The organism is Peteryoungia rhizophila, from assembly GCF_004912145.1.
GTDB lineage: Bacteria > Pseudomonadota > Alphaproteobacteria > Rhizobiales > Rhizobiaceae > Allorhizobium > Allorhizobium rhizophilum.
This window is the reverse complement of sequence record NZ_STGT01000002.1, coordinates 114,265-171,935: the sequence shown is the minus strand read 5'-3', so window position 1 is coordinate 171,935 and position 57,671 is coordinate 114,265. Positions and strand designations below refer to the sequence as shown.

The following is a 57,671-nucleotide window of genomic DNA, read 5'->3' as shown; positions in this document are numbered from 1 at the left end:
CCATGTAGCGGTCTTCGTCCATGACCGAGTTCCAGCAAGCGACCTTGCCCATACGCTCTTCGAACGAGCCGCCGTCGCGAACTGCACCAGCCTTTTCCATGACCGCACCTTCCGGAGACATGATGTCACCGGTCGCAGCCTTGCCTTCAATCCAGTAGCCCCACTCGTCGGCGGACATGAATTCCTTCGCGGTTTCCATGCAGGCCGAGTAGTAGCCCTGGCGGTTGAGATAGCCGCCGACCCAGCCGGACGTGTACCAGTTGATGTATTCATAGGCGGCATCGAGCTGCGCGCCTTCGAGATGTGCGGCAAGACCCAGGCCGCCGCCCCACGAGCGATAGCCTTCCTTGAGCGGCTGATACTTGCAGGCGATGCCCTTGGAGCGGACGGCGGCAACGGCCGGCGACCACATCGACTGGATGACGACTTCGCCCGATGCCATCAGGTTGACGCTCTCGTCGAAAGACTTCCAGAACGCGCGGAACTGGCCGTCCTGCTTGGCCTTGATCAGGAATTCGATCGTCGTGTCGATCTCGGCCTGCGTCATGTTGCCCTTGTCGGCATATTTGATGATGCCCATGGCTTCGCAAATCATCGCGGCATCCATGATGCCGATCGAGGGTATGTTGAGGATCGAGGTCTTGCCTTTGAAGGCCGGGTCCATGATGTCGGCCCAGGAAGTGATCTCGCGGCCTACGAGGTCGGGACGGATGCCTAGCGTATCGGCATTGTAGATCGTCGGCATCATCGTGAAGAGCTCGGTTTCGCCGGATGCAAATGTCTTCGCATCCTTGCTCTCGACATAGCCGACAGTATGCGGCGCAGTGCCCTGGGCAATCACGCTGTCAGGCAGAAGCTTGCCGTTCTTGAACAGCGGAACGACCTTGTCGTAGAATTTGAGCTTCGACGTTTCCATCGGCTGGATGACGCCGGTCGGATAGACCTTCTTCAGGATCCAGTATTCGATGTCGGCGATGTCGTAGGAATTCGGCTGGGTGACGGCGCGCTGGGCTGCAGCGTCAGAGTCGGTCGCCGTCATCTCAAGCGTAATGCCGAGGTCTTCCTTGCACTTCTGGGCAATCGCATTGATGTTCGATACGCCGGTGCCGAACTGGCGCAGCGTGATCGGATTCTGTGCCCAGATCGTCGGGAAGCCGGTAATAGCGCCGGAACCGGCGGCAAGGCCGGCGGCGGCCGATGCGGTCTTCAGGAATGTGCGGCGGGATACGCCCTTCTTCGTTTTGCTGCTGTCTGACATTGCGCTGTTCTCCTGGTTTTATTGGTTTGGTTTCATTGCACGATGCGTCCGAGGACGATCGAATCCGGCTGATCCCATGACAGGGTGACGCCTTCCCCGACGCGAACCGGAGAGGCAAAGAAAGCCGCGTCCGAGAGGACGGCGGTGAATTCGTCGGTGAAGGCGGTGGTCACGGTCAGCTTCACCTTCGCGCCGAGATATTCGACATTCGAAACGATGCCGTCGAAGCCGAGACCATCTTCTCGTACCGCGCCGATGCGCACATGGTCGGTCCGAATGGCGATATCGGCCGTCTCGTGTTCGACCGGCGCTGAACCGAGCGCGAAGAAGCGCCCACCGCCGACCACCTCGATGAACAAGCCGTCGGTTGTCCGCTCAACAATCCGCCCCGACAGGACATTGTGGTCTCCCATGAAGCGGGCGACGAAACCGGTCGCCGGCCGCTCGAAGACGGCGCGCGGCGTGGCGGCCTGCTCGATGCGACCCTCGTTCATGACGACGATCAGGTCGGCAAGTGCCATGGCCTCTTCCTGGCTGTGGGTCACATGCACGAAAGTGATGCCGAGCGTGGTCTGCAGCTTCTTCAGTTCGGCCCGCATGCGGATCTTCAGAAACGGGTCGAGCGCGGAGAGCGGCTCGTCGAGCAACAGCGCCTCCGGCTTGGTGATCAGGGCTCGGGCAAGCGCCACACGCTGCTGCTGGCCGCCCGAGAGCTGGGCGGGGCGACGGCTGGCATAGCCCTCGAGCTGCATGAGCTGCAGCATTTCCATCGCCTGCCGACGGCGGGTCTCCTTGTCGATACCTTTCATCTTCAAACTGAAGGCGACATTGTCGACAAGGTCGAGATGCGGAAACAGCGCATAGGACTGGAACATCATCGCCGTACCCCTTTGGGCCGGCGGCAGCGTGGTCACATTGCTGTTTCCGAAGATCACGTCTCCCGAGGAGACACTTTCATGCCCGGCCACCATTCGAAGCGTGGACGTCTTGCCGCAACCGGAAGGCCCGAGCAGGCAACAATAGGTACCGGCCGGGATCTTCAGGCTGATGGCATGAACCGCGGTCGACGTCCCGTAGGTCTTGGTCACGGCGGCAAGTTCGATGTCGGCGGCTTTCGTCATGACGGCTCCTTCGTCTCGCCATTGACGATGCATTTGCCGTGCCAGTTCCATGGCGCCACGCTAAGTGCTTGAATCCCCTAAGCGCGATTGCTGCGGCGCAAAAGGAATAAGCAATCGGGTTGACTGCATGCACACGAATTAATCGATTGGCTTCAATTCATCAGCACAATTGTATGCAATATGTAACGCGTTTGGTGCGCTTGGGACCTTTCGCGAATGTCGGCGTCAAGTTAAAAGGATGAGCAGACACCGGATGGATCTATGAACGCCAAGAGCTCGCTCCGCAGGCAACTCGACCCAAACCTCGAAGACCGCGCCCGCGCGATCCGAGACGCCTTGCGCGATGCAATCGTTGACCGACGACTTGCCCCAGGAACGAAGCTTTCCGAAGCGGAGGTCGGCACGCTCTTCGATGTGAGCCGTACGGTCGTGCGCGACGCATTGCAGATGCTGGCTTTCGAGGGACTGGTAAAAACGGAACGCAATCGCGGCGCCTTTGTCTCGAACCCGAGTACGGAAGAGGCCCGCCAGGTCTTCGCCTCGCGCCGACTGATCGAAGCAGGCATCATCGCCGCAGCCGCCGGGCGCATCACGCCTGATGATCTAACAGCGTTCCGGGAACACCTGAAGGAAGAAGCCCGCTACCGCGCCGAGCGCGGCGCTTCGGCTCGCCGCGCCGAAATCAAGGCGTCCGGCGACTTCCACCTGATGCTGGCCAAGGTCGCAGGCAATCAGGTCCTGGAAAAGTTCATGGACGAGCTCGTCGCCCGCTCATCCCTCGTCATCGCGCTTTATGGGCGGACCGGCATTTCCAGCTGCGGCCACGACGAGCACGACGAGATCCTGAACGCGCTGGAAAAGGGCGACGTGAAAAAGGCGACGCATCTCATGATGCATCACATCGACCACATTGAAGCAGATCTCGATCTGTCCATGGCCGAAGCCCGGACACTGAAGGACGCCCTCGCCCTCTGAACTCTGCAGAAAGACTGGATCTCGAGCGTACCTCAGGCCGACCGCTGCGCCACCTTGCGGTCGTGCTCGATGGTCTCGAGCATGGCATTGCGCGCTCCAGCTTCGTCGCCATACTCGATCCGGTTGACCAGCAGCCGGTGCTTGTCGAGCAGCGTATCCAGAACGCAAGGATCCGGTGCAGTCATCAGCGCCTTGTAAGCGAATGCGTGCGCGAGTTCGATGACCCCGTACAGTGCCCTCACGAAGGGGTTGTGGGCGGCGTCTGCGATGATCCGGTGCAGTTCGAAATCGGCGAGTGCGAAGTTCTGCAGCGAACCCAGCGAGGTCTCCATCTGGTGGATCCAGTAGAGCATCAGGCGGATCTGGTCTGCGGTACGCCGTCTGGCAACTTCGGCAGCAGCCTGCGGCTCGAGCGAGCGGCGCACCTCATGCAGCCCGGCAAGGAACTCCGGATCGAGCGGCGCTTCGAGGTGCCAGGCCAGCACCTGTGGATCATAAAGGTTCCAGCGGCTCTTCTTGGAGACCTTGGTGCCGACCTTCGGCCGGGCCTCGAGCAACCCCTTGGCTTCGAGCGTCTTCAACGCCTCACGCAGGACAGTACGGGACACCTCGAACTCTTCCATGAATTCGGCGTCGTTCGGCAGGGTCGTCCCAACGGGATAGCGGCCGGAAATGACCCCGGCCCCGATCTCGTTGATCACATGCGAATGGTAGTTACGCGCCGTCGACCGCCCAGACAGGGAGCGAAGAAGGCTCCCCGGCTCACTCATGCAGGGGCCTTCTTCAGACGTGTCCGCCCGGTCTGCGCGGTAAACACCAGCTTCTGGAGCAAGATGAACATGAACAGCAGGAACCCGATGGCGATTTTAGTCCACCAGCTGGAGAGCGTCCCATCGAAGACGATATAGGTCTGGACGAGGCCCTGCAGCATGACCCCGATCAGGGTTCCGAAGATGAAACCATAACCGCCCGTCAACAGGGTTCCGCCTATCACCACGGCTGCAATCGAGTCAAGTTCGATGCCGACCGCAGCGAGCGGGTAGCCCGCCGAAGTGTAGAGCGAATAGACGATGCCCGCGAGCCCGCCAAGGAAGGACGACAGGGCATAGATACCGATGGTCACTTGCCCGGTCGGAACCCCCATCAGCGACGCCGAATTGGCGTTGCCGCCAATGGCGTAGACATAGGAGCCGAAGCGCGTCTTGTGGGCGATGAAACCGAAGACGAGGAATGTGCCGAGCATCAAAAGACCGATGAAGCTCAGACGCCCGCCACCGGGCAGCCGGTAGTAGAGACTGGAGATCGTGCGGTAGAATTCATGATCGATCGGGATCGAATCCTGGCTGAGCACAGAGGCCAGGCCGCGCGCGAGAAACATGCCGGCAAGCGTCACGATGAAGGGTGGCACCTGCAGGAAGTGGATGACCGCGCCCATCGAGGCCCCGAAAGCGGCAGCAAGCGCCAGCACGATCGCAAACACGGCCAGCGGATGGATCCCCATCCAGGAGATGAGAATGGCGGTGATCACACCCGTCAGGCCGATCACGGCCCCGACGGAGAGATCGATGCCCCCGGAAATGATGACGAAGGTCGCGCCGACGGCGGCAATGCCGAGAAAGGCATTATCCGTCAGGAAATTACCGAACACCCGCGTCGACCACATCGCCGGAAACTGGAAGATGCAGATGGCATAGGCGATCACGAAAATGAGGGTGGTCGCGGCGAGAGGGCGATAACGCGGATTCATCGTGCCTGTCCCGAAGTTTGGCCTGAGGTCTTGGTGGGTGTCGTCGGGACCGCCTGGCGCGGGCCGAACCTGCGGCCGAGCACCTGGGCGATCCGGGCTGACTGCAGCACCAGAATGATGATAATCATGCCGGCCTTGACGATCAGGTTGAATTCCGGCGGGAAGCCCGAGACGAGCACGCCGGTGTTCATTGCCTGGATGATGATGGCGCCGAGGACAGACATTGGGATCGAGAACCGTCCGCCGAGCAGCGAGGTCCCACCGATGACGACCGCCAGGATCGCATCGAGTTCGAGCCAGAGACCGGCATTGTTGGCGTCCGCCCCGCGAATGTCGGCAGCAGCAATGATGCCGGCCATCCCGGCACAGAAGCCACCGAAGGCATAAATGCAGAGAATGAGGACCTTGCTGCGTAGCCCGGTGTAATTGGCCGCAGAAAGATTGATACCGATCGCCTCGATAAACAGGCCGATCGCCGTTCGACGCATGAAGAGATGCGCCACAAGCATCAGGGCGATCGCGATCACGGCCGGCATCGGCAGACCGAAGAGATTGCCTGTGCCGACGAAGATCAGCGCCGGATCGGAGAAGGTGACGATCGAGCCTTCGGTGATCAACTGTGCCACACCTCGCCCCGCCACCATCAGCACCAGGGTGGCGACGAAGGGCTGTATGCCGAGATAGGCGACCAGAATACCGTTCCAGAGACCGCAGAGAACCCCGACCGCCAGGGCGGCGGCAAGCGTCACGATCAGCGGCTGACCGGCAACCGCACTGGTCGCGGCAACCGCACCGGCGACCGCCATCACGGCACCGACCGAGAGATCAACGCCCTTGGTCGCGATGATCGCCGTCATGCCGATCGCCAGGATCGCGACAGGCGCGCCGCGATTGATGACGTCGATCAGGCTGCCGAACAGCCGACCGTCCTGCCAGGTCACGTTGAAGAAGCCGGGAAAGACCAGCCAGTTGAAAAACAGCACGCCGGCCAGCGCCAGAAGCTGTGGAGATATGATGCGCGACATGGAAAGCCTTTTCATGCCTCGACCTCCGCCGGCAGCGCGGCGATGGTCTGGACGATGACACCGGGAGTGATATCGGCGCCATGCAACTCGGCGACCATCTTGCGATCGCGCATGACGACGACACGCGAGGAGTAACTGACGATTTCGTCGAGCTCGGAAGAGATGACGACCAGCGCCAAGCCATCTTCACGCAGACGGCTGATCATCCGCACGATCTCGGCATGCGCGCCAACATCGATGCCGCGTGTCGGCTCGTCGAGAATGAGGAAACGCGGATCGGTCGCAAGCCAGCGGGCGAGAATGACCTTCTGCTGGTTGCCACCCGAGAGAAGCTTGACCGGCAGCTCGGCCGACGCGGTGCGGATATCGAGCGCTTCGATGAAATTGCCGGCGATCTCCAGCTGCTCGTCGCGGTTCAAGGCCTTGAACCAGCCAAGCCGCGCCTGCATGGCGATGACGATGTTCTCGCGAACCGACAGATCACCGAAGATGCCGTCGATCTTGCGGTCTTCCGGGCAGAAGCCGAAGCCGAGTTCGACGGCTTCGCGCGGGTTTCGCACCTGCCGTGTCGAGCCGTCGATCTTGATCGCGCCGCTATCGGCATGGTCGATGCCGAACATCAGCCGCGCCATTTCTGTACGGCCGGAACCGAGGAGACCGGCGACACCTACGACTTCGCCGCGATGGATCTTGAGATCGAAGGGCTGGACGCTGTTTGTAAGGCCAAAGCCCTCGAACTCCATCAGCGTTTCGCCGACTTCGCCCTCTTCTCCCAGGACGTCGGGATGGTGAAAAGCCAGGTCCTTGCCGAGCATCATGCGTACCAGGCTGGTGCGGTCGAGCGAAGTGATCGCCTGGGTGCCGACGAGACGGCCGTTGCGCAGAACCGTCACGCGGTCCGACAGTTCGAAGACCTGATCGAGAAAATGGGTGATGAAAACGATGGCCAGACCGCGGTCGCGCAACTGCCGCACAATGCTGAACAGCTTCTCGACTTCGGACCGGTCGAGACTGGCGGTCGGCTCGTCGAGGATCAGCACCTTGCCGGAAAGCTCGACCGCGCGGGCGATGGCAATGATCTGCTGAACGGCGACGGAAAAGGTCGAAAGCTCCGCTTTCACATCGATATCGAGACCATAGGTCGTCAGGATTTCGCGCGATTCCCGCTCCATCCGGCGCTTGTCGACCAGACCGAAACGGTTTGTCGGCTGTCGGCCGATGAAGAGATTGTCGATGACGGTCATGTTCGGCAGGAGGTTAACCTCCTGATAGACCGTGCCGATGCCGAGTGCCTGGGCCTGCTGCGGCGTGGTGAAATTGACGTTTTCGCGATCGACGGAGATCATGCCGCCATCTGGAATATAGGCGCCTGTCAGGATTTTAATCAGCGTCGATTTGCCGGCGCCGTTTTCGCCGAGCAACGCATGCACCTCGCCGCGATGAAAGGCGATATCGACGCCGTCGAGCGCCGTATGATTGCCGAATGTCTTGGTGATGCCCGCCGCCGCAAGCACGATCGATGGATGCTCGGTCATATGCCTCTTCCCCTACTCCCACGAAGCTATCCCCGATCAAACCCGGGAGAAAGCGACAGAGACCCCGCCACCAGGGAGGGCAGGGTCCTGCCGGGAGGGTTACCTTAGTAACCGAGGCCCTTGCGGTTGTCATACTCGCCCTGCGGGTTGTCCGCAGGTGTGTAGAGCTTGGATTCCGTGATGATGAACTTTTCCGGCTCCTTGCCGTCCTTCAGGAAGGCGTCGAGCGCATCGAAGGCAGGCCCTGCCATGTTCGGGGTCAGTTCCACGGTGGCATTGGCTTCGCCGGCAACCATGGCCGCGAAGATATCCGGAACGGCGTCGATCGAAACGACGAGAATGTCGGTGCCCGGCTTCAGGCCGGCATCCTTGATCGCCTGGATGGCGCCGACGGCCATATCGTCGTTATGGGCGTACATCGCGCAGATATCCTTGCCGCCGTTTTCAGCCTTCAGGAAGCCTTCCATGACTTCCTTGCCCTTGGCGCGGGTGAAGTCACCAGTCTGGCTGCGGGCAATCGAGATGTTCGACTTGCCGGCGATGGCTTCTTCAAAGCCCTTCTTGCGGTTGATCGCAGGCGTCGAACCGACGGTGCCCTGCAGTTCAACGACCTTGCACGGCTTGTCGCCGACAGTGGTGGCCAGCCATTCGCCGGCAACGCGGCCTTCCTTCACCTGATCGGAAGCGACCGAGGTCAGGTAGAGATCCTGCGGAGCGTCAACGCCGCGGTCGAGCAGGATGACCGGAATTTCGGCTTCCTTGGCTTCCGTCAGAACGTCTTCCCAGCCAGTTGCGACGACGGGAGCAACGAGGATGGCGTCAACGCCCTGGGCGATGAAGCCGCGGATGGCCTTGATCTGGTTTTCCTGCTTCTGCTGTGCATCGGCGAACTTCAGTTCGATGCCGCGCTTTTCAGCTTCGAGCTTGGTGACGGATGTTTCGGCAGCGCGCCAGCCTGATTCGGAACCGATCTGCGAGAAGCCGACGGTCAGGTCTGCCGCCATGGCAGACGAGCAGCCGAGTGCAATCACGCTTGCGCTGAGCGCAAGCTTGCGAAGAAATGTCATGATGTCCTCCCTTGAAAAGACACCGCCTCCACGGTGCCTGCGATTATGCATAGGCAACGTCTGAGCGGCTGTAAAGAGCAAAAGTACTATTATATGTTGTGCACTGCAGCATAGACTTGCCGCGCGCCTCTCGCGCCCATCACTCTACTTCAGGATGCCAAAGATTAACAGCCACCCACTACAGCCCCACCCTGGAGAGCGCAGATGGCCCAAGAAAGCCCTAAGTTTAGCCAAAGCGCATAACCTCCCTAAAAGTCGCAATATCTTGTTAACCACGTTTCTTTATAATTTTGACTGCACGATGCCTGTGCCTTTTGCATGAGCGATTCCGGCTCCCGAGACCCGAACCAGGAATACCCCATGGCAGTGATCACTTTCGCAAACACGAAAGGCGGCGCAGGCAAGACGACCGCAGCCCTTCTGCTCGCCACCGAACTCCTCCATCGCAATCATCGTGTCTGCGTTTTGGATGCCGATCCGCAGCGGTGGTTCTCACGCTGGCAGGAAGGTGCACCGCTCATCCCCAGGCTTTCGGTTGAAACCTATGTCTCTGCTTCAACGATCCAGAAGATCGTGCATGAACGTCGGCAGGAATGGGATTTCGTCATCATCGACCTCCCCGGCATCCAGTCGCCTCTGCTGGCATCTGCCGTCGGCCTTTCCGACCATGTCATCGTTCCGATCCAGGGAAGCAGCATGGACGCGCAGGGCGGCGCACAGGTTCTCGATCTGCTACGTTACCTGGACCGTAAGGCCGGCATCCGCATCCCCCATTCTGTCGTGCTGTCCAGGGTCAATCCCGCCATCACCACCCGTTCGATGTCGGCCGTAAAAAGGCTGCTGGCCGAGCAGCAGATCAATGTGCTCGACACGCCGATCTCCGAAAGGGCAGCCTACCGCGAGATGTTCGATCTCAATCGCCCCTTGCGCAAGCTCGAAGGCACGGCAACCGGCAGCGGCGAAAAGGCGATCCGCAATGCCGAAGCTTTCGCTTCTGAAATTCTCGCCATGGTCGCGCCCGGCAAGACGCTGGACAGATCTTTGATGAGCAGACGGAACATGGCCTGCTACGAAACCGCGGCCTGAACTCCCTCGGCACAACCGATAGACGAAGAGAGCTTGCGTCAGCATCCCCATGGATGGCTGGCGCAGTTGCGCTTAATAGCCAAAAAACGACAGAAATGTCGCCGCTGCAATTTCGCCCCATAGAACTTCTAGCGTCAAGCAAATCACGGAGCCGTGAAGTCTCCGGGGTAACGATTTCGTGCCACGTTTCGTCCGGGGATGACGAAAGATCGCAGGCGAGCGCAACAACCGGCCACATTCCGGCCAAATTTGAACAAGGTTTCAGGGCCTATGAAGATGAAAATCTCATCGGTCATTCCTTATAAGAACCCTTGTGGAGTGACTGGATTTGATCGAAAACAAAACAGTTTTTCGCACTGCGAAATTGCATCAGTATCAAATGCAACCATGAAATCCACTTCGAAATCACACACAAGCAATTGAAATATATTGTTTATATAGAAATCAGAAAAAACCAATACGCTCATCAAGATGTTGCACAACAACAATTTGCCTAGAATTTTCGCGGCACTGCAACATCTTGACACCCCCGGCGTTCTCTTCGAACATCGAGCCTCAAGCTAGTTAAGTGCAGGCATGTTCACCGGGATGTGACCGGTCAGGAGATCTGTAGCGTTGTCGAGAGATTGGAGCTGCAATGGATCACACTAGCAAGATCAGGGTCGTCGTCCTGGATGAAAATCCGGTGCTCGTGGACGGACTGAACTTCCTTATCAATTCCGCCCGCCCTCTGGCGGCACTCGTTATTCCTCAGCGCGACCTGAAGTTGTGCGACCATATCAAGCGGCAGCACCCGGATGTCATCGTCGCGGACCCCGCCTATCTCGAACGGGCGCTGACAGTGGAGAATTTGGACTTCCAGTCTTTTCGAGGGGAAAGCCGGCTGATCGCCTATTGCGACGTCCGGGAAACCCAGCCGGCCGAAACCTACATCAACCGCGGATACAACGGTGTTGTCACCAAGACCGTTGCCAGTCCCCGCCTCCTGCGTGCCATCAAGGCTGTGTATGCAGGCGATGTGGTGATCGACCAGGCAGCACTCGCCGTGGCGGAACGGATAGCACCCGAAATCGAAATCACTCGGGGTAAGCTCTCCGGAAAAGAAGCCTTCGTCCTGCGCCATGTCGCCCTTGGAAAGGCGATGAAGGAAATTGCAGCCGACATTCAGTTGAGCGCCAAGACGGTCGAGACGTACAAGTATAGAGCGATAAAAAAGCTCGACCTCAGAACTCGATCTGACATCGTGAACTATGCGATAAGTGTAGGCTGGCTTCAGCACTAATCAAGATATAATCAATCGAAATAGTGACCGCGATAACACGATCGCGGATTTCGTCGATTCATTTGAAATAAACGAAATTATATTAGGTATATATTGAAGATAACAGGGATTTTCCTGACAAATCTCCATTTTTCCTGACTTTGATGCACTGCAAACAACTGCCACTCCTAAGTCCGACATTAACGGACGTTAACAATCGGCAGGCTCCGCAAAGGGGATCTGCCGACAGGATAGAGGGCAGCAAATGGCTAGGATCAGCGTATTTGGTATCGGTTATGTAGGCGTGGTCGCCGCGGCATGCCTGGCGAAGGACGGCCATGAAGTCGTGGCCGTGGATATTGATCCGGCCAAGGTCGACACGATCAATCGGGGCAAAACCCCTATCGTCGAGAAGGGCCTGGAACCACTCATCGAGATGACAGTGGCGAATGGCAGCCTGCGTGCCACGCTCGACATCGACGAGGCGATAGCCGCCACCGATCTCTCCTTCGTCTGCGTCGGCACGCCGAGTGCCCCGGATGGATCCGTTGGCCTCACCTATGTCGTGAAGGCTTGCGAGGCGATCGCTGCAGCCATTGCCCGCAAGAAAGCCTTCCACTCGGTCGTCGTTCGCTCGACCATCGTGCCAGGCACCATGGACAAGGTCTGCATTCCGGCATTGGAAGCAGCCTCCGGCCTGATCGCCGGCAAGGACTTCGGCGTCGGCTACTACCCGGAATTCCTGCGCGAAAGCACCGCTATCGAGGACTATTACGATCCGGGCCTGATCGTGTTCGGCGCGATCGACGAGACGACCGACAAAATCTTGCACGAAATCAATGCCGGTCTGCCCTGCGTCTGCCACTCGGTACCGCTCGCGACCGCCGAGATGATCAAATACACCAGCAATTCATGGCGCGCCGTGAAGGTGACCTTCGCCAACGAGATCGGCAACATCGCCAAGGCCTGCGGCGTCGATGGCCAGCAGGTGATGAAGATCCTGTGCTCGGATCTCAAGGTCAACATCTCGCCCTACTTCATGCGCCCCGGCTTTGCTTTCGGTGGCTCCTGCCTCCCCAAGGACGTCCGTGCGCTCCGCCATCTCGCGAAGGAGGCGCATGTCCAGAGCGCCTTGCTCGATGCCGTGCTCGAAGCGAACGAAGCCCAAATCGACCGCGCAGAGACCATGGTTTCTCAAATGGGCGGTCAGACTATCGGCATGGTCGGCATCAGCTTCAAGACCGGCACCGACGACCTGCGCGAAAGCCCACTCGCGAGCCTCGCCTCCCGCCTGATCGCCAAGGGTTATGATCTGAAAATCTACGACCCCTTCGTCCAGCAGGCCTATGCGGAAGGCATGAGCGGCGCCGGTCGCGGCAATGATACCGCAATAGACCTCAAGAACCGCCTCGTCGGCGAACTCGACGACCTGATCGACACCTCGGACGTCATTCTCGTCGGCAATCACTACGCCGAGGCCATGCAGGCACTCGACCAGTCGAGCGACAAGGTTCCGATGGTCGATCTCCTGCGCATCCGCCCGGACATCCGCTCGTCCGGCACCTACCAGGGCATTTGCTGGTAAGGAGCGCACCCATGCTGGCCCACGTCATCTACCTCCTCTCCATGACGATTCTGGCGCTCAGCGTGCCGCACCCGACCGTCTCTGCGGTCTCCGGCACCCTGATCACCGTCGGTCTCATCGGCGCATGGCGCTATGCCTGGGCTGGGGTCAACCTGGCGAGGGCCGCCTACTTCCTCAACTTCGCCTATCCTCGGCGGCGCCGTCAGGCCGCCGAGGCCTACACAGCCCGGGGTCTGAAGGACCACGCCTATTTCCTCGTCACGACCTACAAGATCGCCCCTGAAATCTCGACCCGCGTCTATCGCTCGATCTTCGAGGCCGCCTTCCGAGCGAAGGGTGGCGCCACGATCGTCGCCTCGATCGTCGACGAGGCCGATGCGCGCCTCATCCGCCGCGTCATGGCATCGGTCGCCCTCAATCATCCGGGTCGCGAAGCCGCCGTCGGCCTGAAGATCGACAAGATCGAGGGAACCGGAAAGCGCGACGCGCTCGCCACCTCGCTCCGCTCGATCGCCAGGCTCAACCCAGGCCGCAACGACATCGTGATCTTCGTCGACGGTGACAGTTGCGTGCCTCATGACGTGGTCGATCGCAGCATTCCCTTCTTCACCGACCCGACCATCGGCGCGGTGACGACCGACGAACTGAGCGACACCCAGGGTGGTCGCCTGTTCCGTGACTGGTTCGACCTACGCTTTTCGCAGCGCCACGTCATGATGTCGTCGATGTCGCTCGGCGGACGCGTGCTGACGCTGACCGGCCGCATGTCGATCTTCCGGGCAAGCCTCGCGACCGATCCCGGTTTCGTCGACCTCGTCCGCAACGACTTCATCGACCACTGGCGCCTCGGCCGCGTCCACTTCCTGACCGGCGACGACAAGTCCACATGGTTCTGGCTTTTGCAGCGCGGCTACAAGATGCTCTACCTGCCGGATCTCTGCACCCTGTCGATCGAGACCCAGCCCAAGGATGGTTTCTTCGAATCCGCCTCGACGCTGATGACCCGCTGGTTCGGCAACATGCTGCGCACCAATGCCCGCGCACTCGCCCTCCCCGCTTCCAGGATCGGCTACTTCACCTGGTGGTCGATCCTCGACCAGGCGCTCTCGATCTGGACCACATTGGCCGGTCCCGCGAGCATCCTGCTGGCCGCTTTCTTCGTCAGCCCCTGGATCCTGCCGATCTACGTCGCCTGGGTCATGTTCACCCGCTATCTGTTCTGCACCGTGATCATGGCCTTCCGCGGCAAGAGCTTCCCGATCACTTATCCCTTCCTTCTCTATTTCAGCCAGGTCGGCGGCGCGATCGTCAAAAGCTTCATTCTCTTCCGCCTCGACCGCCAGAGATGGACCCGTCAGTCGGGCTCCGGCTCGGCCCGGGCGATCCCGCTCGGCCAGCGCTGGCGCGCCATGAGCTCCACCTACATGCACTGCCTCGCACTCGGATGGCTCATCCTCGGCGTGGCCTATGTCGGCAACATCATCTAACCCCGAAGGACCGTAACCATGGATACCGAAACGAAGGCCGCACGCGACACCGCTTCCCAGGGCTACACCGGACAGGCCGAGAGCTTCCCGGTTCTGCTCGACACGGGGACGGAGCATCCGAAGACGAACATCCCCTTCGTGGCTGTCATCGACGGACGCCAGTTCACCGGCCGCAGCCTGTCCCTGGTCTCGGCAACGGTATCGGGCCTCGCGGGGCCAGAGCTCGAGGGCAAGGAACGCATCGCGGTCCTCCGCTTCGACTTCGACGGCTATACGATTTCGCTTCAGGTGGATGTCCGCATCAGCCGCACCCATGCCGAGACCGGCGAAGTCAGGCTCGACTTCCTGGAGCCGACGGGCGAGCACCTGCCGACGCTACGCTATCTCCTGAACAGCTACATCGCCGGCGATGTCACCTCGGTTGATGGCATCATCAGCCTGCGGGAACGGGCAGCCGTATCAGGCGGCAAGAAACAGGGCACCCAGACGAGCATCGGCGGCATGGTCGGAAGCGGTCTGAAGACAGTGGCAACCGTGGCGTTCAGCCTGGCGCTTGCCGGGATCGCCGCCAACCTCGTCTACGAACGCGTTTTCTCCAAGGAAGTGAAGCAACTCGCCGTTCTCTCTGCAGGCGGCCAGCCGCTGCGGGCGATCGCCAGCGGCCAGATCTCCTATCTCGACCTCGGCGCCACCCGGGGAGAGGTGCTTTACACGCTGCAATCGGTCTCCGGCACCACGCTGAGCGTCAACATGCCCTGTGATTGCCGCATCCTGCCGACCCGCTCCGGCGAAGGTTCCACCGTCATGGCGGGCGACCCGATCGTCGAAGTGGTTGATGAGAGCGCAACCCCGGTCGTCCAGGCCGTCGTGTCGGCCGACCAGGCCAAACAACTGGTCTCCGGTGACATTGCCGAGCTCCGATTCTCCGATGGCAAGGTCGTCTTCGGCAGCCTCGCGCAGAATGCCGAGGCCCTGACGGCCGTCGGCAATGAAGGCGAAGTGCGCGCCCTGATCGAGCCGAACGCCGAACTCGGCAGCGAAGCCGCCGGCTCACCTGTCTCCGTCCGCATCATCAGTCAACGTGTTTTCGCCCTGCGTCAGAAGCTCGGCGAGTGGTTCAGGGAGGGGGCCGCCACCTGAAGTCCTGGCAGTTTTTCCCGCGTAGTCACTCCAACGGATTCACAGGAGCAGTCATGCAAGACATTCACCCCCTTATCCTCTGCGGAGGCATCGGTACTCGCCTTTGGCCCCTCTCGCGCACGGAACATCCCAAGCAGTTCCAGCGCATCGACGGCAACTCGGAAACCACCTTCTTCCACGCCACAGTAGAGCGCCATCGCGCGCCTGGCTTCGCTGACCCGATCGTCGCCGTGAGCAGCGCCCATGTCGCGACAGTTCTGCGCCAGCTGAGCGACATCAAGTGCCCGGCGCGTGTGCTGGCGGAGCCCATCTCCCGCAATACCGGGCCGGCCGTGCTGGCCACCGCCCTGACGCTGGCCAAGACGGATCCGGCTTCCCTGATCTGCGTCATCCCCTCCGACCACATCGTCAAGGGTGACCTGCCGGCCAATGTTCTCGCCGCCCGAAAGGCCGCCGAACAGGGTCACATCGTGCTCTTCGGCGTTCCGCCCGAATATCCGGAAACGGGTTATGGCTACATCGTCGATGGCGGCGCCCTCGACGACCTCACCTGCGCCCGCAAGGTCGCGAGCTTCATCGAGAAGCCGCCGGTCGAGGTCGCCACGGCCCTGATCGATGCCGGCGGCGCCTATTGGGCGTCAGGCCTCAGCCTCTTCCGCGCCGATGTGTTGATTTCGGAATTCCAGCGTTTGGACCCGCAGACTTTCGAAGCCGTGAAAAACGCCCTCGACCACGGCTTCGAAACCGAGCATGCCTTCTACCTCAATGCTGAAGCGCTGCAGCCGGCGGCCAATCTGCCGACGGAATCCATCGTGTTCGAGCATTCCCCGCGCACGGTGATCGCTCCTCTCCTCGTCGCCTGGAGCGATGTCGGCGCCTGGAACGCCCTGCACCACATCGCTGAGAAGGACGCCGACGGCAATGTCCTGAGCGGCGACGTCATCAGCATCGACACGCGCAACTCCTATGTCCGCGCCTCTGGCAAGCTGATTGCCCTCGTCGGAATGGACGATGTCGTCGTTGTCGACACCGACGATGCGCTGCTGATCACGACGCGCGATCAGGCCCAGCAAGTCAAGCAGATCGTGAAGAAGCTGGAGAGCATCAAGCGTCGCGAACTCGCCCAGCACATGCGCAACCAGATGGCCTGGGGCGAAGTGCGCCGCGTACAGAGCGGCCCAGGCTACGAGCTGCGCATGATGACGCTCCGTCCCGGCACCATGCTGCCGATTGCCGAAGACGCCGCGTCGCACCGCATGGTGACGGTCACCTCTGGGGCTGGCCTCCTGAAGACCGGAGCTGTCACCCGCCCGCTTCGCATCGGTGACAATTTCGAGGTCCCCGCAGGCGAAGCGGCAGCCATCTATTGCGGCCCCGAACACGAAATGCAGCTGGTGGAGGTCGTCTGCGAAGTCGTTGTCGAAAAAGCCGAGGCCGTCGCCACCCTGCAACTCGTGCACAGCTGAGGGTATGGCGATGCGCAAGGGCCTCCCCCTTCTTCTGGCACTTCTGCTGACGTCGACGGCTCACGGCCTGCGCGCCGAGAGCCTCGGCAGGGCGGAGCTGGCCGGGCTGACCCGGACCGTCGCCGAGATCGGAGCACGGCTCCAATCCGTCGACACCCGCAAGGATGATGCCCGAGAACTCCTGACCGGCCGTTTGGCAATGATCGACCGGACAGAGGCCGCCCCCCGCCCTGCCCTGCACCGTCTGACGACTGTCGGCAAACTCCAGACTGTGCCGATCGACTTCATGCTGGCCCAACTGCGCCTGCAGACCGCGCGCCAGTTCGATACCGAGATCGAGAAGGCTCTCGTCAACCGAGCGGCACCGGCGCTCTTTATCCGCGGCGGCGCCATGACGCTCGACCAGTTGGCAGCCGAGGCGGAAAAGCTCTTTCCCGGCGCTGTGGAACGCAGGGGGGAGACTATCCTTTCCCGCTGGCCGATCGTCATCTGGTCGGATTCAGCGCTCGTCATCGAGCCGCAGCAGTCACTGGAACTCTCGACAGCAGATGGCGCATTCCTGCTCAACTCCGGTCTACTGACCGTGGATGGCGGCGAACTCAAAGCCTCCGCGGGTGAAAATTCCGGCCTGAATAGCTTTCGACCCTTCGTCGCAACCGCAATGACCGGCGCGTTGCAGGCCTCGGGCGCCCGCTTCAGCCGTCTCGGCTATGCAGGCGCCGGCTCCACCAGCGGGCTGTCGATCCTCGGTGCGGCACTGTTCCCGTCGAAAATCACGTCCCATGTCGTCGACAGCAGCTTTCAGAACGTGTCCGGCCTCAGCCTGGAAAACACCCATCGCATGCTTGTTGCGGGCAACCGCTTCTCGGGTGGCACGGGCCCGGCGATCGCCATGAAGGGCGTCACCGGCGCCGATATCAGCGACAACATCATCACCGGCACAACCGAAACACAGGCAATCGATATCCAGAACACGAGTTCGTCGATCCGGGTCACCGGAAACATCCTGCTCGGCAATCGCGGCAGCGGCGTCTTCGTTGCGAACGACGCTCGCGATGTCTCCATCACTGGCAATCTGATGTCGCGCAACGGCCGAGGCGGCGTCTCGGTCGTACGCAGCGCCTGCGTCACCATTTCCGACAATATCATGCTGTCGAACAGCCAGGTCGGCATCAAGGTGCGGGCGAGCCATGCGCTCACCCTGTCGCACAACGATCTCATCGCCAATGCCGGCGCCGGTATCTCGATCATCGACCAGGATGACAATGCCCGTGTCGCCATCGACGGCAACGCCTTCTCTGCCAACAAATCAGGCATCCACGGCGGCGCTGCGAGTGAAGTGGCCCTCAAGGCCAATGACTTCGCCGGCCAGTCGCCGATCCTGCTCGACGGCGAGTTCGCCCCATACGTACCCGAACTTCTCGAGACTGCCGCCTCCGCCGATGCGAAGCCTAAGGCACTCACCATTCACGCCAACACCTCATCCACCGCTCCGGTGGATTGTAAAACCGGGAGCTGACAATGGTCTTTTCGTCAGAGACGTTCCTGTTTCTTTTTCTGCCGCTGTTCCTGGCCGCCTACTACCTCACGCCTGACAGGCTGAAGTCGTGGACCATCCTCATTGGCTCCTACATTTTCTATTGCTGGTGGCGACCGGACTTTCTGGTCTTGTTCGTCGGCGTCACCGCCTGGGCTTATGGCTGCGGCCTGATGATCGAACGCTGGGAGGGCCAGGCCCGCGCCAAGATCCCGCTTGTGCTCGGCGTCGTCGGCTGCCTGTCCGTGCTTGGCGTATTCAAGTATCTGAACTTCTTCGTCGACAGTTTCGCGGCTTTGCTCGGCACGACGCCCGATGAACTCGGCGTCCACTGGCGCCTGATCCTGCCGATCGGCATTTCCTTCTACATCTTCCAGGCTGTCGGCTACGTCATCGACGTTTACCGCAAGGATACACCGGCGACCCGCAACTTCGTCGACTTCGCCGCCTTCATCGCGCTGTTTCCGCAGCTGATCGCCGGTCCCATCCTGCGTTTCAAGGATCTGGCCGACCAGTTCCACTCCCGCACCCACAGCCTCGCCCTGTTCTCAACCGGTCTCGGCATCTTCACCATCGGCCTCGCCAAGAAGGTTCTGCTGGCCGACTCCATCGCTCCGGTCGCGGATGCCGCCTTCGCCTCTGGCAATGTCACCTTCGTCGAAGGCTGGCTCGGGGCCGCCGCCTACACCCTGCAGCTCTATTTCGACTTCTCCGGCTATTCCGACATGGCCATCGGCCTAGGCCTGATGATGGGCTTCAAGTTCATTCGCAACTTCGACACACCCTATTTCAGCGCCTCGATCACCGAATTCTGGCAGCGTTGGCACATCAGCCTGTCGACCTGGCTGCGCGACTACCTCTACATCCCGCTCGGCGGCAATCGTTTGGGACCGTTGCGCACCTACCTCAACCTCTTCCTGGTCATGTTGCTCGGCGGCCTTTGGCACGGCGCGGCCTGGACCTTCGTGCTCTGGGGTGCCTGGCACGGCAGCTGGCTGGCAATTGAGCGCTACACCGGCTATGCCCGCGCCAGCCTGAGTAAGGTCGTGACGGTACCCGCCACACTGCTACTTGTCGTCATCGGCTGGGTCATGTTCCGCGCCACTAGCGTCGGCGAAGCCTTCTCGGTCTATGCCGGCATGCTCGGCCTGAACGGCATGGCGCCGAGCCTGGAATTCCTGGCGAGCGTCAACCAGGAACACCTCGTCTTCATCCTGCTCGCCGTGGTCGCCGTCATCCTCGAGCCGCGCTTCAAGCACATGACCGATCCGGACCGTGTGCCGCTCGCCGGCGCGCCGCGAGTGGCTTCCGACGGCTCGATCATTGCAGCCCCGTCCATCGCCTATCCGCTCGCAATGACGGCCCTTCTGGCAGTCACCATCGCGCGCCTCGCCGAGCAGTCCGCCTCCCCCTTCCTCTACTTCCAGTTCTGACAGGAGCAACACCATGCCCAGTCTGCGCCAACACACAGCCACATTGGTTCTGCCGGCCGCCTTCTTCGGCTACGCGCTCTATGCCAACTCGGCCCTGCTTCTGAATGCAGCGTCACCGACGGCTCAAGCATCGGAGCAAAAGGAATTGTCGCTCGGCTACGTGATCGATGGCGAGGCGACACGCGACCTCGACGCACTCTACAAGAACGAACTGCCGCACCGGGCAGCCTCCGTCGGTCTGTTCGGCAATGCGCGCTACGCCCTTCTGGGCGCCGGTCGCAAGGGTGTCATCGTCGGAGATGACGGTTGGTTTTTCACAGCCGAGGAGTTCAAGACCGTCCCCGCGGCCGAAATCGAAGATGCAGTCGGTCGGATTGCCGAGGTCAAGCGTGAGCTGGAGGCTCGTGGCATCCAGTTGATCGTCGCGCCACTTCCGGCGAAATCGGACGTCTATTCCGAAGAGGTCCCCTCAGTCGTTCGCGGAACGGCCATGGCTGAGACCTATGGCAGCTTCATCGCGGCCCTGAAGCGACAAGCGATCGTCATCGCCGACACCCGCCCTGCCCTTCTGGCAGCAAAACCCTTCGGCGAAGTATTCCTCAAGTCGGACACGCACTGGTCACCCGCCGGGGCAAAAGCGACCGCGGAAGCCGTCCAGACCGGTCTGCAGATGGCCGGCATCACGCTTCCCTCCGAGGAGGTGACCGCACAGTGGCAGACCCCCGTCTCGCTTTGGGGAGACCTGACCAAGTTCGTCACGTCACCCGATTACGCACCGGGAGTGGGATTGAAAGAGGAAAACATCCCGATCTACCGCACGACAGTGAATGCAGCCGCCGCCGGCGCCGACATCTTCGGCGACGACACGGCTGTCCCGATCATGCTGGTGGGAACCAGCTACAGTGCGAACGAGAACTGGTCCTTCGCCGACTTCCTCCGCCAATCGCTGCGATCAGATGTCGTGAACGTCGCCAAGGAGGGCCTTGGACCAGGTGTCCCGATGATGGACCTGCTGGCCGGTTCCGCGCTCGACGAGACGACGCCCACCGTCGTCGTCTGGGAATTCCCGATCCGTTACCTCGGCACCAAGACGCTGTGGGAGCGCGACAGTGACAAGAAGCCCGGAGGTGGCAATGTCTGATTGTATCGTCCGCCTTCTCTGCGCCACCATGATCGGATTGCCTCTGATGGGGTTGTCACCCGCCCATGCGGTAAAACCCTTCTTCCCGCGCAATCCGCCGGAAACCGTCGAACCGACCAAGCCCGCCAAGCGCAAGACCATGGGCCCTGCCTCGCATCTGCCGCTCCCGTTGCAGGAAGCGCGCAAGCGTCTGCTCGCCGGCAAGAAGGTCTCATACGGTGAACTTCAGGCGCTGGCCGATGCCAAGGACGGGATCGGCGCCTTCAAGCTCGCCGAACGTATCCAGAAGCAGGGCGATCCGAAGCTCGCAACCGATGCTCTGCACTATTTCTCGATCGCGGCCTATCAGGATCGCGGTTACGCGGTGCGCCACATGATGGACATCCTCGGCAATGACAGCCTCGAATTGTCTCCATCGCATCTCACGAGTGCGGAAACCGCCCTCCGGCTGCAAGCCCGCAAGGGGAACGACAAGGCAGTCGAGGGCCTGATCCGGCTCTACAGCGAAGGCCGAGTGTTCGGTGACAAGCGTCACGAGCTGGAAGCGCTTCTCACCTCCGGTGTTGGCAGGAAGAACGGCGACACCGCCTTCAAGCTGGCCGTGCTTCTCCTGTCCGACCGAAACCGCACCCCGGAGCAGACCGAACAGGCAACCCGTTTTCTCGCGATTGCCGAGGAGAACGGCAGCCTCGGAATGAAGGCGGCAGCGAGCAATCTCCTGGCGCAGCTCCAAACAAAGTCCAGTGAAACAACCGCGGAGGTTCAGCAATGACCCGAGTTCGCCAGACACGCATACTCGCCGGCACAGCCCTTGCCGCCATCATAGTGGCGGTCGGCAACCAGGCCCAGGCCGAAACAGGCGGAGGCGATACGCCCTCTTCATACGGCTGCAACAGCCTGGAAGAGATCGCCGAGCTCCAGATGATCGAGGGCAAGGACGGAATGTTTTTCCGTATCCTCGCCGACATGCGCCTGCAGCACGCCTTCACCGATCAGACGGTCGACAATCTGGCGGCCATGGCAAAGGCGCTGGAGAAAAACGGAACGAAGCTGATCTACGTGCCCCTGCCGACGAAATCGCAAGTCCTTCCCGAACTCGTGCCCGCTCGCGCATCCCTCTATGGCTTCGATGCCGGCATCGCGACCGAGATCTATGACGACGTGGTTCGCCGTCTGAACGACAAGGGCGTGGCCGCCGTCGATATCGCGACACCGATGCGACAGAACAATCGAAACAGCTTCGGCGAACACTCCTTTTTCCAGGCCGACTTCCACTGGACGGCACACGGAGCGGATATCGCAGCGAAGGCGATCGGCGACCGCGTCAAGGCATTGCCGGCATACGAAGGCGTCGAGCCTGTCCTTTTCGACATGAAGGAAGTCCCGCCGCCGGAGGAATTCTCCAGCATGCGCGAACTCCTGCAGAAGCATTGCGTGAACCACGTGCCCACGGTCACCGCCCACACCTATGAGGCGACACGTGTCGAAGACGAATCGGCCGGCTCCGGCTCGATGGACATTTTCGGAAGTGGAGACGCGGCCACAATCGCCCTCATCGGCACCAGTTACTCCGACAAGCCGATCAGCAACTTCGCCGGATATCTCGAGCACTGGACTGGCATCCCCCTCGACAACTACTCGATTTCAGGCGGCAATCAGTTCGGATCGATCCTCTCCTACATCACCTCGCGCGAGTTCCAGGAGCAACGTCCGCGCTTCCTGATCTGGGAAAACCCGATCTACAACAATCTCGGCCAGTATGGCGACGCACCCTGGGCGGAGATCGTGGCCGCCTCGCTCGGCGAATGCAGCCCCGCTGTTCCTTCGACGGCAAGCGGCGAAAATGCAGTCGAAGCCGCTCTTTCCACGGCCAAGCTCAGCACCGACGACGTCATCCTCGCAGACATTGGCAGCGACAGCAGCCGCAAGGCCACCTTCACGCTGACAGGCGCCGACGGAACCGTTCGCACCCGCTCGATCGAGCGCGGTGATCGCCTGCGCTCGACCGGCCGCTACTTCTTCTCTCTCGGTGGCTTCCCCGCAGGCTCGATCGACAAGGTGGAAGTCACCTTTGACGCGCCTGTCGATGACACCACCACCCTATCCATCTGCAAGACCAAAACTGGAGAACAGTCATGATGACCAAGACCCCGATCCGCTTTGCCATCGCCTCGATCGCGGCCACGCTTGCCTTGTCCTCGGGCGTCTGGGCCAACGACGGTGGCCTCTATGAAAAGCCGCTGGACCCCAACTCGGCCTTTGTCCGCGTGATCGCTCCGGGCGCAACCAGCGCCTCCGTCCAGAACAGTGCCTTCAACAAGCTCGAAGACGGCGTTTCCCCCTACGTAGCCGTTGCGCCGGGCGACATTCCGGTCTCGTCCTCGCTGGGTCAGAGCAGCGTCAAGGCGACTGCGGGCAAGTTCTACTCGGTGGTCGTCACCAAGGAGGGCGCAACGACAGTGGTCGACGACATGACCAAGAACCCGTCCAAGGCGACGCTTTCGCTCTACAACCTGACCGAAAAGGCAGCGATCGACCTCTTCGTACCCCAGGCAGGTGCGGAAGCCGTGTCGGACGTGGACAGCGGCGGCTCCAAGTCCGTGGCCCTTCGCGCCCCGCTGGCGGTCGATCTCGTCGTTCGTGAAGGCGACAAGGACCTCGCCAAGCTCGACAAGGTCGAATTCAAGCGGCTCGCCGGCGTCACCATCGTGGTGACCGGAGAAGGCGACCAGGTCGACGCCGTCGCCGTTCCGAGCACCATTGCCCGCTAAAACAGAGAGTTCCGGAGGTTTATCATGACGATTGCAAGAATGGCGAAGTCGCTGCTGATGGCAGGCGTGATGACGATGGCCGCCGGAGCGCCGGGACGCACAGCCGCGATCGACGTCCGGTTTGCGCCACCGGACGTCGAGCTGCCGAAATCGGCGGCCTGCACGCCGCGCGTCCGCGACGAGGACATGATCGCGGAATGGACCGCATGGGACAAAAAGGCCCTCCCCAAACGGGCGACTTTCGGCATCACCCGCGACATGAACCGCATGCGGGATCTCGATGCCCGTCGCTTCGAACCCATTATCACCCGCATCCAGGAACTGATGCCGACGGTGAAGAAGGGCTATGACCAGACGGACGCAATGTTCGACACGGTCAAGCTGATGCTGGCCAAGGGCGAGGCCGACACGGTTCGCGCGGACGGCCTCGTCAAGAAACTGCTCGACATCGGCGGACATCCTGCAGGTTCGCTGAACACGCTCGCCGACTATCTGATCGCAGGCGAAGGCATCGACCAGGACAGATCGGCGGGGCTGAAGCTCAAGGTCCAGGCCGCCTATGGCGGCAATGCCGATGCTATCCTCGATCTCGCGCGGATCACCGAAGACGGAGAGAGCGTAGACGGTTGGGAAATCGAGCCGGAACTTGCCGTGAACATGGCCTTCGGCTCGCTCGTCGGCGTGATGGACGAAGGCATCTGCGACCGCATCAGCCGCCTCGCCCGCGAATATGACGACGGCGAAGTCGTCGTAAATGATCCGGATCTCAGCCAGGCCTGGTACCGGTTTGCCGCCGACCTCGGTGACACGGCCGCCGCCTGGGAAGTCGCCGAACTCAATCTGCTCAGCGAGAAGGTGATCAAGGACAACGACGTTCTCCTGAAATACCTGAAAAAGGCAGCCGACGGCGGCAACATGGCCGCGATCCTCGAAATGGGACGTCTCTATGCCGAAGGCGCGCTGGTTGGGCAGGACAAGGAGAAGGCCTTCGCCTACTTCAAGCAGGCGGAAGCGGCGGGCAACCAGGCCGGCCTCATCAAGCAGGTGCAGCTTCTGGAGCAGACCAAAGACACCTCGCCTGCCGATGCGGCAGCCTATGAGGACCTGCTACGCCGATTGATCGCCCGCGACGACCCGCCACCATGGGCTCTGACCCGTCTCGCCCGCGTCATCCAGGCCCGCGACGGTCTCTGGAAATCGTCTCCCGAGGTGAAGCCACTGCTGGAAGAAGCCGTGAAACGAGGCGATATCGAGGGAGGGATCGATCTCGCCGAACTCCTGATGCGCGAAGACCTGTCGCCCAGGACCATCGCCCGATCCACCGACCTTCTCTCGGGCGCCATCCACATCAACGGCGAGATCAACGCGATCGCGAAGCTTCAGCGGGTCTACCTCTGCGTCGATCCGGCAGGGCCCGATCTTGCAGCGGCAGACTATTGGTCGAACGTCGAGGCCGGCGCCGGCAACAAGACGCTCGACCTCGCACCTGAGCAGATCGATCAGTTGCCCGCTCTCAAGGATCCAATGGTGATCGCGGCGATCCAGACCCAGGCGCTCTATGGCCGCGCCAGCGCGCTTGCCCTCTATCAGCGTTACCTCAAGGGTGCAGGTTACTCAGATCAGGTGCTGCGCTTCTGGGCGGAACGCGCCGAAGTCCGCCGCGGCGCAACCGTCGAGGCGGCGCTGCTCGAATTCAAGCAGAACCTCGAAAAAGGCCGCATCAACGATGCCAAGCGCAGCATCCAGATGACCGGCGAAGGCATGACAGTCGATGCCGGCCTGAGCTTTGCGCGCTTCCTCGTCAACAACTATGCGACCGATCCCGAGAGCGTGGCGCTGGCCAAGGAGATCCTGCATCCACTCGCCGAGAGTGGTTCTGGCCGGGCCGTGCGCCTCCTTGAGGAACTGGAGGGGCCGGGCACGGATCCCTCTTCTTCGCCCCTCGCTCGTTTCAGTGAAGTCATGCGTGATCGTGGCGACATGTCGGCCCAGCTGCTGCTAGCCGAAAATGCGGCGTCGGAGGAAGATCAGCTACGCCTCTACCACCAGGCGATCAGCACGCAGCGCTGTGACTACGATGACACGATGTCGCTTGCCGAATTCGCCATCAGGCACCTGAAGCAGGATGCACAGCGCTGGCTCTCGATTGCCGAACACATTTCCGGCGGCGATGCCTGGAGACAGGTCAAGATCGCCGATGTCTACATGGCGCTGAACAGCCCGGACATGCAGCAGCATGCAATCGAACTGTATCAGGAGGCCCGTGTGGGCGGGGAACCGGCGGCTTTCTATCGTCTCGTCAAACATTACGCCGACGATACGGGTGAGAGCTACGACCCACAGATGGCCAGCGACATTTTTGTCGATCTCGTGCAGCGTTCGGATCTGCAGGAGGTGCCTGAAAAACTCCTCATGCTGGCCAACATGAAGCCGGAAATTCAGCGTCAGGTAACACAGCGCATCGATGTGCGTGGCCTGTACCAGAAGTCAGCCGAGGGCGGTCAGCCCATCGCCATGCGTGAGGTGGCGAAGCTGCTGCGCGATGACGCAAAGGACAGCAAAACAATTCTGGCTGCCTTCACCTGGCTGAAGAAAGCAGCGGAAGCCGGCGACGCCGAGGCCATGTTCCTCCTGTCGCAATCCTACGCCTATGGACTGGGCACGCGCCCGGCCCTCGATGCCGCACAAGCCTGGATGGCGAAAGCCGCAGAAGCCGGCTACCCCGCTGCCGCCCAGGTCCTCAAGCTCAACAACGCAGGAACGGAGGGTTGATCATTGGCCGATCTCACCAGATGGACACTGAACCGCCACATCGCAGCCTCGCTGCTCACCATAACCGCCGCCATGGCCATGACGCCGGAGGCAAAAGCGGCAGACGAGACCTGCTTCAAAACGCCGACGCCGATCATGAGCCTCGGCTTCGGCAGCCGCTACGAGGCTGACTCCAAAACTCGCTCCGCCATCGATGAGGATTCGGATGCGGCGGTCACCAAAGCGCTGAAACCCATCGACCAATTCATCCAGAACCTCGCCAAGGTGGTTTCGAAGGCACAGAAGGAAAAGGATGTGGCGACCCGCCGCGCCTACCAGCGCTGCGTGGTGGACTCCATCTATAGCTGGGCCAAGGCGGACGCGCTCAACGAGATGCGAACCTTTAATGCCAAGCTATCCGTTCCATCGCGGGTTGGTGGCCTGGCCATTGTCTATGCCGAAGCCCGCGATCAGGTGCCCGGTCTTCACGATCGAGAGCGGATCATCGAGAAATGGCTGCAGAAGCGAGCTCAGGAGACCGTCCAATTCTTCGAGACCGAGGCCACGAAGGGTGCGGCGCGCAACAACTTGCGCGCCTGGGCGAGCATGGCCGTTGGCGAAGTCGGCGTGCTCAATCGTGATCGCGGCCTCGTGGAATGGTCTATTCTCAGCAACTACACCATGATCGCCAATGCCGCACCGGACGGCAGCCTGCCGCTGGAGATGAACCGGCAAAGACACGCGCTGCACTACCAGCTGCATGCGATGACACCTCTCGTCACATCCATTGCCCGGCTGTGTGAGGCCGGCTACGGCAAGGGTGGCGCGGACCTGGCCAAGCTGATGACCATGGCACGCTTCTCCGTTGCGGCGGTGAAGGACCCAGGCATCGTTCAGAAGATCAACGGCAAAAGCCAGACGGTGAAACCGGGTCTGAAAAACAATCTCTCGTCCATCGCATGGCTCGAGCCCTATGTCTCCCTCACCAACGACCTTGAAATGACGAACGAGTTCTCATCGCTGAGACCCCTGTCGAATTCCAAGCTCGGCGGCAATCAGACGGCGCTCTACGAGGGGCGGCGGATCAGCTGCACGATAACGGCACAGAATTGAGTGTAATCAGTCGGAGGAGAGCCGGATCCGATGCCCGATCAGGGGCTGCTCTACACGAGCAGTGCCTGATCGGCTGTCATCTGGACAACGGTCGAGGTTCCAGTCCTGGATTTCGAGGTCCACGAGCGACTTCACCGCGTCGAGCGAGAGCTCACGGCCATGCGTACCAGCCAGCGCATCGCCAAGACGGCTCAGAAGGTCTTCTGTCAGGTTGTTCGGGGACTGCGTCACCTCGGTGCTCCTCTGACGACATCCTGCTACAAAGATGGGAATTACGGAAGCCGTTCGCCACGGAACCTGGGCTCAAACACTTAAAAAAGTCGCAATTCTTCGTGAGCGCCACAGCGGCGCTACAACCCTTTCGAGAACCATGGCAAACAAAGTATGATGAAAGCGGGCGCCACGGGCGCCCGAATGGCAACGGATCTCTAAACTGCCCCGGATCGGATCAGGCCGCCATGCCCCAGGACGACGGGTCGTCCTCGCCGAACATGCGCTCGAGGCTGAGGAAGCAGATCATGCTCTTGTCATGCGCGATGATCCCGTCCGAGAATGCGGCACTCGGACCGGTTGCCGCCGGTAGCGGCTGGAGGGTGCTGCCCGCCACGGTCAGGATGTCCGACACGCCATCGACCAGCAGGCCAACCGTCATGCCATTCACTTCCGTAACCACCACGGCGCTGCGTTCCGTGGCCTGAGCCGCCGGCATGCCGAGCTTGACTGCAAGGTCGACGATCGGAATGACCGTACCGCGCAAGTTCATCACGCCGAGGACCTCATAGGGGGAGTGGGGGATCGGCGTCACTGGTGCCCAGCCACGGATTTCGCGGATGGAGGTCGTCTTGACGCAGAATTCCTGCTGATGAAGGCGAAAAGCGATGATTTCGAGGGCATCCGCGGCGTTTGACATGTTCATCTGCAATTTCTCCTCGCAAGCCCGACCGGCTGGCACCTTGTCACGACAATGATCGCCCGGTTCGACCGGCGTGCAATCCTGATTCTGCAACCAAGAATCAATTTAGCCCACCAGCAATTAAAGAATTTCTAAATCAACACTTAGATTCCGCCATATGCGTCAGGCTGACGCCGATTCACGCGCAACAATCTGATAATGCGACATTTGCCCGGCGCTCCACCAAAAGAACTCCGTGAGCAATCGCTCGTCGATATTCTCGATCCTGCCGCCTTGGATACTGAAGAGCCCACGTTTCACGGAAGGCGCCAGAACATTGCCGACGTGCTGGCGTGAAACCTGGAAACGCTGAGAAAGACCATCATAGCTCAGCGGCAGGTCCCAGTTCTCACCTCCCGATCGGGCGAGATGAGCCCCGATCACCGCGCACAGGATCAGGTATCCACTATCCCGGCTAGAGAAGTCGACGATTGTGGGAAAAGGCGCGAAGAGCATGTCCGTGGATAGAATGGCATCCATCGAGCGCGCCAGGAGATCACCCAGCCGCGAGGGATCCACAGTCAGCCATTCGTGCAAGGAATGCTGTTCCAGCAGGGCGGACGAGGCGAGAAATGCCAAGGGTGAGCGTGCGATTTTCAAGATGAGCGGAGCCGTCGGCCGAAGGCGCACCTCGCGTCGATCACTGGGGTTTTGTTCGGCGATGACGAAGCCGCCGGCCCTCAGTCCAGCCATGAGGTCGCTGACCTGCCGAGCGCTGCCCGGCACCACGCTTTTCAACAGTGTCATCGTCGGCGCCGGGCCGATCCCGAGATCGAAGCGTCCCGCAAGGGCGATCAGCATGTAGCATGTGAGATACCGCGTTTTCTGCGCGAAGATCTTGTTTTCGGGCCAGCGAAAGCCGCTGGGTTCGATCATCCTGCGGCAATAAGCGAGCACCGCATTCTCATAGCCCGGATGCGACAAGAGGGGCATTGCCGCCTGCCAGACCGGCTGCGCGAGATATTCCTCGACACCGGCATAAACGCCCGTCCTCTCGCCGATATTGCCTTCTGTACGCAACTGATCCATCGCCACCGCTCCCCAAGTGACGGGCATAGGAGAATAAATCGCAGGTTGCGTCGATCCCTAATTCTTGTGATCGGCCTCCTCGGACACGACAGAAGGCGGCTTGAGATCGAGGCCTGTCACGCCCGCTTGGCCAGGTCGTAAGCTGCGACACAGCGCATGCCGGACGCGCAGTAGGCAAGGATAGGGCCGGATTGTCTGGCCAGCAGGTCCTTGAGTTGACGTGCCTGATCAAAGGAGATCGAACCGGGAATGACGGGCAGATAATGCGCTTCCAACCCGGCACCTCTTGCAGCCTCTTCCACTTCCTCGAAGGAAGGCTGCAAGAATCCTTCCTTGTCCGGTCGCATGCAAATCACCGTCTTGAAGCCGAGTTCCGCGATCTCACGCAGTTGCGATGGCTTGATCTGGCTGGTGACATGAAAACTGGGATCGATGCTGCGAATGCTCATTTAGGGCTCCTTCGGCGGCAGGGTCCGACGCATAGTCAAGACACCCGCAATACATAGTATTTTTCTTATATTTATGGCACCCTTGCGGCATGTCAACTCTTGCCACCATTCTTTTATGATATATATTCGTATCTATGAAGATTGATCCTGAACAGATGAAGGCTGGCGCAGACATGGCCAGCGAACTCCTGAAGTCGCTATCGAACCGATATCGTCTGCTGATCCTCTGCCGCCTTGCCGATGGCGAACATTCCGTCGGACAATTGGCGGAATTCCTGGGCATTCGCGACAGCACCGTCTCCCAGCACCTGGCACTCCTGCGTCGGGAAAAAATCATTGCCGGCCGGCGCGACGGACAGACGATCTGGTACCGGATCGAAAGCGAACCCGCGCGAGCCGTGATCGGCACCCTCTACGAGAGTTTCTGCAAGACGTCCGACTGCGTCGCCTGACGGCCACGGCCATGGAATGACGACTGTCCCGCTTGACATTCATTTATCCTATATATACGTACTATCGTAGATATGTATCTTAAGGAGAAAAACATGTCGATCGATCGCGCGGTTCTCGCCTTTGCCGGCCTCATGGTCCTGCTCTCGCTGCTGCTCACCTACTTCGTGCATCCGGGATTTGTCTGGTTCACCGCCTTCATCGGCGTGAACTTGCTACAGTCGGCCTTCACGGGCTTCTGCCCGGCGGCCATGATATTCCGCAAGCTGGGCCTGCGCCCCGGCACCGCATTCTGAGGACATTCATCATGCAGCCCACCGCCTTCATCACCCTGATCACTGCCCTGACGGCAGCCGGACTGAGCGTCGCCCATGCGGCCGATACAGAACTCAAGCTCGTCAGCATACCGGAGATGAAGGCGGTCTATGGCCAGATCCAGCCGCGTAACACCGTATTGGCACGCGCGAGACTTGGCGGCACGGTGGCGCGCCTGACGATAACCGAAGGCGACCTCGTCAAGGCCGGCGACGTGATCGCCGAGGTCAAGGACGACAAGATCGACTTCCAGATCAAGGCGGTCGATGCTCAGCTTCAGGGCCTCAAAGCATCGATGAATGATGCGCAGGTGGAACTGGACCGTGCCGATAGACTGGTCCGCAGCGGCGCGACCAGCACGCAGCGGCTCGATCAGCTCCGAACCCAGCTGGACGTGATCACCAACCAGGTTCGCCAGGCCGAGGCCCAGCGATCCCTCCTCGTGCAACAGACCTCGGAGGGAGCGGTTCTCGCGCCTTCGGACGGCCGCGTCATCTCCGTGCCCGTCACCCGCGACGCCGTGGTCATGGCCGGCGAAACGGTCGCTACCATCGCAGGCGGCGGCTTCTTCCTGCGGCTCGCGATACCCGAACGCCACGCCCACCAACTTTCTCAAGGAGCGCAGATCAGCATAGAGGCCGGAGGAGAAAGGCTCGAAGGCGAACTCGTGAAGATCTATCCGCAGATCGAGGGTGGTCGCGTCACGGCGGATGTGGAGGTCGATGGCCTCGACACCGATTTCGTCGCAGCGAGAGTTCTCGTCGAACTGCCCATCGGCAACCGCGACGCTCTGGTGGTGCCGTCGTCCTCTCTTTCCAGCCGCGCCGGCATCGACTTCGTCGCTGTCCGCGAGGGAGATCAGGTGGTGGAACGTGCCGTGGTTGCCGGCAGGCCGCTGGAGATCAACGGCGAGGAGAAGATCGAGATCCTGTCCGGTCTCGCGGCCGGTGATGTCGTGGTGACGAAATGACTGTTCATATCGACAAGACCCCCGGTGGAGCAGAGCCCGAAGACGCTACGCCTATGGCCAATCTGGGCATTGCCGGCAATCTGACGCGCGCCTTCATCAAGTCGCCGCTCACACCGCTCTTCCTAATCGCCGCCTTCGCCTTCGGCCTCGTGGCGCTCCTCACCCTGCCGCGCGAAGAGGAACCCCAGATCTCCGTGCCGATGGTCGACATCATCGTCGAGGCTCCGGGATTGCGCGCAGACGACGCCCAGAAGCTGATCTCCGAGCCGCTGGAAACCATCGTCAAGAGCATCAACGGCGTCGAGCACATCTACTCTCAGTCCATGGACAACATGGTCATGGTGACCGCCCGCTTCCTGGTCGGCACCTCGTCCGACACGGCAGTGCTCCGCGTTCATGACAAGGTCCGCGCCAATATTGATCGCATACCGGTTGGCATCGCCGAACCCAAAGTGGTCGGCCGCGGCATCGACGACGTGGCGATCGTCACGCTGACCTTCTCCCCGACCAAGGACGCGAGCGGCCATGTCGGTGCCAACGACCTGACCCGCATCGTGCGCGAAGTCCGCAACGAGGTCGCCAAGGTCGAGGACGTAGGCCTGACCTATGTCGTCGGGGAAACCAATGAGATCATCCGCATCTCGCCGCAGCCGGAAAAACTCGCCCTTTACGGCATCACCCTGCAGCAGCTCGCCGGCAAGGTCGGCGGCGCAAACACCGCCATGCCGGCCTCGCAGGTGCGTGAACAGGGCCGCCAGATCGACGTCATCGCAGGCGAGACCCTGTCCACACCGGCCGAGATTGGCAACCCGCTGCTGACCGCCCGCGATGGTCGCCCGGTCTATGTCCGCGACGTCGCGACGATAGACTTCGCCACCGACACCAGCGAAGCCCTGGTTTCGATGCTCCGCAAGGACGGGGAGACAGTGGAACGCGTCCCCTCGGTCACGCTGGCCATCGCCAAACGCGCCGGATCGAACGCCGTGGTCGTGGCGGAAACCATCCTCGCGAGGGTCGAAGCTCTCGAAGGCAAGCTGATCCCTGAGGATATCCATGTCGAGGTGACCCGCAATTACGGCGAAACCGCCGACGAGAAGGCGAACGAACTTCTTTACCACCTCGGTCTCGCGACCGTCTCGATCATCGCGCTCGTCTGGCTGGCGATCGGCCGGCGCGAAGCCCTGGTCGTTGCGATCATCATTCCCGTGACGATCCTGCTGACCCTGTTTGCCTCGCGCCTGATGGGCTACACGCTCAACCGCGTCTCGCTCTTCGCCCTCATCTTCTCGATCGGGATTCTCGTCGACGACGCGATCGTCGTCATCGAAAACATCGCCCGCCACTGGGGCATGGGCGACAAGCGCTCCCGCCAGCGCAGCGCTATCGAGGCCGTGGCCGAAGTCGGCAATCCGACGATTGTAGCGACGCTGACGGTCGTCGCTGCCCTCCTGCCGATGCTCTTCGTCTCCGGCATGATGGGCCCCTATATGAGCCCGATCCCGGCCAATGCCTCGGCGGCCATGATATTCTCCTTCTTCGTCGCCGTTATGGTCACACCCTGGTTGATGCTGAAGGTCGCCGGGAATGCGCCCGTCCACGCCCATGAGGATCACGAGACGGGTGGAAAACTCGGACGGCTCTATGCCGCAACCGCCCGCCCCATCCTCGCCACCAAGACCCGCAGCTGGATCTTCTTAGGTCTGGTCGGGCTGCTCACGCTCGGCTCGCTCAGCCTCTTCTACACCAAGCACGTCACGGTGAAGCTCCTGCCCTTCGACAATAAGTCGGAACTGCAGGTAACGATCGACCTACCGGAAGGCTCGTCCGTCGAGGCGACCGATGCCATTGCCCAAGCCGTCGGCCGCACCGTTCTCGACATGCCGGAGGTCGTCTCCGTGCAGACCCATGCTGGCACCGCCGCACCCTTCAACTTCAACGGTCTCGTGCGCCATGCCTATATGCGCGCCGCCTCCTATCAGGGAGACGTCGCGATCAATCTGACGCCGAAGTCGGAACGGGACCGCTCGAGCCACCAAATCGCTCTCGACATACGCCAGCAGATTGCATCGATCGCCATGCCCGAAGGCACCAGCCTCAAGGTCGTCGAGCCACCGCCGGGGCCTCCGGTCATGGCGACCCTGCTCGCAGAGATTTATGGCCCGACACCAGAAATCCGTCGCGCCGTGGCCGCCAAGGTCGAGGCGGCCTTCCGCTCGGTCCCCTTCATCGTCGATGTCGACAATTCCTATGGCGTCGAGGCCCCGCGCAAGCGGCTGGTCATCTCGACCGACGACGCGGAGTTCTTCCGTGTCGAAGAGGGCGACGTCTTCGATACGATCTCGATCCTGTCGAACGGCAAGACCATCGGATACTCCCATCGCGGCGAAGGCCGTCCGCCGATCCCGATCCGGCTGGAGCGGGCCAAGGGCGAAAAGGTCATCGACGAGCGCTTCCTCTCGACCCCGATGCCGGCCAATGTCCTGCCGGGTGACAAGGGCGTGGTCGAACTCGGCGATGTCGTGCGTGTCCTCGACGAGAAGACCTCCCTGCCGATCTTCCGCCACAACGGCATCAGCGCCGAGATGGTGACGGCAGAACTGGCAGGCGACTTCGAGGCCCCGCTTTACGGCATGCTCGCCGTGCAGGAGGCGATCGATGCGCAGGACTGGACGGGCCTGCCCAAGCCGGTGATCTCGCTCAACGGCCAGCCGACCAACGAAGACGAGGCAACGCTGCTCTGGGATGGCGAATGGGAAGTCACCTGGGTGACTTTCCGCGACATGGGCGCCGCCTTCATGATCGCGCTGCTCGGCATCTACATCCTCGTCGTCGCCCAGTTCGGTTCGTTCAAGGTGCCGCTGGTGATCCTGACACCCGTGCCGCTGACCTTCATCGGCATCCTCGGCGGTCACTGGCTCTTCGGCGCGCCCTTCTCGGCGACATCGATGATCGGCTTCATCGCACTCGCGGGCATCATCGTTCGCAACTCGATCCTACTGGTGGATTTCATCCGCCATGCCGATCACACCGACAAGACGCTGACGGACGTTCTGATCGAGGCTGGGTCCATCCGCTTCAAGCCGATTCTCCTGACAGCACTCGCCGCCATCATCGGTGCCGCCGTCATCCTGACCGACCCGATCTTCCAGGGCTTGGCGATCTCCCTGCTCTTCGGCCTGATCTCCTCGACGCTGCTGACGGTGCTGGTCATCCCGGCGATCTACCGGGTGCTGAGAACCTGAACCAAGAATGGTTCCTGATGCCAACGGCCGCGCCTCGAGCGCGGCCGTTTTCGTTCAGGCCCAAGATTCCGCACGACACCCCCTTCAAAGCGACGGCGAAAAGTGTAAACTAAATTTGACACTCGAACCGAGACGGGATCCATGGCCCAATCATTCCCATTCGCCGCCATCGTCGAACAGGAGGACATGAAGCAGGCCCTCCTGATGGCCGCGGTCGAGCCTCTGCTGGGCGGCGTCCTGATCTTCGGCGATCGAGGTACGGGGAAATCGACCGCCGTTCGAGCCCTGACGGAGCTGTTGCCGCCGATCGAAACGCGCACGGGTTGCCGCTACAATTGTCTGCCGGCCGAACCCCAGCCAGCCTGCGGCGTCTGCAATCCGGCCAAAGGTCTGAAGCCGCCGCCGATCGTCAAGCATCGGGCACCTATGATCGACCTGCCGCTCGGCGCCACGGAAGATCGCGTCTGTGGCTCGCTCGACATCGAGAAGGCGCTGGTGGCCGGCGAAAAGCATTTCGAACCCGGGCTGTTGGCCGCCGCCAACAGAGGCTTTCTCTATATCGACGAGATCAACCTGCTCGAAGACCATCTGGTCGACCTCCTCCTCGATGCCGCGGCCTCTGGTATCAACGTGGTCGAGCGCGAAGGGCTGAGCATCCGCCATGCCGCCCGCTTCGTGCTCGTTGGTAGTGGCAATCCAGAAGAGGGCGACCTTCGTCCCCAGCTGCTCGATCGCTTCGGTCTCTCGGTCGACGTCCGCACCATCGAGGACATTGATCAGCGCATCGACGTCATCCGCCGCCGCGACGCCTACGAGACCGATCCGGCAGCCTTCGTGAAACTTTGGGCGAAACGGGACGAAGCGATCGGCCGGCGCGTCATCGCCGCCCGCAAGATCCTCCGCCAAGTCGAGATCCCGGATAACGTGGTGATGCGCATGTCGCAGCTTTGCCTCAGGCTCGGCATCGACGGGATGCGGGGCGAGCTCACACTGATGAGGGCGGGCCGCGCCGCTGCGGCACTGGCCGGACGCAAGCTCGTCACCTGGGATGACATCGCCGAAATCGCGCCGATGGTCCTTTGCCATCGTCTGCGCCGCGATCCACTCGACGACGCCGGCTCGACGCCGAGGGTCGAGCGCGCGCTGGCGACGATCAGTGCAGGTCACGGAAATGGCTGAACTCGGCCCGCACGATGCCTTTGAACAGGCGCTGGATGATCGGGGAGCCGAGCTATGGGCCGATGCCATGCTCGCCATCGAGCTCCTCTGCGTTGGAAGGGCAGCGATCGGCGGCCTGTGGCTCAAGGCACGATCTGGCGGTGTCCGCGACCTTTTCCTGTCCCGCCTGCAGGATCGATTGGGCGCCAATACCCCTTGGACACGGCTGCCGCCGGGCAGTTCCTTTGCCAATCTCATCGGTGGGATCGACCTCGCAGCGACCTCGGCGCAAGGCAGGATGATCCGTCAGCAGGGACTTCTCGCCCGCGCTGAGGGAGGCGCACTGTTGATCCCGATGTCGGAGCGCCTCGACCCGGCTCTCGCCGCCTTGGTTGCAAAATCCGTGGACCAGCCCATTGCTGGCGGTTTCTTGGTCATCGCCATCGACGAGTCCCTCGACGAGGAAGCACCGATTTCCAACCTGCTCGGCGACCGGCTCGCGTTGCGCGTAGATCTCGATGGAATCGCCTGGCACCACACGACTAGCACATCCGCAGCAGCGGTTGGCACTGCTGACGTTGACCCCGCATGGCGCACCGTGACGATCGACGACCGGCTCATGAAGGCCCTCGCCTCGCTGTCACTGTCTGCCGGCCACCGCTCGCCGCGAATTCTGGGCCATCTCGTTCGCACGGCAAGACTGCTCGCCTGGCACGACGGTCGCTTGGCAACCAACGAAAGCGATGTGCTGATCGCCCTTCGGCTCTGCCTCGGCCTCCGCCTTGCTCCCCAGCCCGAAGCCTCCCCCACCGAGGCAAACGAACCCGGACCCGACATCGATCAGCACCCGCAACAAGCGGAAGAGCAACGTCCGCCAGCAGACATGACCGAGCCGGAAGAACCGTCAGAGCCCACGACGGCCCCGACGCAGCTCGACACGCTGACCGAAATGCTGGCAGCCGTTCAGGCGGGCGCGCTCGTAGCCGATCCGTGGATTTCGATTTGCCAACGCCCCACCCCTGGGGCGGGCTCTGCCGGGAAATCCGGCGGCGTCCGCAAGAATGCCCGCCGGGGCAGACCATTCGGCATCGGTCTCGCACCACCGCATCCGGAGGCGAAGCCGGATATCGTCGCGACCTTACGCGCGGCAGCCCCCTTTCAGCGCATCAGAGCGGCCCAGCGCCTTGCCTTCAGCAAAGCCGATGACGTGCCCGCGTCTGATGCGAGAACCCCTCGCGCCTTTGTTACACGCGACGACTTCCGCTACGTGCGGCTGCGCCATGCCGCCCCCTCGACCGCGATCTTCGTCGTCGATGCTTCCGGCTCGACCGCCCTAGAGCGGCTCGGCGAGACCAAGGGCGCTATCGAGCAACTTCTCGCCCGCTGTTATGTCCGTCGCGACGAGGTCGCCCTGATCGCCTTTCGGGGCACTGCAGCGGAACTTCTGCTCCCACCTACGCGCTCCTTGACGGCCGCCAAGCGCAAGCTTGCGGCGCTCCCCGGTGGCGGTCCGACGCCGCTCGCAGCCGGCCTCAAGGCGGGTCTGGAACTGGCATTATCGGTGGAGCGCCGTGGCAGCAGCCCGGTGCTCGTCCTGCTGACGGATGGCAGCGGCAACATCGCTCTCGATGGCACACCCGACCGTGCACGGGCGGCCGATGAACTCCAAAGGCTCGCCGCATCGTGCAAGCTCCGAGACTTCCGGACAATCTGCATCGACATCGCGCGGCGGCCCCGCGATAGCGTCACCAACCTCGCCCAAATGCTCGGCGCCGACCTGCACGTCCTGCGAAAGGCCGATGCCGGACGTGTCTCGCATCTCGTCGACCGCTCCATGCAGGAGGCCCGGACATGAGCGGCGCACGGGACGGGCTTCACTGGGAGACAGACGGCACATCCTGGCCGAACCGCAGCGCGAGCCAGTTCCTGAAGACCGCCTCCTGCGACTGGCACGTCCAGCTCGCTGGGCCGGAAGACGCACCTGTCATCCTGCTTCTGCATGGCACAGGTGCTGCCTCCCATTCATGGCGGCACCTGCTGCCGCTCCTGTCCACGCGCTTCCGCGTCGTGGCCCCCGACCTTCCGGGGCATGGCTTTACCCGCACGCGCGGTTCGGGCGACCTCTCGCTTCCGGGCATGGTGCGGGTGCTGACAGAGCTCCTCACCCTCATCGACCGGTGCCCCGCCATTATCATCGGCCACTCGGCCGGCGCGGCCATCGCCGTCATGCTCGCGGCCAGCCAGGCCTCGGCCGTGCCGCGCCATGTCGTCGGCATCAACGGCGCCTATCTCCCAATCCGCGGCAATGCGCTGTTTTCGCCGCTCGCCAAGGCGCTGTTTGCCAATCCCTTTTCCGCATCGATGTTCTCGCTGCTCGCGCGCGCAACACCACTCGGCAGAAATCTTCTGTCAGCAACCGGCTCCTCGATCGACGAAGAAGGCAAGGCACTCTACCGCCGACTGCTCGCCTCACCCGCCCATGTCCGCGGCGCGCTCGGCATGATGGCGGCCTGGGATCTGACCCGCTTCGACGCAACGCTTCGGCGTCTCCCCTTTCCGATGACACTGATCGCCGCCCGCGACGATCCGATGGTGCCGATCGAAAACTCGACGCATGCGGCCCGGCAGGCCGCCGGCAGCCGGCTCGTCTTGACGGACCGCGGAGGACATCTGCTGCACGAATGTCGGGCTGCCGATGTCGTCTGCTGGCTGGATGAGGCGATCGGCGAACAGAGATCAAACGGAGCGGACGCAGCATGAACATCGCCGAACGCTTTCCGAAATCGCGACACTCTCCAGCGGACAACCGGCCGCATGCCATTATCATCGGCGCCGGCGTCGGCGGGCTAACGACCGGGGCTCTGCTGGGTGCAAAGGGCTATCGCGTCACCATCCTCGACCCACTGGACGAGCCGGGCGGCCGGGCCTATGCCCATAGGCAGGACGGCTTCACCTTTGATGCCGGCCCCACCATCATCACCGCCCCCTGGCTCTTCGAGAACCTGTGGCGCGATTGCGGTGGCCGGCTGAGCGACGACGTGGACCTCAGGCCCAACACACCTTTCTACCGTGTCCGTTTCGACGAAGGCACAGTCTTCGACTATTCCGGCGACCGTGCGGCGATGGAAGCGCAGATCGCCCGGATCGAACCGCGCGACGTCGCCGGCTATCGCAGCTTCCTCGACGAGAGCCGCCGCATCTACGAGGTCGCCTTCGAACAGCTTGCTCACAAGCCCTTTCACAGCCTCCTCTTCACGGCGAAGACGCTAGCCCGCCTCGTCCGTCTGGGTGGCTACAGATCCGTCTATTCGGTCGTGTCGAAGCATTTCCGTAGCGACAAGCTTCGAACTCTCTTTTCCTTCCATCCCCTGTTAATCGGCGGCAACCCGTTTTCGGCGACTTCCTTCTATTGCCTGATCGCGCACCTGGAGGGGAAGTACGGCGTCCACCACGCGATGGGCGGCACCAATGCCCTCGTCCGTGGCATCGCGTCGCTCGTCACTCGGAACGGTGGCCGCATTCGGCTCGAGGAAACGGTGACAGAAATCGTGACCGAAGGCCGCCGGGCGACGGGCGTGAGGCTGGCATCCGGTGAACGGATCGCTGCCGACATCGTCATATCCAATGCTGATCCCGCAACAACCTACGGCAAACTACTTAAGGCCCATCCTCGCCGGCGCTGGACCGATGCAAAGCTCGCAAGGGGGGATTACTCCATGAGCCTCTTCGTCTGGTATTTCGGCACGAGTAGGCGTTACGACGATGTGCAGCATCACACCATGCTCTTCGGCCCGCGCTATCGAGGACTGCTCGACGACATCTTCAGGAACCACCGCCTCGCCGAGGATTTCAGCCTCTATCTGCACCGGCCGACGGCGAGCGACCCGTCGCTTGCCCCGCCCGGCTGCGATGCCTTCTACGTGCTGAGCCCGGTGCCCAACCTGGACAGCAAGACCGATTGGACCGAGACGGCAGAAAGTTATCGCCGCAAGATCGAGCAACGGCTGGAAGAGACGGTCCTGCCCGACTTGTCACGCCATGTCGTGACCTCCCGTATCGCCACACCGATCGACTTCCGCGACCGCCTCCTTTCCTGGCAGGGCGCGGCCTTCGCGCTCGAACCGAAGCTTTTTCAGAGTGCCTGGTTCCGTCCGCACAACAAGAGCGAGGAGCTCGACAACCTTTTCCTCTGCGGTGCCGGCACACATCCGGGCGCCGGATTGCCGGGCGTCGTTTCCTCGGCGCGCATCGTCGCTGATCTCGTGCCGGACCCGGTCACCCTTCTCGCAGGCACGTGGCAGCAAGACGCAAGGGACTCCCGCTCATGAACACGCCTGACGCTTCCAACTCTCACGCTCACCTCGCACGTCCCCTCACCCGCCGACCGATCCTGCTGAATTACGGCTTCTCCGGTGACGTCGAAGACGAGAGGGCCTGTTCCGCCGCGATCCGCCGGGGCTCGAAATCCTTTCATCTCGCCTCCCTTCTGTTGCCCGCCCAAACTCGGCAGGCGGCCCGTGCACTTTACGCTTTCTGCCGCCATTCAGACGATCTGATCGACGACCCGAGAAGCGGCATGCCGGCCCTGATCAGGCTCAGACAACGTCTCGACATGATCTACGTCGGTGAGCCCGCCCCCTTCGCCTGCGACCGCGCCTTTGCGCGCGTGGTCCATGAGCACGCGATCCCCAAACCGGTGGTCGAAGCCCTGCTCGATGGCTTCGCCATGGATCTCGACGGTCGCCGTCACCAGACCATTGACGATGTGAAGGCCTATGCGACCTGCGTGGCATCGAGCGTCGGGCTGATGATGGCCTCGGTCATGGGAGTGAGCGACCGCGCAGCACTCGCCCGGGCCGCCGATCTCGGCATCGCCATGCAGCTGACCAACATTGCCCGGGATGTCGGTGAGGACGCGAGAAACGGCAGACTGTACCTTCCGCTCGACTGGCTAGAGGAACACGGCATCGATGCCGAGGCGTTTCTGCGCGAGCCCGAATTCAGTCCCGCGCTGGCCAAGGTGGTCGAGCGCCTGCTCAATGAGGCCGCCCGGCACTATCGCCTCGGCCATGCCGGCATTTGCAGCTTGCCGAAACCGTGCCGGCACGCGATCCGCACGGCAGCGCTTGTCTACGAGGCGATCGGGACGAGCATAGCAGGCAATGGCTACGACAGCGTCTCGAACCGAGCCACGACCGGACTTGGCACCAAGATCGGCCTGATGATCCGGGCGCGATATGAGGACAGCCGCTGGACCGCAACGGCGATCCGCGATCTGCATAGTCGAGCGGACCCTGCCGCACGGGAGCTTGTGACGGTGAGCGGCTCCCTCCAGCAAAGCCGGTCGCTGCTCCGTTCCACTGCTTCGGAAGCAACGGACGACGACAATACGATCGGGCGGGTGACGGACATTCTTCTTCGCCTTCACGCCGATGCTCGCACGCAAGCCCTCGAACGCCGGCGCGCTGCGAGGGACAAGGTGGCGACCCTTGCTTGAGAACTATTTCGGCCTGATCGAAGCGGCCTTCGTTTTCAGCCTGGCGATCGCTTTTTACGTCTGGCAGATGCGCGACCTGAAGAAGGAAAAGCTGAAGGCGGAGGCCCGCACGCGCGAAGCCGAGCAGGAGAAGCAGCGCAATGAGGAGGCCAGCTAGGCCCGTCTCGGCATGCGGAAAGGCAACATCAGCCTGACCAGGGGATTGGCCAGCCGCCGGCAGTCCAGGGTCTCATGCATCATGACGAGACGCTCGCCAGCAATCTCGGTTTTCACCAGAGAACGCCGATAGAAAGGCGAGTCCTCGTAAACGCCGCATAGGTTCGCATCGGCAGCCTCGTCGCAGGCGACCCCGCCTCCCACGCCCCAGAAGCCGCGAGCCAAGCGTTGCCGAGCCGGCAATTCGATCTCGCGAACCTCATCCTCGGCGTAGAGGAGACCGAACCGATTGCGAGATTTGTCCGCCAGCACCGCGTCGTAGACGAGGATCGCTCGACCGTCTTCCGTCGCCCCACGCGCCCAGTCCCAACCCTCGAAATCCTTTTCCAAAGGCCGGCTCCCATAGTTCATGTCGTGATAGCCCTGCCCGGACCACCCGCCATTCGGCAACATCTCGCTGGACACCGTGACGCGTCCCTGGGGCACGACCGGTTGCCAGACATGCCGTCCGGACGGATCGAGCCGATAGGCCTGATCCGCCAGGATGGATGGAGCGAGACGGATCTCCCCTTGCATCCGCTCAGGCCACCACCTTTGGCCTGGCCATGGCAGAAACACTTCGTCAAAGGCGAGCACGAGCTCCGACCCGTCGAAACAAATGGAACTGCCGCCGATCTCCAGTGCCCGACCTTCGCGCCGCAAATGCCGCGTACCGCGTTCAGTCATCGCCCAGGCATGGCCTCGAGGACCGTAGAGCGCGACATTGAAGGCGACATGGTTCAGCGGGTTCTTGCGACCCGACCAGTGATAATAGGGCGAAAAGACGGAACCGATGAAGGCGATCACTGTGAAGGCGAAACGTCCGCAGTCGCTCGTTCCGTCAATGTACCACCAGTGATAGCCACCCGATGGGACAGCCTGGTCAAAGGCCGGTCCGCCATCAACCGTTCGGCTGCGAGCTTGCCCGAAAGCGCCGCCATCGGAAGACCTGGCCCCGGATGCACGCTGCCCCCCGCCAGATAAAGCCCCGGCAGCGGCCCCTTCGATCCCGGTCGGGCGAAGGATGCCATCCATCCGTGTGACGCCATTCCGTAAAGGGCCCCGCCTGTCGCCGGATAAAGCTCCGCGAAGCGGTCCGGCGTCGTGATGTTCGCTGGCGCCGGGCTCGCTGAAAGCGTCAGACCGTTCAGCGCCAGCCGCTCCTCCATGCTCTTCAGACATCCGCTGATCTCTCTTTCGTCGCGACGCCGACGATCACCGTCCGCCGGCAAGTTCATCAAGGCGTAGATCCGCTCAGGACCACCATGTCCCACAGGGAGCTGACCATCAGTGTCGCGATCCTGGGCACAGAGATACACAGTCGGATCCGACGGCGCCTCGCGGCGGGCGAAGATCGCTTCGAACTCGCGCTGGTAATCGTCGGAAAAGAAAACCGTGTGATGGGCGAGCGGAACGCCGACCGGTTTTGCAAGGCTGCAACGCACCAAGGCTGACAGCGAACGCTGGGATTGCGACTTGTCCGCATCCGGGACTGAACCCATCAGTTGGGCAAGCGCTGCGACATCACCGTTATAGACGATCTGCCCGGCATGAAGACGAAACCCTGCCCGCGTGCCGACACCGGACACGGCTTGCCTCGACGGATCCACCAGGATCTCGGTGACAGCATCGCCATAGCGGAATTCGACCCCTAGCCCCACGGCCAGAGCCTCGAGCCGTTTCGCCAATGCGCGGATGCCGCCTTGCACCATCCAGACACCTTCCTGCTCGACATGCGCGACGAGCATCAGCGTGGCGGGAGAGAGATAGGGCGAAGAGCCGCAATAGGTGGCGTATCGGCCGAAAAGCTGGCGAAGCCGCAGATCGGAAAAATAGCCGCCGAGCGCGGACCAGAGTGTCGCGAACGGCTTGATCGCGAAGAGATCGGCAGGGCGCCCAAGCCCGATGCGGCGCGACAGTGAGAGCGGATTGGGTCTTGAGGCATCGATGAAGCTATCCTTCAACACCTCGAAGATCCGCCGACTGTCTGCGGCGAAACGGCGATAACCGTCCGCCTCCCGTCGTCCGGCAAAATCCGCAATGGCGCGAACAGTGTCCTTCGGATCTGAGTGAAGGTCGAGACAAGTCCCACCCCGCCAATAGTGCCGCGCGATGACGGAGGATGGCGTCAGGGTGAGCTCCTCGTCGAGCCTGCGACCGGCCGAGGCAAACAGTGCGTCGAACACCCATTTCATCGTCAGCACGGTGGGACCGGCATCAAAGCCGATACCATCGACCTCCACCCGCCGCATCTTGCCACCGGCTTCGTCCTGCGCTTCGAGAACGACGACACGGTAGCCGGCCGCCGCGAGCCGGACGGCAGCGGCGAGCCCCGCCATGCCGGCGCCGATCACCGCCACGGTGTTTTCGGTCGATGCGGACAAAACCCTCTCCTGTCACCGGTTGACATACAGTGCACATGTGTCAATCTTGATTGACACAATAGTCAGTTGAGTAAAATTTACAATCGCGCAATCTTTGGAGGTGAGTCATATGGATTTCCCCGAGCGCATCGAAGCCGGCATGCAGCGCTCCCTGCGTTACGCGACCGCCAACGGATGTCCGCCCATCCTGTCGAAAGCTTTGCGACACGCCGTATTCCCCGGCGGAGCACGCATAAGGCCGCGCCTCAGCCTCGCCGTCGCTGCTGCTTGCGGCGACAGCGCCCCCCTCGCCGCCGACAGCGCAGCCGTCGCAATCGAACTCCTGCATTGCGCATCGCTGGTACACGACGACATGCCCTGCTTCGACAATGCAATGACCCGGCGCGGCGCACCCAGCGTACACGCGGAGTTCGGCGAGGAGATCGCTCTGCTTGTCGGCGATGGCCTGATCATCGCTGCCTTCGAGACGGTGGCGAGAGAAACGCAGACGACCCCCCTTCTCACCGCTCCGATGATCGCGACCATCGCAAAGGCCGTCGGCAGTCCTTACGGCCTGGTTGCCGGGCAGGCCTGGGAGAGCGAACCGGAGATCAACATCGCCGCCTATCACCGCGCCAAGACCGCCTCGCTGTTTAGTGGAGCAGTTTCCACCGGCGCGATCGCGTCGGGCGGCAACCCCCAGGAATGGCTGGTCTTGGCAGACGCCCTAGGCGCCGCCTATCAGGTCGCGGACGACCTATACGATGCCGTCGGGCAATCGGACGCAGGAAAGCCCATCGGCCAGGACAGCCGCAACGGCAAACCCAACATTGTCGCCAGCATCGGCCTCGATGCGTCCCTTGTCCGCTTGAAATGCCTCGTGGGCGAGGCTGTCGACAGTGTCCCGGACTGCCCGGGCGCCGAAGCCTTCCGCTCGATGATCCGCAACGAAGCGACGCGGCTGATGCCGAAGACGCTCGCAACCAGCGCTGCGTGATGCCATGGACACCGGCGGTGGAAGAGGCTTTCAGGCCAGCCCGCCGACCGGCAGAACAGCCGGCATGCAGCACGGCGAGCGAGATCCCGTGAACTCGTTCGCCGTCAGACTGCGGCTCTGGCGCAACCGTCAGATCGCGTCACCCCGTTTCCGTGCCCTCGTCGCGCGGCTGCCTGTTCTGCGCGGCATAGCAAACCGCAAGGCGAACCAACTCTTCCACCTGACCACCGGCTTCGTCCACACCCAAATCCTGTCGGCCTGCGTGCATCTCGGCCTGTTCGAGGCACTGGAGGGTGCAGCGCGTTCGACCACTGCCATCGCTTTGCGCTGCAGCGTGACACCAGACCACATGCGACACCTGCTAGATCAGGCGAGACGCCTCGACCTTGTAGTGAACGCCGGACCCGATCTGTGGGTCTTGTCCGACGCTGGCGCGGTTCTCGCGTCCGAACGTGGTCTGCGCGAAATGATCCGCCACCATGACATGTTCTACCGTGACATCGCCAATGCCGAGGCCTTCTGGCGCGGGGAGGTTCGCGAAACGGAACTACGCCGCTACTGGGCTTATGTTCGCGGCGGTGCTCCGGCCACGATCGGGAGCGCGGATGTCGCGCCCTATTCGGCCCTGATGCGTGAGAGCCAGGCCATGCTTGCCGACTGCATCCTCGCGTCACACGACTTTGGACAATACCGCTCCGTGCTCGATATAGGCGGAGGCGAAGGCGCCTTTCTTTGTGCAGCGGGCAACCGCCATCCAGACCTGAAACTCGCCCTGTTCGATCTTCCTGCGGTCACCGAACTCGCATCGCGTCACCTCAGCCAACAGGGCATTCTCGACCGCGCAACCCTGCACTCCGGTGATTTCGTCACGGATCGGATCCCAGCGACGGATGACTGCGTGTCGCTGATCCGAATCCTCTGTGACCATGATGACGAGCGTGCGCTGCTGATTCTGTCGAATCTCCATCGCCATCTTTCTCCCGGAGCGACACTGATCGTTGCAGAGGCCATGGCTGGGGACAGCGAAGGCCCTAACCTCGCCGCGCTCTATTTTGGCACCTACTTCGCGGCCATGGGCTCGGGACGTTGCCGAACAGCGCATGAAATCATCGGCCTGCTCGCGCAATGCGGCTTCCACCATGCGACGGCATCGACCACCACGAACCCGCTCTTGGCAGGGCTTGTTACCGCCAGACGGTAAACGACCTTAGTTAGACACAGCCTATGTGTAAATTTTGATTGACACTTTGTAGCGTAATCATAAGATGACATTTGGGAGCAGCAGGCATCCCGTGTCCGGGGAGGGCGCGATAATGCAAACCGCAGCCGTCGTTTTTGAAAACCCGGGAACTCTCGCCGTCAGGCGCCTGACGCTGAACGCATCCGATGCGTCCGACGTCGTGGTCGAATCCAGTTTCAGCGGCATTTCGAGCGGCACCGAAAAGATGCTCTACGAAGGCACGATGCCGGCCTTCCCGGGCATGCGCTATCCGCTCGTTCCCGGCTATGAGACGGTCGGCACGGTGGTCGAAGCCGGAGAGGCCTCCGGTCGTTCGGTCGGGGATCAGGTCTTCGTGCCGGGCGCCAATTGTTATGCCGACGCAGCCGGGCTGTTCGGCGCGAGCGCTGCACGGCTCGTGGTTCCGGGCAGTCGAACGGTGCAGACCCGTTTTGAACATCCCGAAGAAGCCGCTCTCCTGGCACTGGCAGCGACTGCCCATCACGCCGTCTGTCGTTCGAATGGCCCGGCCTCGCTCGTAGTCGGCCATGGCGTGCTCGGGCGTCTGATTGCCCGCATCATCATGGCCGCCGGCCATCCCGCGCCGATCGTCTGGGAGACAAATGCCGCGCGCCGTACCGGCACACATGGCTACGTCGTCTCGGCACCCGAAAGCGGTCGTGACCTTAGGCATGACGTGATCATCGACGCGAGCGGCGACGCCGCAGTCGTCGACACGGCGATCGCTCATCTCAACCGGGGCGGCGAGCTTGTCCTCGCTGGTTTCTATGGCAGTCGTGTCGATTTCGGCTTCCCGGCCGCCTTCATCAAGGAAGCCACGATCGCAATCGCTGCGGAGTTCGCGCCCGCCGATATCGATGCTGTGCTCGCCTTGGTCGACGCTGGCCGCCTCTCGCTCGGCGGTCTCATCACCCATCATTCCGCTCCGTCCGATGCGGCCTCGGCCTATCGAACGGCATTCAACGACCCCGACTGCCTGAAAATGATCATCGACTGGAGGAAAGCCGCATGAGCCTCGACCTCGCACCAGACGGCCTTGAGCGCCTGCAGGAGAACCTTCGCGAAGAAGCCGCCATCGAACCCGATGCGCCGACGACCGGCAAGGTCACCAAGGATACACAGATCATCGCGATCTATGGCAAGGGCGGCATCGGCAAGAGCTTCACGCTCGCCAATCTCTCCTACATGCTGGCACAGCTCGGCAAAAAGGTCCTGCTGATCGGCTGCGATCCGAAAAGCGACACCACCTCGCTGCTCTTCGGTGGCCGCGCCTGCCCGACAATCCTCCAGACCGCCTCGCGCAAAAAAGAAGCCGGACAGGAGGTCTCGATCTCGGATGTCTGCTTCAAGCGCGACGGAGTCTACGCCATGGAACTGGGAGGCCCGGAAGTGGGTCGTGGCTGCGGCGGACGTGGCATCATCCACGGCTTCGAAACGCTGGAAAAGCTCGGCTTCCATGACTGGGACTTCGACTTCATCTTGCTCGACTTCTTGGGCGACGTGGTCTGCGGCGGCTTCGGCCTGCCGATCGCCCGTGACATGTGCCAGAAGGTCGTCGTTGTCGGGTCGAATGACCTGCAGTCGCTCTACGTCGCCAACAATGTTTGTTCAGCGGTGAAATACTTCCGCAATCTCGGCGGTAATGTCGGGGTCGCCGGCCTCGTCATCAACAAGGACGACGGCACGGGCGAGGCCCAGGCATTTGCGGACGCCGTGGGCATCCCGGTACTCGCCTCGATCCCGCAGGATGACGATATCCGTCGCAAGAGCGCCAACTACCAGATCATCGGCACGCATGACAGCCAGTGGGGGCCGCTCTTCGAGGCGCTCTCCATCAACCTCGCCGAAGCGCCGCCGATTCTCCCCAAGCCGCTCGACCAGGACGGCCTCCTCGGCCTCTTCGACGCCAGCGAAACCGGCGCCGATTACAAGCTCCAGCCAGCTCTGCCGGAAGACATGTGCGCGACGGGCGCGCTGAAACGGCCTTCCCTGGAAGTCGTCTACGACAACGTGTGAGATCGGGTGAGCATTATGGATGACCTTCGCAAGGAATTCGAGCCGGACGAGACCAACGGGACAACTCCCGTCGGCAACGATGCCGCCGTCCTTGCCGACGGTGCAGACGGAAATGGTATCGGTTGCCACGGTGGCACGGAACTCTCCAAGGCAGCGGCGCGCGCCGCCGGCCAGGGTGAGCTCATGGACCGCTTCGAAGCGGATTATCCCAAAGGGCCGCACGACCAGCCACAATCCATGTGCCCCGCTTTCGGATCGCTCCGCGTCGGCCTTCGCATGCGCCGCGTCGGCACGATCCTCTCGGGCTCTGCCTGCTGCGTCTACGGCCTGACCTTTACCTCGCATTTCTACGGCGCCAAGCGCTCCGTCGGCTACGTGCCCTTCAATTCAGAGACCCTGGTCACCGGCAAGCTCTACGAGGACATCGTCGAGGCCGTGCACCAGATGGCGGATCCGGCCAAGTTCGATGCCGTCGTCGTCACCAATCTCTGCGTCCCATCTGCGTCTGGCGTGCCGCTCCGGATGCTGCCGCGCGAAATCGATGGCGTCCGTATCGTCGGCATCGACGTTCCCGGCTTCGGCGTTCCGACCCATGCGGAAGCGAAAGACGTGCTGTCAGGCGCGATGCTCGCCTATGCCCGCCAGGAAATCGGCGAAGGCCCGGTCCAGCGTCCGCGCGGCGGGCTGAAGGACAGGCCCACCGTCACCCTGCTCGGCGAGATGTTCCCGGTTGACCCCGTTGTCATCGGTGCCATGCTGGAGCCGATGGGCCTTGCTGCCGGCCCGACCGTTCCCGTCCGCGAATGGCGCGAGCTCTATTCTGCTCTCGACTGCGCCGCTGTGGCCGCGATCCATCCCTTCTACACGGCGAGCATCCGCGAATTCCAGGCTGCCGGCCGCCCGATCGTCGGCTCGGCACCTGTCGGCGTCGACGGAACGGATGCCTGGCTGAAGGCGATCGGCGACAGCTGCAACGTTTCAGAGGCGAAGACCAATATCAGCCGCAACGCGATGCGCGGCGCGATTAAGGCGGCCCTTGCCGAGCACAGGATCAACGGTCGCATCACGCTCTCCGGCTATGAAGGTTCCGAACTCCTGGTTGCCCGACTGCTCGTCGAACTTGGCGCGGATCTCCGCTATGTCGGCACGGCCTGTCCGAAGACACCCTACAACTCCGAGGACGCCGAATGGCTGTCCGCGCATGGGGTGCAGTTGCGCTTCCGCGCTTCGCTTGAGCAGGACCTCGCCGCCTTCGCGGAGTTCAAGCCCGACCTCGCCATCGGCACGACCCCCGTCGTGCAGAAGGCAAAGGAGGCAGCCACCCCTGCCCTCTACTTCACCAACCTGATTTCCGCCCGTCCCCTGATGGGTCCGGCCGGTGTTGCCTCGCTGCCAGCGGTCATCAATGCCGCCATCGGCAACAAGGACCGCTTCCTCGCCATGAACGCCTTCTTCGAGGGCGTCGGCAAAGGGGATGGTGCCGGCATCTGGGAAAACGTGCCCGAAGACCGCAGCGCCTATCGCAAGAAGTTCGCCGCCAAGGTCAAGCAGTCCCGCAACGCCGTCGACAATGGGGAGAGCGTCGGATGCTGATCCTCGACCACGACAGAGCCGGCGGCTACTGGGGCAGCGTCTATGCCTTCACCGCGATCAAGGGCCTGCAGGTCATCATCGACGGCCCTGTTGGCTGCGAGAACCTGCCGGTCACCTCGGTCCTTCACTACACCGACGCTCTGCCGCCGCATGAGCTGCCGATCGTCGTCTCCGGCCTGTCGGAAGACGAGCTAGGCCAGCACGGCACCGAGGGCGCCATGAAACGGGCCCGCCTGGCGCTCGATCCGGACCTGCCGGCCGTCGTTGTCACCGGCTCGATCGCCGAAATGATCGGTGGTGGCGTGACGCCTGAGGGATCGAACATCGTCCGCTTCCTGCCGCGCACCATCGATGAGGACCAGTGGCAGAGCGCCGACCGCGCCTTGAAATGGCTCTGGACAGAATTCGGCCCGAAGGGCGGCAAGGTGCCTGCACCGCGCCGGCGTCCCGAAGGCGCCAAGCCCCGCGTCAATATCATCGGCCCGATCTACGGCACCTACAACATGCCCTCGGATCTCGCCGAGATTCGTCGTCTGGTCGAGGGAATGGGCGCCGAGATCAACATGGTCTTCCCGCTGGGCAGCCATCTCGAAGACGTGCGCAAGCTCGCCGACGCCGACGCCAATATCTGCCTCTACCGCGAGTTCGGCCGTCTACTTTGCGAGACGCTCGACCGTCCCTATCTGCAGGCACCGATCGGCATCCATTCGACGACGTCCTTCCTGCGCGAACTCGGCGACATGCTCGGCCTCGATTCGGAACCCTTCATCCTGAAGGAAAAGCACACGACGCTGAAGCCGCTCTGGGATCTCTGGCGCTCCGTCACCCAAGACTTCTTTGCGACCGCCAGCTTCGCGATCGTCGCAAACGAGACCTATGTGCGCGGCATCCGGAATTTCCTCGAGGAGGAAATGGGCCTGCCCTGCAACTTCGCGATCCCCCGCAAGGCGGGCTCGAAGACCGACAATATCGAGGTCGCGGAACTCACGGCCAAGAAGCCGCCGATGATCATGTTCGGCTCATTCAACGAGCGCATGTACATGGCCGAGCGCGGTGCCCGCGGCAAGTTCGTGCAGCTCTCCTATCCCGGCGCCATCGTTCGTCGCCATCCCGGCACGCCTGTCATGGGCTATTCGGGTGCGGCCTGGCTGATCCAGGAAGTCTGCAACGCCCTCTTCGACATGCTGTTCGACATCCTGCCGCGCGCCGGAGAACTCGACGCCATCGAAGCGACGACAGCCCGTCCGCGCAGCGAAATGGCCTGGCAGTCCGATGCCCAGGCGTCGCTTGAAACATTCATCGGCAACGAGCCGGTGCTCGTCCGAATCTCCGCCGCCAAGCGGCTGAGGGAAGCGGCAGAGCGCGAGGCGCGCCGGGCCGAAGACCACGAAGTGACCCGTCATCATGTCGAAACGGCCGCCCGCCTAGAGGGAGCCTATGCATGAGCGAGGGAACGAGACCCATCAACGGGAAAGCTGGAGGTGAAGCCATGATCACTGCAACCCGATCCGACCAGGACCTGCGTCGACATCGCGACCGCCAGTCCGAGCGCCAGAACATGCGGCGTCTCTACCTCCTTCTTTATCCGCTGTGCCTTTGCGCAGCCTTGACATCGAGGCTTGCCGGGCACGCGGAAGACGCCGCCGAGCGGCCTGCCCAATCCATCTTCGCCGAGGCTCGCTCCTCGGCCTATGCAGCTGCCGGTTACGCATTTCACGCGTGACCCGATCCCTTTGCCGGTGTTCTCGACACTGGCAGAAACCCGGCAGGTTCTTCAAGGCCCTGCCGAAACCCCGCCGCGGGGGCGCCGCGGTGTTCGAGACTAGGAGGTGAATTTGATGGCTGAAACATCAAATGTTTCGCTTTCGGGTCTGACCGAAAGCGAAGCGCGCGAGGTCCATGGATTCTTCATCCAAGGCTTCATGATATTCACGGCGATTGCCATCGTCGCGCATATCTTGGTCTGGATGTGGCGTCCCTGGATCCCGGGTCCAGAAGGTTACAGCTCTCTCGAGGGCATTAACCAGACGGCTCTCACGCTTCTGCCGATGTTGACCTGAGGAGGACGCGATATGTGGAGAGTCTGGCTTATGTTCGATCCGCGCAAAGCGCTGGTTGCACTGTCTGTATTCCTGTTCACGCTTGCGATCCTTATCCACTTCATCCTGCTGAGCACGGAACGCTTCAACTGGCTGGAGGGCAAGCCCCTCACGACCAGTTCCCTGGAGCATTCCCTCTCTGAAGGCGTGGATCTCCGGCTCATCGGCTGAAGGACCAAGACGGCAGCGGGCGTGACCTAGGTCTCGCCCGCCGCCAAATCGCATGACCCGACAACGCCGCCTGGCTGATCACCTCTGGAGGAAACGAACATGGCGCTGCTGAGTTTTGAACGCAAATATCGCGTACGAGGCGGTACGCTGCTCGGAGGCGATCTCTTCGATTTCTGGGTAGGACCGTTCTATGTCGGCTTCTTCGGCGTGACGACGGCCTTTTTCGCCACGCTCGGGACGGCACTTTTGATCTATGGCGCGGCGCTCGGTCCGACATGGAACATCTGGCAGATCTCGATCGCGCCGCCGGACCTGTCCTACGGTCTGGCTTTGGCACCGCTGAAAGAAGGCGGCCTCTGGCAGATCGTCACGGTCTGTGCGCTCGGCGCCTTCATATCCTGGGCACTCCGCGAAGTGGAAATCTGCCGCAAACTCGGCATGGGTTACCACGTGCCATTTGCGTTTTCGTTCGCGATTTTCGCCTACGCGACGCTCGTCATCTTCCGGCCGCTGCTGCTCGGAGCCTGGGGCCATGGCTTCCCCTATGGCATCTTCAGCCATCTGGATTGGGTGTCCAACGTCGGCTACCAATATCTGCATTTCCACTACAATCCGGCGCATATGATCGCGGTGACATTCTTCTTCACCACGACCCTGGCACTGTCCCTGCATGGCGGCCTGATCCTGTCGGCTGCCAATCCGGGCGCATCGAACACCGAAGCCGGCAAGCAGGCCGAGGTGAAGACGCCCGAGTACGAAGACACATTCTTCCGCGACATCATCGGCTACTCGATCGGCACGCTGGGCATCCACCGCCTCGGCCTGATCCTGGCGCTGAACGCGGGTTTCTGGAGCGCCGTCTGCATCATCATCAGCGGACCGTTCTGGAATCAAGGCTGGCCGCAATGGTGGAACTGGTGGCTGACGCTGCCGATCTGGAACTGAGGGGGACCGGACCATGTTATTAGCGCAGTATCAAAACATCATCACACCGATCCAGGTCAGCGGTCCGCTTGAAGAGGGCATGCCCCTTCCAGCCGGCGACAGCCCCCGCGCCGGCAAGCCAATGCTGGTGCACCTGTTCGGCATGATCGGCAACGCCCAGATCGGACCGATCTATCTCGGCTATCTCGGCACGCTCTCGCTTGTCTTCGGCTTCATCGCCTTCGAGATCATCGGGCTCAACATGCTGGCCTCGGTCGGCTGGGACCCGATCCAGTTCGTTCGTCAACTCTTCTGGCTGGGGCTTGAGCCACCAAGTGCCGAATACGGCTTGAAGGTCCTGCCGCCCTTGGCGGAAGGCGGCTGGTGGCTGATCGCCGGCTTCTTCCTGACGGCATCCGTTCTTCTCTGGTGGGTGCGCGTCTATCGCCGTGCACGCCAGCTGGAGATGGGCACCCATGTCGCCTGGGCCTTTGCCGCCGCGATCTTCCTGTTTTTGTCACTCGGCTTCATCCGTCCGCTGCTGATGGGCAATTTCTCCGAGGCCGTACCTTTCGGGATCTTTCCGCATCTTGACTGGACCGCCGCTTTCTCCATCCGCTACGGCAATCTCTACTACAATCCCTTCCACTGCCTCTCGATCGTCTTCCTCTACGGCTCTGTCCTGCTCTTTGCGATGCATGGCGCAACCATCCTTGCCGTCGGCAGATATGGCGGTGAGCGAGAGCTGGAACAGATCACGGACCGCGGCACGGCTTCCGAGCGCGCTGCCCTGTTCTGGAGATGGACCATGGGCTTCAACGCCACCATGGAATCCGTCCACCGCTGGGCCTGGTGGTTTGCCATCCTGACCCCGATCACAGGCGGTATCGGCATCCTGCTGACAGGCACAGTGGTCGACAACTGGTACCTCTGGGGCATCAACCATGGGATCGTGTCCCCGCTGCCGGGCTATCCCGGCGTCGTCGACCCGGCGCTTTGAGGAGAACGACGATGAAACTCTGGATTCCCTTCGCCCTCTCCGCCGGTTCCCTGCTGACGATCGCAAGCTTCGTTGGCGCCGGCTGGGATGCGCCTCCTGTCGAAACCACGCAGATCGGCTTCCGCGGTACAGGCATGTATATTCACCGCGACGTCGAGAAACAGGAAGCGCTCGCAGTCGCCAATGTGGTCCCGGAAGCCCCCTGGGAGGCCGATCCGGCCGGAGACAAGGCCCGCGACTTGTATGAGAACGTCCAGATCCTGGGCGATCTCTCCGACGATCAGTTCAACCAGTTCATGGCCTCGATCACGGAATGGATCGCGCCGGAGGCCGGCTGCAACTACTGCCACAACCCGGAAAATCTCGCCTCCGACGAAGTCTACCAGAAAGTCGTCGCGCGTCGCATGATCCAGATGACCCAGGCGATCAACGTGGACTGGCAGAGCCATGTCGGCCAGGTCGGCGCGACCTGCTACACCTGTCACCGCGGCCAGGCGATTCCCACGAACTATTGGTACGAAGACACCGAGCCGAAGCCGGCCGGCGGCATGACACAGGACCGGGCCGGCCAGAACGTCGTCGCCAAGTTCGGCGGCAACTCGTCGCTGCCTCAGAACGTGCTGAAGGACTATCTGCTCGACGCCAAGCAGATCCGCGTTCACTCGACGACGGCGCTGCCGACCGGCACCAATCTCGCCGGCACGAAGCAGACGGAGGCGACCTGGTCGCTGATGATGCATATGTCGGAATCGCTCGGTGTGAATTGCACGACCTGTCACAACAGCCGAGCCTTCAACGCCTGGGACGAAAGCCCGCCGCAGCGCGTAACCGCCTGGCACGGGATCAGACTGGTACGTGACATCAATGCCAATTACATGGTCGGCCTCACTCCCGTCTTCCCGGCAACCCGAAAGGGACCTGAGGGCGACGTCTTCAAGGTTGGCTGCGGCACCTGCCATGCGGGCGTCCAGAAGCCCCTGAATGGCGTCTCGATGCTGCAGGCCTATGCGGACTCGCTGGTGAAAAAGGGCCCGATGGAGGTTCCGGACTTCTCCACCTATCAGCCAGGCATCACCCAGCTCATGGCACCTGCGGGACAGACGGCCACACCCCCGGCTGAACCTGCGGCTGCCACCACCCCGGCGGATCCCGCGGTCTCTACGCCGCCACCGGCTGAGCCCACCGTCGTCACGCCACCGGCGGCCCCTGCGACACCATAGCCGCCGGGCGGGGACCCGCCCGCTGACCGAATAACGGCCTCCCAAGGCAGGCCGCAATGGGAAGGGGAGCTCTCGGGCTCCCCTTCTTGCTGCGTCACGTTTTGCAAAGTGGGTGGAGATCAGTCGGCAAGAAATGCGGCCTCAGCGTGTAGCCGAGGCCTACAAGTCAGATATACGATTGAGAGGATGGACGCTCGGGCCTCAGGCTGCTTCCAAGAAGCTCAAGCCGGGAAAGCGCTGCAGATAAATCCGGAACCAGGGCGTGAAATCCTGCGGGCGCTCCCGCACCTCCTGCAGGAGCTCGACCGGCGCAATCCAGCGGACATCCTCGACCTCAGCCTCGGCAGGCTCGATATGAAGCGTCCGCTTGTCGACATGAGCGCTGAACAAGGTCACGCGCTCATGCTCCTTCAGCCCTTGCCCGACATCGGCAGCGTATTCCACTGTCTGGTGACGGGTGAGCGGCACGGTGAAGCCGAGCTCCTCTGTGAGGCGGCGCTCGGCGCAATCTTCCACGCTCTCCGCCCAATGGGGATGCGTGCAGCAGGTATTCGCCCAGAGGCCGGCGCAATGATATTTGGTCGTTGCCCGCTTCTGGATCAGCAGCAAATCGCCATCGAAAACGAAGACCGAGACCGCAAGATGCAGCTGACCATCGAGATGCGCCTGCATCTTCTCGATCGGATAAAGCGATCCGTCACCGGCGATCGCCGGGATGTAAATGCTTTCGGTCATCCTGTCCGGTTCCACAGAGATCCTGGGCTTGCCGATAAGCCCTTCGCCCAGTTTAGGCAACAGCCCTCGCCAAGGCGCATTTCGACCAGAGCGAACAGAGCGCTTCGGCCAGATGGTCGATATGAGCATCACTGTGCAGCGGCGTCGGCGTGATGCGCAAGCGCTCCTTGCCCACAGGGACCGTCGGATAGTTGATCGGCTGCACATAGATGCCGAAATCGTCGAGCAACACGTCCGAGATCCATTTGCACTTCGCCGCATTGCCGACCATGACGGGCACGATGTGGCTGGGATTGTGCATATGCGGAATACCGCGGACATCAAGCGCACGCCGCACCTTGGCAACGGTCGCCTGATGCATAAGGCGCTCGAAGGGGCTGTTCTTCAGGTGGCGGATCGACGCAGTCGCCGCGGCTGCGAGCGCCGGCGGGATCGCGGTCGTGAAGATGAAGCCCGAAGCGAAGGAGCGGACGAAGTCGACGAGAACGGCCGGGCCGGTGATATAGCCGCCCATGACGCCGAAGGCCTTGCCCAGCGTCCCCTCGATGACCGTCAACCGGTCCATGAGGCCTTCCCGCTCGGCAACGCCACCGCCACGCGGACCATACATGCCAACGGCATGTACCTCGTCGAGATAGGTGAGCGCCCCGAACTGGTCGGCCACGTCGCAGATCTCCTTGATCGGCGAAATGTCGCCATCCATCGAATAGACACTCTCGAAGGCGACGAGCTTCGGAGCTGCCGGATCGTCGGCCGCCATCAGCTCCTTCAAGTGCTTGTAGTCATTGTGGCGGAACTGTCGTTTGATGCAGCGGGAATGGCGGATACCTTCGATCATCGAGGCATGATTGAGCGAGTCCGAATAGCAGATGATGCCGGGGATCTTTGCGAGCAGCGTCCCGAGGGCAGCCCAGTTGGACACGTAGCCCGAGGTGAAGATCAGAGCGCCTTCCTTGCCATGCAGGTCCGCGAGTTCCTGCTCGAGCAGGACGTGATAGTGATTGGTGCCAGAGATGTTACGCGTGCCGCCGGCACCGGCGCCGCATTTGCGCACCACCTCGATCATGCGATCGGTCACGAGCGGGTTTTGCCCCATGCCGAGATAGTCGTTCGAACACCAGACGGTGACATCGCGCACCATACCATCGGCATTGTGGAATGCGGCTTTCGGAAAGGCCGAGCAGTGACGCTCCAGATCCGCGAATACGCGGTAATTGCCGGCAGTATGCAGTCCGGCGAGCGCCTCTTCCATGTGCTGGAAAACAGTCATCAGTCTTTCCTCTTCCCGATCGTGTCTTGTGCAATTGCTGTCCAGGAGGTGTTTGGCACGGACACAGGCCCACCCTCCTTGAGTGCGGAAACGCCGTCCGCCCCAGGGCGGATGGCAAGGTTCGCCCGCTCCTGCTTCGCCATCGCCCAGCGCCACAGCGCCGTGTCGGAGATGGGAAGTACGAGAACGAGGTGTTCGATGATGGCGAGCGCCATGAAGGTGGCGAGCAGCGTGTGCCCGACAACGGAATGCGCCTGGGTCGCGCGGTTTGCGCCGACCACCAGTAT

General features: G+C 62.0%; 53 protein-coding genes (2 of these 53 only partly in view). 37 read left to right on the top strand and 16 right to left on the bottom strand.

Translation table 11 applies throughout. The features are described from left to right. Positions 1-1,258, bottom strand: the 5' portion of a protein-coding gene (locus tag E9677_RS06780) for an ABC transporter substrate-binding protein (RefSeq protein WP_136557355.1). 32 nt of this gene lie to the left of the window's left edge; the window shows 1,258 of its 1,290 coding nt (coding positions 1-1,258); its start codon is at positions 1,256-1,258; its stop codon lies off the left edge, out of view. Positions 1,259-1,290: 32 nt separating this feature from the next. Beyond that, positions 1,291-2,379: an ABC transporter ATP-binding protein gene (locus E9677_RS06775; protein ID WP_136557354.1), complete on the bottom strand. Its 1,089-nt coding sequence runs from the start codon at positions 2,377-2,379 to the stop codon at positions 1,291-1,293. A gap of 261 nt (positions 2,380-2,640) precedes the next feature. On the opposite strand from E9677_RS06775, the gene E9677_RS06770 reads away from it, so the two are divergent. Beyond that, a complete protein-coding gene (locus E9677_RS06770; RefSeq protein ID WP_136557353.1) occupies positions 2,641-3,354 on the top strand; it encodes a GntR family transcriptional regulator in 714 nt (237 codons plus the stop codon). Positions 3,355-3,386: 32 nt separating this feature from the next. Here E9677_RS06770 and E9677_RS06765 read toward each other — a convergent pair whose 3' ends face one another. From E9677_RS06765 to ytfQ, 5 genes are all read right to left on the bottom strand, one after another. Further along, positions 3,387-4,124: a FadR/GntR family transcriptional regulator gene (locus E9677_RS06765; protein WP_136557352.1), complete on the bottom strand. Its 738-nt coding sequence runs from the start codon at positions 4,122-4,124 to the stop codon at positions 3,387-3,389. Next, complete coding sequence (yjfF, locus tag E9677_RS06760; RefSeq protein WP_136557351.1) at positions 4,121-5,101, bottom strand: galactofuranose ABC transporter, permease protein YjfF; 981 nt, start codon at positions 5,099-5,101, stop codon at positions 4,121-4,123. Before yjfF ends, E9677_RS06765 begins: the two co-directional genes overlap by 4 nt. Next, entirely contained in the window at positions 5,098-6,141 is a 1,044-nt protein-coding gene (locus E9677_RS06755) for an ABC transporter permease (RefSeq protein ID WP_136557350.1), read from the bottom strand. The genes yjfF and E9677_RS06755 overlap by 4 nt, the downstream gene beginning before the upstream one ends. After that, on the bottom strand, positions 6,138-7,661 hold the full coding sequence (locus E9677_RS06750; RefSeq protein ID WP_136557349.1) for a sugar ABC transporter ATP-binding protein: 1,524 nt from the start codon (positions 7,659-7,661) through the stop codon (positions 6,138-6,140). The genes E9677_RS06755 and E9677_RS06750 overlap by 4 nt, the downstream gene beginning before the upstream one ends. A 104-nt stretch (positions 7,662-7,765) precedes the next feature. Continuing rightward, entirely contained in the window at positions 7,766-8,728 is a 963-nt protein-coding gene (gene ytfQ, locus E9677_RS06745) for a galactofuranose ABC transporter, galactofuranose-binding protein YtfQ (RefSeq protein ID WP_136557348.1), read from the bottom strand. Between the two features lie 360 nt (positions 8,729-9,088). On the opposite strand from ytfQ, the gene E9677_RS06740 reads away from it, so the two are divergent. From E9677_RS06740 to E9677_RS06675, 14 genes are all read left to right on the top strand, one after another. Continuing rightward, the gene (locus E9677_RS06740) at positions 9,089-9,814 is read left to right on the top strand and encodes a ParA family protein (RefSeq protein ID WP_136557347.1); all 726 of its coding nucleotides are present in this window, start codon (positions 9,089-9,091) and stop codon (positions 9,812-9,814) included. Positions 9,815-10,451: 637 nt separating this feature from the next. Further along, positions 10,452-11,096: a helix-turn-helix transcriptional regulator gene (locus E9677_RS06735; RefSeq protein ID WP_136557346.1), complete on the top strand. Its 645-nt coding sequence runs from the start codon at positions 10,452-10,454 to the stop codon at positions 11,094-11,096. 244 nt (positions 11,097-11,340) lie between these two features. After that, positions 11,341-12,660, top strand: coding sequence for a nucleotide sugar dehydrogenase (locus E9677_RS06730; protein WP_136557345.1), 1,320 nt, complete (start codon positions 11,341-11,343; stop codon positions 12,658-12,660). An 11-nt stretch (positions 12,661-12,671) separates the two neighbouring features. Further along, positions 12,672-14,147 carry a glycosyltransferase gene (locus E9677_RS06725; RefSeq protein ID WP_136557344.1) on the top strand — a complete coding sequence of 492 codons (1,476 nt, stop codon included), beginning with the start codon at positions 12,672-12,674 and terminating at the stop codon, positions 14,145-14,147. A gap of 18 nt (positions 14,148-14,165) precedes the next feature. Continuing rightward, positions 14,166-15,287: a pilus assembly protein PilZ gene (locus E9677_RS06720; protein WP_136557343.1), complete on the top strand. Its 1,122-nt coding sequence runs from the start codon at positions 14,166-14,168 to the stop codon at positions 15,285-15,287. A gap of 53 nt (positions 15,288-15,340) precedes the next feature. Next, complete coding sequence (locus E9677_RS06715) at positions 15,341-16,753, top strand: mannose-1-phosphate guanylyltransferase (protein WP_136557342.1); 1,413 nt, start codon at positions 15,341-15,343, stop codon at positions 16,751-16,753. Between the two features lie 10 nt (positions 16,754-16,763). Beyond that, the gene (locus tag E9677_RS06710) at positions 16,764-18,272 is read left to right on the top strand and encodes a right-handed parallel beta-helix repeat-containing protein (protein WP_136557341.1); all 1,509 of its coding nucleotides are present in this window, start codon (positions 16,764-16,766) and stop codon (positions 18,270-18,272) included. Between the two features lie 2 nt (positions 18,273-18,274). After that, on the top strand, positions 18,275-19,723 hold the full coding sequence (locus E9677_RS06705) for an MBOAT family O-acyltransferase (RefSeq protein WP_136557340.1): 1,449 nt from the start codon (positions 18,275-18,277) through the stop codon (positions 19,721-19,723). Between the two features lie 13 nt (positions 19,724-19,736). Next, complete coding sequence (locus E9677_RS06700) at positions 19,737-20,864, top strand: alginate O-acetyltransferase (protein WP_136557339.1); 1,128 nt, start codon at positions 19,737-19,739, stop codon at positions 20,862-20,864. Next, the gene (locus E9677_RS06695) at positions 20,857-21,636 is read left to right on the top strand and encodes a hypothetical protein (protein ID WP_136557338.1); all 780 of its coding nucleotides are present in this window, start codon (positions 20,857-20,859) and stop codon (positions 21,634-21,636) included. The genes E9677_RS06700 and E9677_RS06695 overlap by 8 nt, the downstream gene beginning before the upstream one ends. Next, positions 21,633-23,003 carry an alginate O-acetyltransferase AlgX-related protein gene (locus E9677_RS06690; protein WP_136557337.1) on the top strand — a complete coding sequence of 457 codons (1,371 nt, stop codon included), beginning with the start codon at positions 21,633-21,635 and terminating at the stop codon, positions 23,001-23,003. Before E9677_RS06695 ends, E9677_RS06690 begins: the two co-directional genes overlap by 4 nt. Next, entirely contained in the window at positions 23,000-23,635 is a 636-nt protein-coding gene (locus E9677_RS06685; protein ID WP_136557336.1) for an alginate O-acetyltransferase AlgF, read from the top strand. Before E9677_RS06690 ends, E9677_RS06685 begins: the two co-directional genes overlap by 4 nt. Before the next feature lie 24 nt (positions 23,636-23,659). After that, entirely contained in the window at positions 23,660-26,407 is a 2,748-nt protein-coding gene (locus tag E9677_RS06680; RefSeq protein ID WP_235882880.1) for a tetratricopeptide repeat protein, read from the top strand. A 3-nt stretch (positions 26,408-26,410) separates the two neighbouring features. Beyond that, positions 26,411-27,499: an alginate lyase family protein gene (locus E9677_RS06675; RefSeq protein ID WP_136557335.1), complete on the top strand. Its 1,089-nt coding sequence runs from the start codon at positions 26,411-26,413 to the stop codon at positions 27,497-27,499. 6 nt (positions 27,500-27,505) lie between these two features. On the opposite strand, the gene E9677_RS06670 is transcribed toward E9677_RS06675, so the two are convergent. The 4 genes from E9677_RS06670 to E9677_RS06655 form a co-directional block, all read right to left on the bottom strand. Then, positions 27,506-27,730 (bottom strand): hypothetical protein, encoded by a 225-nt coding sequence (locus E9677_RS06670; protein WP_136557334.1) that lies wholly within the window; start codon positions 27,728-27,730, stop codon positions 27,506-27,508. A 217-nt stretch (positions 27,731-27,947) separates the two neighbouring features. Beyond that, positions 27,948-28,415: a chemotaxis protein CheW gene (locus E9677_RS06665; RefSeq protein ID WP_112243780.1), complete on the bottom strand. Its 468-nt coding sequence runs from the start codon at positions 28,413-28,415 to the stop codon at positions 27,948-27,950. Between the two features lie 159 nt (positions 28,416-28,574). Next, positions 28,575-29,480 (bottom strand): MarR family transcriptional regulator, encoded by a 906-nt coding sequence (locus tag E9677_RS06660; protein ID WP_136557333.1) that lies wholly within the window; start codon positions 29,478-29,480, stop codon positions 28,575-28,577. 116 nt (positions 29,481-29,596) lie between these two features. Further along, positions 29,597-29,929: a TIGR01244 family sulfur transferase gene (locus tag E9677_RS06655; RefSeq protein WP_136557332.1), complete on the bottom strand. Its 333-nt coding sequence runs from the start codon at positions 29,927-29,929 to the stop codon at positions 29,597-29,599. 134 nt (positions 29,930-30,063) lie between these two features. Between E9677_RS06655 and E9677_RS06650 the strand changes: the two genes are divergently transcribed. The 10 genes from E9677_RS06650 to E9677_RS25140 all read left to right on the top strand — a co-directional run bounded on the left by E9677_RS06650 (position 30,064) and on the right by E9677_RS25140 (position 41,718). Then, complete coding sequence (locus tag E9677_RS06650) at positions 30,064-30,381, top strand: ArsR/SmtB family transcription factor (RefSeq protein ID WP_136557331.1); 318 nt, start codon at positions 30,064-30,066, stop codon at positions 30,379-30,381. Positions 30,382-30,474: 93 nt separating this feature from the next. Then, positions 30,475-30,675 carry a YgaP family membrane protein gene (locus E9677_RS06645; RefSeq protein ID WP_136557330.1) on the top strand — a complete coding sequence of 67 codons (201 nt, stop codon included), beginning with the start codon at positions 30,475-30,477 and terminating at the stop codon, positions 30,673-30,675. A gap of 11 nt (positions 30,676-30,686) precedes the next feature. Then, on the top strand, positions 30,687-31,664 hold the full coding sequence (locus E9677_RS06640) for an efflux RND transporter periplasmic adaptor subunit (RefSeq protein ID WP_136557329.1): 978 nt from the start codon (positions 30,687-30,689) through the stop codon (positions 31,662-31,664). A gap of 53 nt (positions 31,665-31,717) precedes the next feature. Further along, entirely contained in the window at positions 31,718-34,906 is a 3,189-nt protein-coding gene (locus E9677_RS06635) for an efflux RND transporter permease subunit (protein ID WP_136558101.1), read from the top strand. 141 nt (positions 34,907-35,047) lie between these two features. Then, positions 35,048-36,085, top strand: coding sequence for a magnesium chelatase ATPase subunit I (gene bchI / locus E9677_RS06630; RefSeq protein ID WP_136557328.1), 1,038 nt, complete (start codon positions 35,048-35,050; stop codon positions 36,083-36,085). Continuing rightward, complete coding sequence (locus tag E9677_RS06625) at positions 36,078-37,919, top strand: VWA domain-containing protein (protein WP_136557327.1); 1,842 nt, start codon at positions 36,078-36,080, stop codon at positions 37,917-37,919. The genes bchI and E9677_RS06625 overlap by 8 nt, the downstream gene beginning before the upstream one ends. Further along, positions 37,916-38,824, top strand: a complete 909-nt coding sequence (gene bchO, locus E9677_RS06620; RefSeq protein ID WP_136557326.1) for an alpha/beta fold hydrolase BchO — start codon at positions 37,916-37,918, stop codon at positions 38,822-38,824. Before E9677_RS06625 ends, bchO begins: the two co-directional genes overlap by 4 nt. Further along, a complete protein-coding gene (locus E9677_RS06615) occupies positions 38,821-40,392 on the top strand; it encodes a phytoene desaturase (RefSeq protein ID WP_136557325.1) in 1,572 nt (523 codons plus the stop codon). The genes bchO and E9677_RS06615 overlap by 4 nt, the downstream gene beginning before the upstream one ends. Further along, positions 40,389-41,561, top strand: coding sequence for a phytoene/squalene synthase family protein (locus E9677_RS06610; protein WP_136557324.1), 1,173 nt, complete (start codon positions 40,389-40,391; stop codon positions 41,559-41,561). The genes E9677_RS06615 and E9677_RS06610 overlap by 4 nt, the downstream gene beginning before the upstream one ends. Then, complete coding sequence (locus E9677_RS25140; RefSeq protein WP_168801145.1) at positions 41,554-41,718, top strand: hypothetical protein; 165 nt, start codon at positions 41,554-41,556, stop codon at positions 41,716-41,718. Before E9677_RS06610 ends, E9677_RS25140 begins: the two co-directional genes overlap by 8 nt. On the opposite strand, the gene E9677_RS06605 is transcribed toward E9677_RS25140, so the two are convergent. Together E9677_RS06605 and crtD are read right to left on the bottom strand one after the other, a co-directional pair. Further along, positions 41,715-42,563, bottom strand: a complete 849-nt coding sequence (locus E9677_RS06605; RefSeq protein ID WP_136557323.1) for a carotenoid 1,2-hydratase — start codon at positions 42,561-42,563, stop codon at positions 41,715-41,717. The genes E9677_RS25140 and E9677_RS06605 overlap by 4 nt on opposite strands. Further along, on the bottom strand, positions 42,560-44,140 hold the full coding sequence (gene crtD, locus E9677_RS06600; RefSeq protein ID WP_136557322.1) for a 1-hydroxycarotenoid 3,4-desaturase CrtD: 1,581 nt from the start codon (positions 44,138-44,140) through the stop codon (positions 42,560-42,562). Before crtD ends, E9677_RS06605 begins: the two co-directional genes overlap by 4 nt. A gap of 109 nt (positions 44,141-44,249) precedes the next feature. On the opposite strand from crtD, the gene E9677_RS06595 reads away from it, so the two are divergent. The 12 genes from E9677_RS06595 to pufC all read left to right on the top strand — a co-directional run bounded on the left by E9677_RS06595 (position 44,250) and on the right by pufC (position 55,379). Beyond that, a complete protein-coding gene (locus E9677_RS06595; RefSeq protein WP_136557321.1) occupies positions 44,250-45,116 on the top strand; it encodes a polyprenyl synthetase family protein in 867 nt (288 codons plus the stop codon). A 64-nt stretch (positions 45,117-45,180) separates the two neighbouring features. Then, entirely contained in the window at positions 45,181-46,317 is a 1,137-nt protein-coding gene (locus E9677_RS06590; RefSeq protein ID WP_235882879.1) for a methyltransferase, read from the top strand. A 112-nt stretch (positions 46,318-46,429) separates the two neighbouring features. Beyond that, a complete protein-coding gene (bchC, locus tag E9677_RS06585; RefSeq protein WP_136557319.1) occupies positions 46,430-47,368 on the top strand; it encodes a chlorophyll synthesis pathway protein BchC in 939 nt (312 codons plus the stop codon). Then, complete coding sequence (locus tag E9677_RS06580; protein ID WP_136557318.1) at positions 47,365-48,372, top strand: chlorophyllide a reductase iron protein subunit X; 1,008 nt, start codon at positions 47,365-47,367, stop codon at positions 48,370-48,372. The genes bchC and E9677_RS06580 overlap by 4 nt, the downstream gene beginning before the upstream one ends. Positions 48,373-48,387: 15 nt before the next feature. Then, a complete protein-coding gene (gene bchY / locus E9677_RS06575; protein WP_136557317.1) occupies positions 48,388-49,965 on the top strand; it encodes a chlorophyllide a reductase subunit Y in 1,578 nt (525 codons plus the stop codon). Continuing rightward, positions 49,959-51,410: a chlorophyllide a reductase subunit Z gene (bchZ, locus tag E9677_RS06570; protein WP_136557316.1), complete on the top strand. Its 1,452-nt coding sequence runs from the start codon at positions 49,959-49,961 to the stop codon at positions 51,408-51,410. Before bchY ends, bchZ begins: the two co-directional genes overlap by 7 nt. 44 nt (positions 51,411-51,454) lie before the next feature. Further along, on the top strand, positions 51,455-51,688 hold the full coding sequence (locus E9677_RS06565; protein WP_136557315.1) for a hypothetical protein: 234 nt from the start codon (positions 51,455-51,457) through the stop codon (positions 51,686-51,688). Positions 51,689-51,803: 115 nt separating this feature from the next. After that, on the top strand, positions 51,804-52,025 hold the full coding sequence (gene pufB, locus E9677_RS06560) for a light-harvesting antenna LH1, beta subunit (protein WP_006724822.1): 222 nt from the start codon (positions 51,804-51,806) through the stop codon (positions 52,023-52,025). 12 nt (positions 52,026-52,037) lie between these two features. Next, on the top strand, positions 52,038-52,235 hold the full coding sequence (pufA, locus tag E9677_RS06555) for a light-harvesting antenna LH1, alpha subunit (RefSeq protein WP_102018682.1): 198 nt from the start codon (positions 52,038-52,040) through the stop codon (positions 52,233-52,235). A 99-nt stretch (positions 52,236-52,334) separates the two neighbouring features. Then, a complete protein-coding gene (pufL, locus tag E9677_RS06550) occupies positions 52,335-53,180 on the top strand; it encodes a photosynthetic reaction center subunit L (protein ID WP_136557314.1) in 846 nt (281 codons plus the stop codon). 13 nt (positions 53,181-53,193) lie between these two features. Then, the gene (gene pufM, locus E9677_RS06545; protein ID WP_136557313.1) at positions 53,194-54,159 is read left to right on the top strand and encodes a photosynthetic reaction center subunit M; all 966 of its coding nucleotides are present in this window, start codon (positions 53,194-53,196) and stop codon (positions 54,157-54,159) included. Positions 54,160-54,170: 11 nt separating this feature from the next. Then, positions 54,171-55,379 carry a photosynthetic reaction center cytochrome PufC gene (pufC, locus tag E9677_RS06540; RefSeq protein ID WP_136557312.1) on the top strand — a complete coding sequence of 403 codons (1,209 nt, stop codon included), beginning with the start codon at positions 54,171-54,173 and terminating at the stop codon, positions 55,377-55,379. Between the two features lie 201 nt (positions 55,380-55,580). On the opposite strand, the gene idi is transcribed toward pufC, so the two are convergent. The 3 genes in view from idi to puhE are tightly spaced (at most 52 nt apart) and all read right to left on the bottom strand, a layout consistent with a single transcriptional unit that may run on beyond the window. Beyond that, a complete protein-coding gene (idi, locus tag E9677_RS06535; RefSeq protein ID WP_136557311.1) occupies positions 55,581-56,114 on the bottom strand; it encodes an isopentenyl-diphosphate delta-isomerase in 534 nt (177 codons plus the stop codon). A 52-nt stretch (positions 56,115-56,166) separates the two neighbouring features. Beyond that, positions 56,167-57,384, bottom strand: a complete 1,218-nt coding sequence (hemA, locus tag E9677_RS06530; RefSeq protein WP_136557310.1) for a 5-aminolevulinate synthase — start codon at positions 57,382-57,384, stop codon at positions 56,167-56,169. Further along, positions 57,384-57,671, bottom strand: partial view of a putative photosynthetic complex assembly protein PuhE gene (gene puhE / locus E9677_RS06525; protein WP_136557309.1) — the 3' portion only. 612 nt of this gene lie beyond the right edge of the window; only the last 288 of its 900 coding nucleotides appear in the window; its start codon lies off the right edge, out of view; it ends in the stop codon at positions 57,384-57,386. Before puhE ends, hemA begins: the two co-directional genes overlap by 1 nt.

Bases quoted from the DNA above. Each gene is read 5' to 3' on its own strand.
- E9677_RS06710 (WP_136557341.1), top strand. From the start codon at position 16,764: ATGCGCAAGGGCCTCCCCCTTCTTCTGGCACTTCTGCTGACGTCGACG.
- E9677_RS06655 (WP_136557332.1), bottom strand. From the start codon at position 29,929: ATGAGCATTCGCAGCATCGATCCCAGTTTTCATGTCACCAGCCAGATC.
- E9677_RS06755 (WP_136557350.1), bottom strand. From the start codon at position 6,141: ATGAAAAGGCTTTCCATGTCGCGCATCATATCTCCACAGCTTCTGGCG.
- hemA (WP_136557310.1), bottom strand. From the start codon at position 57,384: ATGACTGTTTTCCAGCACATGGAAGAGGCGCTCGCCGGACTGCATACT.
- bchI (WP_136557328.1), top strand. From the start codon at position 35,048: ATGGCCCAATCATTCCCATTCGCCGCCATCGTCGAACAGGAGGACATG.
- E9677_RS06690 (WP_136557337.1), top strand. From the start codon at position 21,633: ATGACCCGAGTTCGCCAGACACGCATACTCGCCGGCACAGCCCTTGCC.
- E9677_RS06775 (WP_136557354.1), bottom strand. From the start codon at position 2,379: ATGACGAAAGCCGCCGACATCGAACTTGCCGCCGTGACCAAGACCTAC.
- bchY (WP_136557317.1), top strand. From the start codon at position 48,388: ATGGATGACCTTCGCAAGGAATTCGAGCCGGACGAGACCAACGGGACA.
- E9677_RS06680 (WP_235882880.1), top strand. From the start codon at position 23,660: ATGACGATTGCAAGAATGGCGAAGTCGCTGCTGATGGCAGGCGTGATG.
- E9677_RS06610 (WP_136557324.1), top strand. From the start codon at position 40,389: ATGAACACGCCTGACGCTTCCAACTCTCACGCTCACCTCGCACGTCCC.
- E9677_RS06715 (WP_136557342.1), top strand. From the start codon at position 15,341: ATGCAAGACATTCACCCCCTTATCCTCTGCGGAGGCATCGGTACTCGC.
- pufM (WP_136557313.1), top strand. From the start codon at position 53,194: ATGTTATTAGCGCAGTATCAAAACATCATCACACCGATCCAGGTCAGC.
- E9677_RS06765 (WP_136557352.1), bottom strand. From the start codon at position 4,124: ATGAGTGAGCCGGGGAGCCTTCTTCGCTCCCTGTCTGGGCGGTCGACG.
- E9677_RS06705 (WP_136557340.1), top strand. From the start codon at position 18,275: ATGGTCTTTTCGTCAGAGACGTTCCTGTTTCTTTTTCTGCCGCTGTTC.
- E9677_RS06650 (WP_136557331.1), top strand. From the start codon at position 30,064: ATGAAGATTGATCCTGAACAGATGAAGGCTGGCGCAGACATGGCCAGC.
- E9677_RS06595 (WP_136557321.1), top strand. From the start codon at position 44,250: ATGGATTTCCCCGAGCGCATCGAAGCCGGCATGCAGCGCTCCCTGCGT.
- E9677_RS06695 (WP_136557338.1), top strand. From the start codon at position 20,857: ATGTCTGATTGTATCGTCCGCCTTCTCTGCGCCACCATGATCGGATTG.
- bchO (WP_136557326.1), top strand. From the start codon at position 37,916: ATGAGCGGCGCACGGGACGGGCTTCACTGGGAGACAGACGGCACATCC.
- E9677_RS06590 (WP_235882879.1), top strand. From the start codon at position 45,181: ATGCAGCACGGCGAGCGAGATCCCGTGAACTCGTTCGCCGTCAGACTG.
- bchZ (WP_136557316.1), top strand. From the start codon at position 49,959: ATGCTGATCCTCGACCACGACAGAGCCGGCGGCTACTGGGGCAGCGTC.
- pufA (WP_102018682.1), top strand. From the start codon at position 52,038: ATGTGGAGAGTCTGGCTTATGTTCGATCCGCGCAAAGCGCTGGTTGCA.
- E9677_RS06685 (WP_136557336.1), top strand. From the start codon at position 23,000: ATGATGACCAAGACCCCGATCCGCTTTGCCATCGCCTCGATCGCGGCC.
- bchC (WP_136557319.1), top strand. From the start codon at position 46,430: ATGCAAACCGCAGCCGTCGTTTTTGAAAACCCGGGAACTCTCGCCGTC.
- E9677_RS06740 (WP_136557347.1), top strand. From the start codon at position 9,089: ATGGCAGTGATCACTTTCGCAAACACGAAAGGCGGCGCAGGCAAGACG.
- pufB (WP_006724822.1), top strand. From the start codon at position 51,804: ATGGCTGAAACATCAAATGTTTCGCTTTCGGGTCTGACCGAAAGCGAA.
- yjfF (WP_136557351.1), bottom strand. From the start codon at position 5,101: ATGAATCCGCGTTATCGCCCTCTCGCCGCGACCACCCTCATTTTCGTG.
- E9677_RS06625 (WP_136557327.1), top strand. From the start codon at position 36,078: ATGGCTGAACTCGGCCCGCACGATGCCTTTGAACAGGCGCTGGATGAT.
- E9677_RS06720 (WP_136557343.1), top strand. From the start codon at position 14,166: ATGGATACCGAAACGAAGGCCGCACGCGACACCGCTTCCCAGGGCTAC.
- pufL (WP_136557314.1), top strand. From the start codon at position 52,335: ATGGCGCTGCTGAGTTTTGAACGCAAATATCGCGTACGAGGCGGTACG.
- E9677_RS06725 (WP_136557344.1), top strand. From the start codon at position 12,672: ATGCTGGCCCACGTCATCTACCTCCTCTCCATGACGATTCTGGCGCTC.
- E9677_RS06580 (WP_136557318.1), top strand. From the start codon at position 47,365: ATGAGCCTCGACCTCGCACCAGACGGCCTTGAGCGCCTGCAGGAGAAC.
- E9677_RS06645 (WP_136557330.1), top strand. From the start codon at position 30,475: ATGTCGATCGATCGCGCGGTTCTCGCCTTTGCCGGCCTCATGGTCCTG.
- E9677_RS06665 (WP_112243780.1), bottom strand. From the start codon at position 28,415: ATGAACATGTCAAACGCCGCGGATGCCCTCGAAATCATCGCTTTTCGC.
- E9677_RS06640 (WP_136557329.1), top strand. From the start codon at position 30,687: ATGCAGCCCACCGCCTTCATCACCCTGATCACTGCCCTGACGGCAGCC.
- E9677_RS06565 (WP_136557315.1), top strand. From the start codon at position 51,455: ATGATCACTGCAACCCGATCCGACCAGGACCTGCGTCGACATCGCGAC.
- E9677_RS06700 (WP_136557339.1), top strand. From the start codon at position 19,737: ATGCCCAGTCTGCGCCAACACACAGCCACATTGGTTCTGCCGGCCGCC.
- idi (WP_136557311.1), bottom strand. From the start codon at position 56,114: ATGACCGAAAGCATTTACATCCCGGCGATCGCCGGTGACGGATCGCTT.
- E9677_RS06770 (WP_136557353.1), top strand. From the start codon at position 2,641: ATGAACGCCAAGAGCTCGCTCCGCAGGCAACTCGACCCAAACCTCGAA.
- E9677_RS06735 (WP_136557346.1), top strand. From the start codon at position 10,452: ATGGATCACACTAGCAAGATCAGGGTCGTCGTCCTGGATGAAAATCCG.
- E9677_RS06660 (WP_136557333.1), bottom strand. From the start codon at position 29,480: ATGGATCAGTTGCGTACAGAAGGCAATATCGGCGAGAGGACGGGCGTT.
- E9677_RS06635 (WP_136558101.1), top strand. From the start codon at position 31,718: ATGGCCAATCTGGGCATTGCCGGCAATCTGACGCGCGCCTTCATCAAG.
- E9677_RS06750 (WP_136557349.1), bottom strand. From the start codon at position 7,661: ATGACCGAGCATCCATCGATCGTGCTTGCGGCGGCGGGCATCACCAAG.
- pufC (WP_136557312.1), top strand. From the start codon at position 54,171: ATGAAACTCTGGATTCCCTTCGCCCTCTCCGCCGGTTCCCTGCTGACG.
- ytfQ (WP_136557348.1), bottom strand. From the start codon at position 8,728: ATGACATTTCTTCGCAAGCTTGCGCTCAGCGCAAGCGTGATTGCACTC.
- E9677_RS06730 (WP_136557345.1), top strand. From the start codon at position 11,341: ATGGCTAGGATCAGCGTATTTGGTATCGGTTATGTAGGCGTGGTCGCC.
- E9677_RS06615 (WP_136557325.1), top strand. From the start codon at position 38,821: ATGAACATCGCCGAACGCTTTCCGAAATCGCGACACTCTCCAGCGGAC.